The following is a 56,243-nucleotide window of genomic DNA, read 5'->3' as shown; positions in this document are numbered from 1 at the left end:
ATTATTAATATTATGTATTACATTAATGTACGGAGGAATCGGAAGTTTTATCACACTATTTGCTACAGAAGTCGGCATAGCTGATATTAGTCTCTTCTTTTTATGTAACGCACTAGCAATCGCTGTGACACGTCCATTCTCTGGAAAGCTATATGATGCGAAAGGCCATACATTCGTCATCATTCCGGGAGTTATTATAACGTTTACAGGTATTATTTTATTGTCGTATACGACGACAATTCCGAGCTTAATTATTGCTGCAGCATGTTACGGAAGTGGTTTTGGAGCGATCCAACCTGCACTACAAGCATGGATGATTGACCGCGTAGCACCGCATCGACGCGGCGTAGCAACTGCTACATTCTTCTCCGCATTTGACCTTGGAATCGGCGCTGGAGCGATTATCTTTGGATTTATTGCTCACTTTACAAACTATGCAACTGTATATCGTTACTCCTCTCTATTACTTATTGCTTTTCTCTTCATTTACATTACAAGCATAAGAAAACAAAAGCATGGCGATAAAAACACGGAAAAAGCTGCTGGATAATTCAGTGGCTTTTTTATCATGTTAAAAGAATTGTTTTCCCTCATTTTGCTGTTCTAAAACTACATGCATTTCCCTACATATTTTTTTAACGTTCATCAAAAAATATACGATGAACTTGCATACGCTTTCCTTGATATTCGACTGAACAACATTATTCTAAAAAGTGTGATTTCTTTACAAAATTAAGATTTATACAAGATAAAAACCAATGAAATGCAGTTGTTTCTTTAAGGGATTGTAAACTTTTATTCCCTTTGTAAATTTAGTGTAAATTTTACTAGCAAACCGTTTACAGTGACTCAAGGTTCAGTTAATAATTACATCGTACATGAAATTTAAGGAGTGGAATGCGTGGAATATAATGTTCAAGATATGATCTTCCAGTTCATTGGTGGATTAGGTATTTTCTTATTCGGGATTAAATACATGGGCGATGGACTGCAACAAGCAGCTGGAGATCGTCTTCGCGATATTCTAGATCGTTTTACAACAAACCCACTTATGGGTGTACTAGCAGGTATGTTAGTTACTGTATTAATCCAATCCAGTTCAGGAACAACCGCTTTAACAGTCGGACTTGTAAGTGCCGGATTTATGACATTAAGACAAGCAATCGGTGTTATTATGGGTGCAAACATCGGTACGACAGTTACTGCATTTATTATCGGAATTAAAATCGGAGAATATGCTCTCCCAGTTATGGCAGTTGGAGCAATCTTACTATTCTTCTTTAAAAATAAAAAAGTACATTCTGTAGGTCAAGTTGTATTCGGTTTTGGTATGTTATTCTTCGGTTTAGAATTAATGAGCGCAGGTATGAAACCTCTTCGTTCTTTAGAATCATTCCAAGAATTAACAGTGAGCATGAGTGATAATCCAATTTTAGGAATTGTTGTCGGTACAGTCTTTACTTTAATTGTACAAAGTTCAAGTGCAACAATCGGTATTTTACAAGAACTATTCGGTCAAGGTGCAATCGATTTACAAGCAGCTCTTCCTGTATTATTCGGTGATAACATCGGTACAACAATTACAGCTGTATTAGCAGCAATCGGTACTTCAATTGCAGCAAGACGTGCAGCATTAGTTCACGTTATCTTTAATATTATCGGTACAATTATCTTTACAATTTTATTAATACCATTTACAAGTTTAATTCAATATTTCCAAACATCATTAAACTTGAATCCAGAAATGACTATTGCATTTGCACACGGAACATTTAACGTAACAAATACAATCATTCAATTCCCGTTCATTGCAGTGTTAGCATGGATCGTAACAAAAATTATTCGTGGTGAAGATGCAGCGATTGACTTCAAACCACAACATTTAAATCCAATCTTTATTGAACAATCTCCAGCCATCGCTTTAACTGAAGCTCAAAAAGAGATTATCCGTATGGCTGAGTTCTCATTACATGGATTAAAAGAAGCAAATCAATTTTTAAATACACACGACAAAAAACACGCAAACATGGCTACTCAATTAGAAGGAGCTATTAACAATTTAGATAAAAAAATTACCGAGTATTTAGTTTTACTATCAGAAAAGCCACTTTCACCTACGGATTCTGAAAAACATTCTGTTTTAGCAGGTGTTGTTGGAGATATTGAACGTGTCGGTGATCATGTAGAAAACCTTGTAGAACTTGTAGATTTCCAAATTTCAAACCGTGTTTCACTATCAGATGAAGCATTAGCTGAATTAAACGAAATGCTTGAGTTAACAATTTCAACACTGCAAGACTCAGTTGAAGCTTTAACAAACTTCGATACTGAACTAGCTCAAACTGTTATTGCCAAAGAACGCAAAATCGACCAAATGGAACGTGTTCTTCGTAAACGTCACGTATTACGTCTAAACGAACGCAGCTGTTCAGGTGATGCAAGTATCATCTTCGTCGATATGGTAAGTAACTTAGAGCGCATTGGCGATCACGCTGTAAATATCGCTGACGGTGTTTTAGGTGAACAAGGAAAAATCAATCTAAAACAATCATTATAATAAGAAAGAGACGCTAACTTAAGCGTCTCTTTTTTCATTATATTTTAACAACTGTTCTTCCTTTTAACTTTCCTTGCAATATAAGTGCAAACTTCTTCTCTAATTCTTCTAATGTACATTCTTCTGTATAAGATAGTAACTCTTTATTTCCCCATTCTTTCGCTAAAAGCGTCCAAACATCTCTTCTCACATCTACTGGGCATTGCACGGAATCTATCCCTAAAAGGCTTATACCTCGTAAAATAAACGGATATACCGTTGTTTGTAGTTCCTGGCCTGCCACATTACCGCATGTCGTTACACAACCACCATACTTTACTGTTTTTAAAGCTGTTTCTAGCATATGTCCACCTACAGTATCGATAACTCCCGCGTATATCCCTTTTAACATCGGTCTTCCTGATTCATCATTCAATTCCGCGCGATGAATCACCTTTTTCGCTCCTAGACGTAGTAGCATATCTTCCTCTTCCATTTTTCCTGTCGCTCCTACTACGTTAAACCCTAGCTTACTTAATATACTAACAGCTACACTCCCTACGCCGCCTGTAGCACCCGTTACTAAAACATCTCCCATACTAGGCTTGACTCCTGCTCCAATAAGCTTATATACCGACAAAGCCGCAGTAAAACCTGCTGTCCCATACATCATACTTTCCTTTAATGACATTCCTTCCGGTAAAGGCACGACCCAAGATGATGGCACGCGAATATATTCTCCGAAACCACCAGAGGTATTCATACCTAAGTCATATCCCGTTACAATAACTTGATCTCCTGCTTTAATGGTAGCATCTTCACTACTCACAACCACTCCTGCAGCATCAATTCCTGGCGTATGAGGATATGTTCTCGTAACACCCTTATTACCAGTAGCTGAAAGAGCATCTTTATAATTTAATGAAGAATAATGAACCTGTATTAACACGTCTCCTTCAGGTAAACTACTTACTTCTCTCTCAACAACTTTTCTTACAAACTGATGATTTTCCTTTTCGTTCACAACGATTGCTCGGAATGATGTATGATTCATTATGCTCTCTCCTTTATCCGTCAAATTCTTCTTTATTATATAGAAGAAATAAGTAAGCTTACTCATTTCTTCTTGGCTATATTTCAACAAATCTTACTTCTCTATCACTTTCTCACAATACATATTTTCATTTCTACTAAAACAACTTATACTTATTCTACATCTAAAAAATATAATATAGAAAATCTGACTTTTTATAAATATATTGAATTTTTACGAAATGTAAATGTTTTGTAATGTTTTTTTTCGCTAAATTTCATTATAATAAGTGGATATGAGTGTCGTATTTCAATCCAAATGAAGGAGTACAGGAAATGGAGCAAAACCCATCTTTGCAAGAAAATACACGCAATAAACCGAAAAAAAATAAGAAAAAAATAAAAATTATTATAAGCGCTATACTATTCGTTTTATTAATAGGCGGCGGTTATACTTGGTTTTTAGTAAATAAAGCATCTTCTGCTGTTCGAAATGCCGCACACGATTTAGCACGCGGTGATAAATCTGATTTACGTGATAAGGCTGTAAAACCTATTACAAACAATGTCTCTGTTTTAATAATGGGTGTTGATGAAAGCGATGTCCGTGGAAAAGAATATGGTGAAGCTATAAGAACAGACGCGCTTTTACTTGCAACATTTAATAAAGATAGCAAAACTGTTAAACTATTAAGTATCCCACGTGACACATATACTTATATTCCAATAGAAAAGAAAAAAGATAAAATTACACACGCTCATGCATTCGGTTCTGCTAAAAACGGAAAAAATGGTGGACCACAAGCAAGCATTGATGCAGTTGAAAAATTAATGAATGTTCCTGTCGATTATTTTGTAAAATTCAACTTTAAATCATTTATAAAAATCGTCGATGACTTGGGCGGTGTTGAAGTTGATGTACCAGTTGAATTTACTGAGCAAGATAGCAATGATAATGCTGAGGCTATTCACCTAGAAAAAGGTGTTCAAAAGCTAAATGGCGAAGAAGCTCTTGCTCTTGCTAGAACAAGACACATCGATAGTGATGCAATGCGTGGACAACGTCAACAACTCGTTATCGAGGCTATTTTAAAGAAACTAACAAGTGTTGGTTCTGTAACAAAAGTTGGCAACATCATTGATGATATTAACGGCCAATTCGTTACAAACTTAACATTTGATGATATGCTTTCATTCTATAAATATGGATCGGATTCGGAAATTGAGAAATTACAAATCCAAGGTGATGATTGCTATATGGCAAAAGGTGACGATACTTGTAGCAAATCTGCTGGTGGTGGTCGAACTTACTACTACAATCCAGATAAAAAAGAATTAGCTAATGTTACAAATGAACTTCGTACTCATCTTGGGCTACCTGCATATACAAAGTCTGACTCAGACTCTGATTCGAAAAAGACAAAAGAATCTAAGTCTGAAAATTCAAGTGAACGCGAATCAAGTAACAATGAAGTGAAAAATAAGAACAAAAATAGCAGTGAAGATACAGAAACATCGTCTAACGACAATGAATAGTAAAGAAGCCGTACTCTATGGAGGTAGAGTACGGCTTCTTTTTATTTCTTCAGAATTAAAAATCAGAACTTTCTAACTATCTTTTTTAATATTTTTAAATTATAATAAATAGTAGCAATCTATTCCAATTATCAGGGGGCTCATACATATGAAAGCTGCAGTAAAACATAACATCTCAGATTTTAAAGACTACTTAAAATCCAACGATATATACATGGAAGAAAATATAGATGAAAATGATGGCTCTGTTCATTTTTCAGTAGGATTAGAGACTGAAGCTGGCGCAAAAATTCAACTTATCGCTGCTTTCCAAAACGAACATCCTACGGTGGATATATACTGCTTCAATGTTGCTCACGTACCTGATGCAACATCAACAAATGATATTTTACATGTCATCAATGAATTAAATACATCTTATCGCTTTGCAAAATTCACATTAAATAAGCAAAATGCAATTGATATTTCAACATCTCTTGCATTCTCAGAACCAAACTTTAATCCAGCACTTGTCTTTGAACATACGAGAATGCTATATAAATTAGCGAATGACGAATATAAAAACTTAATGAAAGTTATTTGGGCATAAATAAAAGGATGGGCTGCAAGCAGCGCCATCCTTTTATTTCAATATCATATCAATCCACATCTTAACAGCAGTGCCGACAATTAAAATCGATAACATATATTGTAGTACTTTTTGATTTATCCTCTTCCCGACTCGAGCTCCAAGTGGCGCAGCAAATATACTTGCAACCGCAATAATTAGAGCTGGAATGATAACTACTTGTCCAGTAATCACTTTTCCAGTCGTAATCCCTACTGAGGAAATAAACGTAATAGCGATAGATGTCGCTATCGTCATGCGCAATGGTAATTTTAAAATAACTAGCATAATAGGAACTAAAAGAAACGCACCGCCAGCTCCAATAATGCCCGAAACACCTCCTACAATAAACGCTAACACACTTGCTAACCATTTATTATACTTAACTGTTCCACTATTATTTTTCTTTGGTACAAACATCATCATAGCTGCAATGGTCGCCAATACTGTATAAACAACATTTACAGCGTTTTCATCTAATAGATTTGCACTAAAACTTCCTATAAAACTTCCTATTAATATACTAGCTCCCATATACACAACTAACATTTTATTCATATCAGTACTTTTCCGGTATGCCCAGGCGCCTGCAAAAGTTGCAAAGAATACTTGTACCGCTGTAATACCGCTCACTTCATGTGACGTATAGCCAGTAAATCCTAACAATACTGGAATATATAAGATCATCGGATAATTAATAATTGCACCGCCAATTCCAACCATTCCTGATATAAACGATCCTATAAACCCAATTATAAAAAGTAATAATACTCCACTCACCTTACATCCCCCTCCTTCTAAAAAGAAGGTGATTAAATGAATAAGTTTACATTCCCATCCGAAGCATCTGCTAAATATGCCCCTACACCTGCAAACTCTACGCCTTCCATAATCTCTTCCTCTTTTAACCCTAATAAATCTACTGTCATTTGACAAGCTACAAGTTTAATCCCCTGTTCTTTTGCCAAATCAATTAAATCTGGCAAAGGCATTGCATTATGTTTTTTCATAATGCCTTTAATCATCTTTGGTCCCATACCAGCAAAATTCATTTTGGATAACCCCATCTTATCAGCACCGCGTGGCATCATTTTTCCAAATACTTTTTCTATAAATGTTTTCTTTACATTCACATGTTCATCTTTCCTTAAAGCATTTAATCCCCAGAAAGTATGAAAAATAGTAACCTCTTGATCATACGCCGCTGCACCATTTGCAATAATATAAGCAGCCATTGCTTTATCATAATCTCCGCTAAATAAAACGATTGTTGTTTTCTTCTGTTGTTCCATATTGTTCTCCCTCCAATTACCTATAGGGGTATTTTTTCATGAAAATTGTTTCTCCCTATTCTACTTTTCCTTCCCAAGCTAACATACCACCTACCACATTGATTACTTGAAAACCGTAACTTTCTAAAAATTGAACAGCTCTTGCACTTCTCCCGCCAGAACGACAAACGATAATATACTCCTTCTTTTTATCCAACTCATGCATACGAAACTCTAATAGTCCTAGTGGAATATTACACGCTTCTGGAATTTTCCCTTCGGCTACTTCTTCTACTTCACGTACGTCCACGATATTTACTGCTTCTTTACGTAACAATTTTTCTTCCAATTCTTTTACTGTCATTTCTTTCATTTTAAATTCCCTCCTCACAAACCATTCATACCGCCTGAAACATTGATAACGTGCTGAAATCCTAATTTCTTTAATACCTTTGCTGCTTGCTTACTTCTCATTCCACTTTGGCAAATAACGATTACTTCCTTATTCTTATCTAATTGATTCGCCTTACTTGCTAGATCATTTAGGGGGATATTTTGAAAGCCTTTCATATGATTCCCTCTATATTCACCTACTGTACGGACATCAATAAAATACTTCCCCTTTTTCCCCACTATACTTTTCAATTCTTTGCCATTTATATTTTGAACACCTTTCACTGGTAAAAATCGTGAAATAACAAACCATGCAGCAAGTACAATGAAAAGCGTACTTAATATTGTATTCATATAACCAACCTCTCTATATTTACAAAACTATTGCTTCACTACGCCTTCCTAATCCAAAACTTCAGCACATCGCCTTCTTCTTCAAGCTTTACGATGTCATGGCCACATTTATTTGCCCACGCTGGAATATCCTTAACTGACCCTTTATCCGTTACATGTATTTCTAACACTTCTCCAGTTTGCAAAGTATCCATTGCTCTCTTTGTTCTTACAATCGGCATTGGACATGCTAAACCTTTCGCATCTAACACTTGTTTTATATTCATCATCAATTCCTCCATTTTTTATTTATTTCATTATTCGTGCACTGCACAACGATTTGGACCAATCTCCATTTCACGCTCTTTATCCACACTTGGGTGAATTTTACCCATATTGGTTTGACGAATTTCTTCATATGCATTTGGCTGAGGTGGTAAGTTTTCTGTTACAACTTTACGGAACTCTCCCTCATCCTCAATATTTAATCCTGCATTATGCTCAAATAAATCTTTTAATTTTGCGCTAACAATACTACTTTCGTTCATTTCACTTATTTTTGAATAATGAGCCGGTAACACAACTAAATTTTGAGATAGCTCTTTATATCGGCTATACAAAGTATTACGTAAATCACTCACCCAATCTTCAGCCTTACCAGCAAGATCAGGACGCCCAATTGAATCTACAAATAAAATATCGCCTGATAATAAATAAGAATCATCTACAATGAATGACGTACTTCCAATCGTATGCCCTGGTGAGTATAATGCGTCAATTACAATTTTAGTACCCCCCACCGTAATAACAGATCCTTCAACAAGCGGTTCGTATGAGAAGACAACTTCCTCTGCATCTTTTGGTGGTAACCAATACGTACCACCTACCTTTTCCGCTAACTTACGTCCTCCGGAAATATGGTCTGCATGTAAATGTGTATCCATTACATTCGTAATCGTAACGCCATGCTCTTTCGCAAATTCTTCATATGCCTCGGCTGTTCTTACTGCATCAATAACTGCTGCTTCACCGTTTGAAATAACCATATATGATAAACAACCTTTTCCAAGACGGTTAAACTGATACATACTTCCGCCATCTTTTAAATCTCCCACTTTTATAGGCTTTACATATTCACTCCAAGCCTTCATACCACCAGATAAATAATAAATATTTTCTAATCCAGCCTCTGTTAATTGCTCTGCCACAAATATAGAAGACCCTTCTTTTGCACATACTACTAAAACATCTTTATCTTTAGGTAATTCACTTACAATATGATCTACACCATCTAACAAATCAAAATAAGGTTTATTAATAGAAGAAACTTGCTTCCCTTCAATTTTCCAATCTTCATAATCCGTCTCATTACGAACATCTAAAATGAATAACTCTCCGAATAAAACTTTCTCTGCAACATCTTTTGCTTGTAACATCTTAATGTCCATTTAATTACCCCCATAGGTATATTTTTGTTTAAAAAATTTTATTTCTCCACATTTCCTTGCCACCCTAACATACCAGGAATGACATTTTTCACATTTGAAAAACCTTTCTCTTTCAACATTTGGCAAGCCACATCACTGCGGTTACCAGTTCGACAAATAACATAAATTTGCTTCGTCTCATCTAACACTGCGCTGTCTAATTCACCTAATGGTATCGAAATGGCGGATGGAATATGGCCAAAAGCAAATTCCGCTGCTTCGCGAACATCTAATACAATGCTCTCTTCTCCATGAGACAATATAGACTGTAATTCTGCATTCGTAATTGTATGTGGATATTTCACAACTTCATTCACTTCATGCTCGTTTGCTTTCCTAACATAATGCACCAATACATCACCCTCGTGTTTCGTCCCGATATATTGATGTCCTACTTTACTCGCCCAACTTTTTATATCTACCGTAGATCCTTTATCTGTTGCCTTAACTTCAATCACTTGCCCTGGTGCCAATCCTTCTATCGCCTTCTTCGTTTTCACAATAGGCATCGGACAAGCCAAACCTTTACAATCTAAACTCATATCCACTTTTATACTCATAATCGATTCCTCCACAATTCATATACATATACCTGTAGGGGTATATTAAAACGTTTTTGAAAATCTGTCAACACTTACGTTTGACAGATTATCGGCTTTTTACAAGTAATTGAACAGCTTCTTTAATTAACTCTTCATTTGAACCATTTCCACTTTCAAACTGTTCACGCAAACATTGCTCTAAATTCGTTCCAACAACGAGTCCAATTGTACGATCAAGTGCAGAACGAGATGCCGTTAACTGTGTAATAACCTCTCGGCAATCTTTTCCTTCTTCCATCATACGAAGCACACCACGAACTTGACCTTCAATACGTTTCAATCTATTTTTCATATCTTGATTATATTCCATCCTATAATCACCTCATTACCATTATGTCACTATTTATAACCTATGACAATATATTATACCCTATAGGGTATTTTGTAAACCCCTATTTTTATTTTTCGCCTTATATGTTCGCAAAACAAAAAGTAAAACCTTAATCTATAGGTTTTCACCTTCCACTAAATCTTGAAATAGAAAATGAAAAATATCAATATACAACACGTTCTGGCAATACTGTCCCATACAATTTAAAACCACCATCTACATTCTTTACCTTATATCCTTTTTCCATTAACATACGTGCTGCAACATACCCTCTCATACCAAGTTGACAAGTGATATATATTTCTTTGTCCATTGGCACTTCATCCAATCTATCACGTAATTCATCTAACGGAATATTAATAGAGCCTTTAATCATTCCTTGTTTTAGTTCATTGGGCTCCCGAACATCTATAAGATATCCACCATTGTCAACAATACGATCTATTTCATGCCATTGTACCGTTTCCACAAAACCATCTACTATATTACTTGCGGCATACCCCACCATGTTTACTGGATCTTTTGCAGAAGAATACGGCGGGGCATATGATAATTCTAAATCCGGTAAATCGATTACAGTTAAGTTTGCCTTCATTGCCGTCGCGATAACATCTATACGCTTATCTACCCCGTCACGCCCTAAAGCCTGTGCTCCGTAAATTTTTCCGCTTTCTTTATTAAAGATTAATTTTATTAGCACTGGCGTAGCATTCGGATAGTATCCCGCATGAGAATTTGCCTGTACATGTACTACCTCATAGGGTATATTTAATCGTTTTAATATTTTCTCATTTACTCCAGTCGAAGCAACTGTTAAATCAAAAACTTTAGCCACAGAAGTTCCCATCGTACCTTTATATAAAGAATCCGTATGACCATGAATAATATCTGCTAACATGCGACCTTGACGATTAGCGGGCCACGCTAAAGGAATCATCGTTTCTGTTTCTGTAACAAAATCTTTCACTTCAATCGCATCACCAATTGCATATACATATGGGTCAGACGTTTGAAATTTCTCATTTACCTTTATCGTTCCTCTAACTCCTAATGCTAATCCTGCATCTTTCGCTAAACTACTCTCTGGTTGTACACCAATTGCTAAAATAATCATATCTGTTTTTATAACTGAGCCACTTTTTAAACGTACAACAGTCCCATTCTCTTCTAACGCATCTACACTATCTTCAAAAACAAGCTCAACATTGTGCACCTTCATATGCTCATGTACATATGCCGCCATTTCGTAATCAATTGGTGGCATCACTTGATTTGCCATCTCTACAAGAGTAACCTCAATCCCGCGTTCTCTTAAATTCTCAACCATTTCCACTCCAATAAATCCTCCACCAATAACCGTCGCATGACGTGGTTTCTTCTCATCAATATACGCTTTTATACGATCTGTATCAGGTACATTTCGTAACGTAAACAACGCCTTCGCTTCTTCAATGCCCGGAATAGGTGGAACAATTGGTTTCGCCCCTGGTGAAAGAATCAAAACATCATATTCCTCGTTATATGTTTCATCTGTAGTTACATTCTTTATCGTAATTGTTTTCTCTTCTTTATTAATCTTTACAACTTCACTCAATACACGTATATCTAAATTAAAACGTTTTGACATCCTTTCAACAGTTTGTACTAATAACTTTTGTCTTTCTGTAATGACACCGCCAATATAATATGGCAATCCACAGTTTGCGAACGAAATGTATTCACCGCGTTCAAACATAATAATTTCATCTTCCTCACTTAAACGACGAAGCCTTGCAGCTACTGATGCCCCGCCAGCAACTCCGCCTACTACAACAATTTTTCTAGACATATGTCAAACCTCCATACTATTTATTATTTAATTCCCTCATATATCACACATATAAAACCTATACCTGTACGGGTATATAATAAATTATAAAAAATTTAATTTCAATCAATATGTCTTTCACAAATTTGAAACAAAAAAAGAACTTAGATATTTCCAAGTTCTTTACGAATGAATCAATCCATCGTTCTATTATCATACTTCCTATAATCTCTTTGTAAAACTATACTCCATGTTCCCGCCTAGGGCTGCCGCTGTATCACCAGTTTCTCTAAAATCATGTGTATATATTTTTTCAAATGAACCGAAATCTACTTGCTTATAAAATTCAAAACAAGGGAATCCATCATGCTCCCCTTGAATATCAATACTACCATCCTGTTTCACACATACATTTAATACATAATCCACAGGAGGTGCATATACATTTAATGGATTACTTGCACTCGCACTCATTTTGAATTGCACACCTTCAGAATTCCATGTGATATCAGTGCACACAATATTTTCTGTACTTGCTTTCCCTGTTCTTTTACTCACAGAACCATCTGGACTTGTAATCTTCTCGGTCGTAATACCCGTGTTCGCATATGAAAACACTTCTTCTTTATAGAAATCAACTACTACCTCTTGCTCAACTCTAGAGCGCATCGCATTTACCGCATACGGTGTGAATTCACGTGAATCACCTTCGAATTGAATTACTTTTTCTGTTTCCATATCCTTCTTAGCCTCAGTCCAAGACATTGGAATAAATACACTGGCTCTAATTTTCACGATATTAGTCATAAGAAACACCTCTATAATTTTATTTTAGATGCTGAATGCTTATTAAATAAAACAGACCATAATTTCAATCCTAAAACCAATAGATTTCTCTTTTACTTTTCTATTTCCTTCTAAAAAATAGCGCTATATTTATGTTTAGACTGTCGTTTTAAAGCTATATTCCATCTCTCCAGCTAGTGCTGCTGGGGTATCATCCGTTTTTCTGAAATCATGTGTGTATATCAATTCAAACGAACCAAAATCTACTTGTTTATAAAATTCATAGCAAGGGAAACCATCATGTACACCTTCAATATTCACAGTGCCACTTTCATTAGCTCGTATAGTCAAAAAATAATCAGCTGCAGGTGCTGCTGCGTTTAAAGGATTACTTGCACTTGCTCTCATTTCAAATGAAACTTCATCTTCACTCCATACAATATTTGTACATACAATGTTTTCTGTACTTGTTTCTCCCTTTTGATACTCAATTGAGCCATCTGAATTTGTAATCTTCACGGTGACGATACAAGCATCTGCATATGTGAAAATTTCTCTTTTATAAAAATCAATATTCACTTCTTGTTCTAACCTTGAACGCTTTGTGTTCACAGCTTGTGGTGTAAACTCACGTGCATCTCCAGCATATTCAAACACTCTTCCTGTTGCAGGGTCCTTAATAGGTTCCAGCGATGCATACGGTGCAAATACACTCCCTCTAATTTTCACGATATTAACCATGTGAAACCTCCATTGATTCTATATTATATAAATCATTATTTGTTCTACCAACATAATATAGTCAATTTGATTGACTATATTACGCATAGTACAATAGGTATTACATATAGTCAACTTAATTGACTACAAGTACGGAGGTTATATACATGAATCAAACATTCAACGAGTTAGATCTTACATCACTTTTATCATTATCATTTAGCACATTAATCACTGAGCTACATGACAAATTAAGTGAATTAGGATTTGAAGATATTAGGCCAGCACATGGTTTTATGTTCAAACGCATCCTTCCTAATGGGGCAACTGGTATAGAGCTAGCTGAGTATTTGGGGATTTCCAAACAAGCTGTAAGTAAAATGGTGGATTCTCTTGAGAGTAATGGCTACGTTACACGCAAAACACATCCTACTGATAAAAGAGGTAAAATCATCGTTTTAACCGCACGTGGTTTGTCAGTAATGAAAGCAAAAGAAGAAATAGTAGCTGAAATAGAACAGCGATGGATTGAAAACATAGGTACAGAACGAATGCAGATGCTAAAAGAAGATTTAACAACATTCGTTACTAAAGAAAATACAGAGAAATTATCATCAAATATACGACCTGTCTGGTAAACAAAAAACGAATCCATTTTGATTCATCTTCTTCAAAATGGATTCGTTTTCATTTCATCTTTTTCACATACAAAAACTGTCCCGTAAATACGTTCTTCAACATTATTTATGCCTGTCTCTCTATGATATCCGACAAAATCAATACCTACAGGCGGCGTAATATCAACCTTACATATCCCTACTTTGCTCATTTAAATCACTCCATTTCTCTATGTAACTCCCTTTTTTCAAGAATAGCATATTTAACTTTGTTCCAAATAAAAAGAACGGACACAGTATGCTATGTCCGTTCTTCCCCTCACACATACTTCCGATGCACCATCTTCCCATCATAAGAAAACACAACGCCCTTACTCTCCACAATCGACTCCATATGCACCGTTCTTCCCCATAGCTGATGAAGATATGGTAATACTTTTTCTAAGTATTTTAAATCGAGCTCGATTCCTTCGTAACTATGTTTAATGTATAATTCTCCGTTCTTTAAGTAGTCTCCATCTTCTACTACTAAGTACGGGAACCCACCATTTGTCCGCATATTTACGAGTTGATCACGCACATTCTCCCATTCTTTATCTATTACTTTATATTCTTTTCCTTGGCGCTGGAATAAGTACATATCTTCTCGCATAACAAGATCTTTATTTAAGTAGTTTCTTAGGAACGATACGTCCCATTCAATTTCGCGTACTTCAAACATTTTGTCACGGCCAGATCCTGGTTTTACGCCTCGTCGTTTCATTTCTTCAGTCGGATTATTGTACCGTTCTTCAATATCTTCAAAGATTTTAATACCGAGGTAGTATGGATTAATACTTGTTTTTGATGGCTGTACAACACCTGCATTTAATTTCGCAAATTCAATTGCCTCATCAGAGGTTAAGTCCATTTCACGAAGTATGCGTTGATGCCAGTAGGATGCCCAGCCTTCGTTCATGATTTTCGTTTCAAGCTGTGGCCAAAAATATAACATTTCTTCGCGCATCATCGTTAATATATCACGCTGCCAATCTTCTAACTCACGGCTATATTCTTCAATAAAGAGCAGTAAATCTTTCTCTGGTTGTGGTGGAATTTTCTTCTTTTTACGCACATTAGAACGTTCCTGCTTTTTATTGCGATTATCTAAATTCCATAAATCATCGTATTGCGACACCTTTTTCTTTTCTACTTCTTCATCTTCTAAATCATCAATACTCCATGCGAGCTTCGGACGCATAAGCGACGGATCAATATGCTCTTGAATGGCAAGTACGGCATCTAAAAATGTTTCTACCTCTGCCTTTCCGTACTTATGCTCATACGCTTTCACACGGTCCGCTGTTGCCGCCATACTCTCCACCATGTCTCGCTTCGTATTTGAAAAACGAATATTATTTTTGAAGAAATCACAGTGTGCTAAAACGTGCGCTACAATTAATTTGTTTTGAATTAAAGAGTTCGTATCTAATAAAAAGGCGTAACATGGATTAGAGTTAATAACGAGTTCGTATATTTTACTAAGTCCTAAATCGTATTGTAATTTCATTCTGAAAAATTGTTTTCCAAAACTCCAATGTGAAAACCTTGTCGGCATCCCATATGCACCAAATGTATAAATAATTTCCGCTGGACATATTTCATAACGCATCGGATAAAAATCAAGCCCAAATCCAGTCGCAATTTCCGTAATTTCCGCAATCGCATATTGCAGTGCTTTATCATCACTTGCTCTCATTATTTTCCCTCCTTACACTTTCCCTTAAGAAAGTGTATGATGAAAAACAAGCTTTCATGAGGATTGATTGCATAATAAAAAGACACCCCCGCAAAAACGAGAATGTCTCATCTATTAACCTTCGATAATCTCCATCTTCTCCGTAATCGGAGTACGAGCTTTTCCTTCTGGTGCTTTATCGAAATAGCCGATATGAAGAATTCCAACGATACGTTGGCCTCTTGTTAAACCGATTCCTTCTATAAATAATGGATTGTAGTTTAATCCGCCTGATTTCCAAACGCAACCTAATCCACGTTCCCAAGCAAGAAGTTGGAAGTTTTGCATAAATGCACATGTTGCAGCGTAATCTTCATCACGTTGAATTTGACGTGGATCTTCATTTATATATACAACGATTTGTGCAGGCGTGCTTAAGAAACGATCTGATAAAATTTTACCGCGTTTCGCTCTTTCTTCTTCCGTGAAAGAGTTTAATACCGCATCTACTAATTTCTTGCGGCCTTCTCCGATGTATAGTTTACAATTCCATGGTTCACGGTGCTTATGATTTGGTGCCCATGTTGCGTCGTTTAATAGTTCAATTAATAAATCTTTTTCTACTGCTTTGTCTGTAAATGTACGAACAGAGCGTCTTTCTTTAATCACATTAGCGATGGAAGTATATGTAGTCATATTTATCTCTCCCTTATTTTTATCTATATGTATAAGTTTATCATTAGTATTGATATTGATTTTCAATTTCGATTATACCTTAGTTTTTTACTATTAATCAATGTTTTATGTTGGAAAACTTCTAAAAACGTCATTCCATGCTGTGAATAAAAAAACTTAACTTGTTCACAAGTATTTCACATTTTATGGAAATGATATGTGTACAGTTTTCTACATTATCCATCTAGGAGGAGTTTACATGTACAAAAAAATCGCTGTTTGTATGACTATGGCAGCATTATTATGCGGGATATCCACCTTCCCTATATCCGCTGCCACGCCAAAAGAAGTAACACTGCATCACCATAACCCAATTTCAGAAGAAGAAATGCAATCGCTAGAAAAACTCGGCTATAACAAACATGAAATTTGGAAAGCTGCTCATATTGCAAGAATTAGTAATAAAGAAATAAAAGATGTTTTAGCTTACTATAAGCAAAATAAATCTTGGGAGAAAACAGCCGAGCATTTCGGTATAGATCCAAGTAAGCTGAAAAAGCATCATATGAATAAAGAAACAAAGCAAGAACTGCTACAACAGTTAGCAACTATGCAAAAATCCACACCGGATCAGCTAAAGCAAAAAATGAAAGAATATAACATCAAATTGCGTCATCTTACTGTGTTAACAATCATCTCTCAAAAAAGCAATACTCCTCTTGATGATGTATTAAAGATGAAAAAAGATGGAATGGACATTAAACAAATTGCCGAAAAATTAAATGTAAAAAGAGAAGATATACGAGCGGAAATGATGAAATTAGTGAAGTCTATTAAAGAACAAAAAACAAATTAAAATGCTAAAAAGGAAGAGGCATTCACCACTCTTCCTTTTCTTTATGAACTTTCAATTTTTAAGTATAAATTCCCGTCTTTCCCAAAAACTAACACAAGTAAATGATGTAAGTTAGGGGTGAGAAAATGTTCGGTTTATCATCTAAAAAATCAAAAAAGACTAATACAAAAACACTTTGTTCTATTCCAGAATTTATACAAACCATGAAAGAATCAAGCGACTTTGTTTCTCATAACGTACTTGAAAATGAAACATTGTGCTTGTTTTATTATAAATCTGTCGTGGAAGCACTTATTATTAAACAATTCATTTTAACTCCTCTAAAAAAGGAATCGGAACAAATCCAAAACATCTCTGATTTATGTAATATCGTCTCTATTGAAGACATTATTACCTCCCCTTCTATTGATGATATTCGTGAGAAATTATTAGGTGGATATATTTTAATACGCTTAAAAAACAATTCGAATCCTGATCAATATGCTTTAATTCGTGCCGAAAGTACTGTTTTAGGAACACGATTATATAACGATACAGAAAATGAGTATAGCGTAATCGGGCCTAAAATCGGTTTCGTTGAAAACCTTGATACAAATATCCACTTATTACGCCGAAATATCGTAACGGAGCAACTCATTTTTAAAGAAGTTACCGTCGGATCTATGTCAAAAACGAAAGTAGCAGTTGCTTATATAGAAGGAATTACAAATGAACAATTTATCAACACCGCAATACAACGGCTAGAAGACATTGACTTTGATGTCCCGTTTGATTCAACTATGATTGAGCAATTTATTAGTGATAATAGCAATTCACCTTTTCCAGTTCTATTACCTACAGAACGATTAGATCGAGCTGTATTTGCATTAATTAACGGGGAAGTTTTAATTTTAACAGATGGCTCTCCATATGCTTTATCAGGACCAACAACGTTACTGGATTTTTTCATTTCACCAGAAGATTATTATTTACCGTGGATGATTGGATCGTTCTTTCGTATTATTCGTTTTTTCGGAGCTATATTTTCTCTTTTTTCCTCCGCTATTTATACAGCGGCTTTAACATATCATTATCAAATGATTCCAGCTGATTTACTAGGTCCTATTATTTTCTCGAGAGCTAACGTACCTTTCCCTCCCATTCTAGAAGCACTCTTTTTAGAAATTACAATTGAATTGCTTCGTGAAGCTGGAGCGCGTTTACCGACAAAAGTCGGACAAACGATTGGTATTGTTGGGGGGATTGTAATTGGCCAAGCATCCGTGGAGGCAGCTTTGACTAGTACAATTTTATTAATTGCAGTTGCTTTATCCGCTCTTGCATCTTTCACAACACCGACCGTAAAGATGTCTTCTACTATCCGGTTATTACGCTTTCCACTTATTCTTTTAGCCGGTGCATTCGGAGGATTAGGTCTTATTGTCGGATTTGTATTTATTTTAGCTCATTTAATTAAATTAAAATCACTTGGATCACCTTATTTATTACCTTTATATCCATTTCGTGGTTTAGGTACAGCAGAAGGTTTTCTTCGATTACCATTTAGTCAAACAGCTCAAAGACCTTCTTTTCTTAGACCAAAATCAAAATGGCGCTATAATCCAAACAAAGCGAAGCAAAAACGTGATGGTGAGAATGAATGAAAAAATTTTTATTGCACCTTATTATCATTATCTTCTTCATTTTACAAACTGGCTGTACACAAACCTATATAGTGGATACGCAGCGTATTATTCATATCGCTGGATTTGACATCACAAAAAAGAAAAGATTCCAAGGAACTATTCTATTCCCAGAGTACACACATGGTGTAAAGTCTAAACCAGAAACGCAATCAACATCTGCCCGTTCACTTGAGACAATCGCTTCACGATTAAATGCAAAATCTCCTCACAATGTCGTTGTAGGTCAAATGCGTGTCGTCCTATTTGGAAAAGCTCTAGGAGAACGCGGAATGGGAGAGATTATTACTAACTTACAACGTGACCCAAATATCGGGCGTGATGTACAACTAGCAATTGTAGATGGATCAGCTGAAGAGCTTTTAAATTACGGAAAAAAAAATGGGTCTTTATATATTGCTGACTTACTCGAACAAAATATAAGAAATGAAAACATTCCACAAACCGAATTAAACACTTTTTTATATAATTATTACTCTTCCGTATGTGATGCCTATGTTCCTTATATTAAAATGGACGATAATCATTCTGTCGCTGTCAAAGGGCTTGCCTTTTTAAAAGGCGATAAAGTCGTCATGTATACGGATAAAAGACATTCTGTTTTAGCAAAATTACTTATTAATCCTACGAAAAATGGACGTTACGAAGCAGCGATAAAAAAGGATAAACATAAAGGTATGGTTGTTATACAAAACTTAGCTGGGGAAAATAAGTATAATATAGATCAAACTGGCGACATACCAAAAGTAAAAATCCATTTAAAATTAAATGGATTAATTAAAAACTCTCCTAATTGGATTGATTTAAGAAAAGAAACAAATATCAACTATATAAAAAAACAAATTGAACGAAATGTTGAAAAAGACTGTGAAGATCTAATAAAACAATTTCAAGAAAAGGAAATTGATCCTTTAGGAATACGAGATGAAATTAGAAGCCATACGAGAAAATGGAATATAACACAAATTCGAAATATGTATAAAAATGTAGCGGTGGATGTAAATTTAGATCTTAATATTGTACAATCTGGAATCGGAGAATAGTGAGGTGAAATAAGCAATGAATACAATGAATAAAACAAAGACAGTCTCTCCATATTTTGCATTTATTTTATTGCATTCTCTCCAGATTGGTATAGGAATTCTCGGATATCAACGTGTAATTTTAAAAAACGCTGGTTATGATGCCTGGATTTCTCTTATTATTGCGGGAATTGCAACTCATATTGTGCTGTTTTGTATGTTAAAAATGCTTGAAAAAGACGGAGATTTAATTAGCATTCATACAACAACCTTTGGAAAATGGGTTGGCTCTATATTTTCTGTAATTTTCACTCTTTATTGCTTATTATTTTGCCTTACGGTTCTTCGTACGTATATGGAAGTGATACAAGTTTGGATTTTCCCTACCATTAAGTTATGGAAACTTACGCTTATGTTTTTATTAGTCACTTACTACATTATAAAAGGTGGCTTCCGTTCTGTGACAGGGATATGTTTTTGGGGTATTGTTCTTCCTATTTTCGTTGTATTCTTTTTAATCTATCCAATGAAATATGCTCATTTTCGTAATATTTTACCTATTTTTACACATTCACCTTTTGACATGCTTATATCTGCAAAACAATCCGCATTGGAATTTCTGGGGTTTGAAACAATTCTTATCTTTTATCCCTTTATTGAAAAAGGAAAATCTTTAAAGCGATGGGCCCATGCTGGAATTGCTTTTAGCACCTTAATTTATGTAGTTTTAGCTATCGTATCTTTTATGTATTACAGCGAGGGACAATTAAACCGTACTATTTGGCCTACTTTAACGATGTTAAAAATAATTAAAGTTCCTTTTATCCAGCGCTTTGAATATATTATTATTTTCGTTTGGTTTTTAATTATTTTACCAAACCTCTGCTTAACCATTTGGTCATCATGTCAAACGATGAAGCGTTCCTTTCATATTTCATTTAAATTTACATTACCGTTTTTTATTTTCATCATATTTTCAGCTTCTCTACTTTTCACAAACCGTGAAAGTATCAACACATTAAATACCGTACTATCTCAAGCGGGTTTATATATTGTATACGCTTATATCCCAATTTTATTTTTGTTTCATTCACTAAGATGGTACTTCAAAAATCGTTCAAAAAAAACTTCTCCCTAGGTGTCCCTTAGTCTGATACAATTTGATTAATACATTTGTAAAGGGGACAAGCGAATGAAAAAGTATGTATTTTCTTTACTTGCAGTACTAAGCTTAATTCTTGCTGGATGCGGAAGTACTAGTACAAATGACCAAAAATCTTCTGAATCAAAAAAAGAAGAACATGACCACGCATCGCACACTCAGCAAGCTGACATTCAAGAGAAAACAAAAGGAGTCGACACACTTCCTACCTTCCTAGACAAGCTTGATCCACAAATGAAAGATATCTACACTGTCGCTGGACAAAATGCAGAACTATTAGATTGGATTCCATGCTATTGTGGTTGCGGTGAAAGTGTAGGACATAAAAATAATAAAAACTGCTTTATTCGTGAAATTAAAAAGAATGGTGAAGTTGTTTGGGACTCCCATGCAACGACTTGCGTCAATTGCCTAGAAATCGCAGTTGAATCTGCTTCCATGAAACAAAAAGGAAAATCAACGCTTGAAATTCGTAACTATATCGATAATAAATACAAAGAAGGCTATGGCAAACCAACACCTACGCCAATGCCAAAAGCTTAAAAAACGAGGAAACTCCTCGTTTTTTCTTTTCATTCACTTTTTTTCTTAACAAATTCTTTCAAGTGTATTTCCCCTTACTTATCACACACTATATATAACTCTCGGTAAGGAGGGTACACAGTGCAAACATATAACGACTATGATAAAGCTCTCTATTACACGTATTGCTGTAATTGGGATAAATTACTCGTTCTCATGGTTCAAACGAACGATCAATTATTTTCTAAACGTATTGAGCATTTTTTACACGCTTATCAATACAGTAAAGAACTTCCAGAAGTTGATAAACAATTGCAGCTCCTATTTCAATATATTGACCACGCATCCCAAAAGTCGCATGTAGAAGAAGTAGAACAAATTCAAATGTAAAATATAGCGCTATTCTCTTCCGGAGAATGGCGCTTTTTTAAAATGTTTATATCAATAAAAGTTTCTCCTTATAAAACTTTTATTGATAAACATATTTTTTCTTTCTTTTCCATACTACTTCATACTATAATTTAGTATGTAACTATTATAAGAGAGGTATAAAATATGGGACGAGAAAAAAAGCAAGAATATGCTTTACTTACCGCATGGGGAGCTTCTTTTATCGCTACACTAGGAAGTCTGTACTTTTCCGAAATCATGAAATTTGAGCCTTGTGTTCTTTGTTGGTATCAACGTATTTTTATGTATCCATTCGTTTTATGGCTTGGTATCGCTGTAGCAAAGAAAGATTATCGCATTGCAAGTTATTCTTTACCAATCGCAACTATTGGTGCTTGTATTTCTTTATATCACTATGCAATTCAAAAAGTCGCAGCATTTTCAGCTGCTGGGGCAGCTTGTGGACGTGTACCATGTACGGGAGAATACATAAACTGGTTCGGTTTTGTGACAATCCCGTTTTTAGCACTTATCGGCTTTATTACAATCGCTGTTTGTAGCTTTATTGTCATCAAAAACAAATAAGGAGATGAAAGAATGAAAAAAATGCTTATATTTGGTGGTATTATTATCGCCTTGTTTGCGGCAATTTTCGCTGTAACACAAATGGAAGAAAAAAACGCTTCAACTAGCCAAAAAATTGATAATGCTACTGGTAGTCAAACAGATGGTCCTGACTACTACACAAATAAAATTTCTCTTTCAGATCTTCAAAAGAACTTAAAAGAGAAAAAAGAAGAAACAGTATACTTTTATCAAACATCTTGCGTTCATTGCCAAAAATTATCTCCTGTCGTAGTGCCAATGGCTAAAGACTTGAACGTTGATATGAAAGTTATGGATATTGAAAAATTAGATGCTCCTTGGGATGAATATAAAATTCAAGGTACACCAACAATCATTCATTTTAAAGATGGCAAAGAAGTGAGCCGTATTAGCGGTGAACAGCCGAAAGACAAATTAAAAGAATGGCTTGAACAAACGAAAAAGTAATTAGAAAAGGAAACTCCTTCTACACATGAAATGGGCGTAAAATCCCACACTAATGTATAAGGAGGGGGTTTTATGCCAGAAGTAAGATGTTCTGTTTCCAACTGTTCTTTTTGGGGACAAGGTAACTTTTGTCAAGCAAGTGCGATCATCGTTCAGCCTGATGCAGATGAAACTGGTCAAACTGAAAATGATTCATATACAGCTGCTGTTTTAACAAACGAGACGCTAGAAAGTTCTGTAGCAACGAGTGTAGAGACTTGTTGTCATACATTTAAGCCTAGATATTAACAATTATTCCACCTCATATACGTGAGGTGGTTTTTTCTTTCCCTCTTCTTGTTTACGTCATCTCTAATTCTCCCTATAATAAAGTTAACATTTTTATGAATACGAAGGTGAAATACTATGGCTAAAACAATTGCAGATATCGCCAAATTGGCTGGAGTTGCAAAAAGCACAGTCTCTCGTTACTTAAACGGCGGATATGTAAGTGATAAAACAAAACTTAAAATCGAAGGTATTATTCAAGAAACAAATTTCTCTCCCAATACATTTGCTCAAAGTTTAAAAGCAAAAACAACAAATTTAATTGGTGTCATCATCCCCCGATTAGACTCCTTCGCTACAATGAAAACACTTATCGGGATCGATAAAACATTACAGGAAAATAACTATCAAATGCTTGTAGCAAATGCAAATCAAACAACCGGAACTGAAATACAAGCAATTGAAAACTTTATAAAACAAAAGGTAGCTGGCATTATTTTATTAACAAAAACATTGACGAATGAACATCAAAAAATTATGGCTAATTCAAACATCCCTATTTTATTCGTCGGGCAAGAATATAAAGATCAATATTGCCTCGTTCACGATGATTATGATGCAGCTTATGAGTTAGGGGCATACGTTTTATCGCAAGGCCATCGACATATTGCCTATTTAGGGATAGAAAAAGATGATATTTCTGTTGGAATAAATCGAAAAAATGGTTTTCAAAAAGCAATTGAAAATTTAGAACCGACTTGCAACGTTTCATATTACGAAACAACTTTCCGCATAGAAGATGCCATGAAACAAGTACAACATATTTTAGATAATAATCGCCCAACTCTTATCGTATGTGCTACAGATAACATCGCTCTTGGCGCAATGAAAGTCATTCACTCCCACTCTCTTTCTGTACCAGGTGATATTTCTGTAACAGGATTCGGTGGATATGATATTTCAGAAATGGTACACCCTAGTTTAACGACAATTGCGTTTGACTATGAGTATGCTGGAAAGCTTGCTGCCACTTCTCTTTCACAGCTTGTTGAAAACAAAACTATACCAAAAATATTACACTCCCGTTATACATTAAAAATCCAAGAAAGCGTTGACAAAATATAAAGGCACTCTATAATAAAATTAAAACCGGTTCCACATTTTAAAAACAGGATTTTCAACATCATTTCCCTGTTTTTTATTTTAACTTATTACGGAACCGGTTCCATAAAAGAGAATTTATAGTAAGGGGGAATTTTTATGGATATGAAACAAATTGCAACTCAAGTAATACAGAATATTGGTGGAAAGGAAAACATTGCTCGTGCCACACATTGCGCGACTCGCCTTCGTCTTATATTAAAGGATGATACGAAAATAAACGCTGCAGAAATCGAAAACATCGATGGAGTAAAAGGTGCTTTTGCAACGACCGAGCAATATCAAATTATTTTTGGAACTGGCATAGTAAACAAAGTATATGATGAATTCTCAAAACTAATTGGAATAGCCGAACTAGATTCTACAACATCAAACGATATACCTAAGAAAAAAATGAATCCTATCGCCCGCCTAGCAAAGACACTATCTAATATTTTTGTTCCAATTATTCCAGCTATCGTTGCAAGCGGTTTACTTATGGGTCTACTCGGAATGTTGAAAGCGTTTAAATTAGTTCCTGGAGATCACTCACTTATCCAATTACTTGATATGTTCTCAAGTGCAGCTTTCATCATTTTACCCATTTTAATTGGAGTTAGTGCCGCTAAAGAATTTGGTGGAAACATTTTCTTAGGTGCAGTTGTTGGTGGTATATTAACTCACCCAAGCTTAACAAATCCTTGGACTCTTTCAAATGCAAAACCCACAGTTTTACATTTCCTTGGTATGGATATTGATATGATTGGCTATCAAGGTACTGTTTTACCTATTTTATTATGTGTATATGTTATGAGTACAATTGAAAAAGAACTTCGAAAACGTGTTCCGAACTCTTTAGATTTATTAGTTACACCATTCTTAACAATTATTATAACTGGCTTTTTATCACTTATTATTATCGGACCAATTGGATATAAAATCGGTGACGGCATTACGTACCTTTTAAATACAATTTATCAATTTGCAGGACCAGTAGCTGGACTTATATTCGGTGGGTTGTATTCAACAATTGTTCTTACTGGCTTACATCATAGCTTCCACGCTATTGAAGCGGGCTTACTCGCAAATAAAGATATCGGTGTCAATTTCTTACTCCCTATTTGGTCAATGGCGAACGTTGCACAGGGCGGTGCTACTTTAGCTGTCTATTTCAAAACAAAAAACAAAAAAACGAAAGAAATTGCAATTCCAGCAGCAGCTTCAGCATTTTTAGGAATTACAGAACCAGCTATTTTTGGTGTCAATTTAAAACTTGGTAAACCATTTATTGCAGCAGCTATTGGCGGCGCAATTGGAGGCGCTTACGTTGTTTGGATGCAAGTAGCGGCTAATGCATACGGTTTAACAGGTATTCCGATGCTTACAATTGTTGCACCTCTTGGCATGATGAACATGATTCACTATATAATTGGTTTCGCTATTGCAGTTATCACTGCTTTTGTTGCCACATTCATTTTATATAAAGAAAGTAAATAATAACGGGGTGAAAACCTATGTCAAAATATAAAACAATACTGCAATCTAATAAAGACGAATTACATTCTTTATATGAAATTGCAAACCAAGATTCATGGAAACCAATTTATCATATCCACCCACCATTTGGATTAATGAATGATCCTAACGGTGTATCATACTACAATGATGAATATCACGTTTTTTATCAGTGGTATCCATTTGGTCCCATTCATGGAATGAAGCATTGGGGGCATGTGAGGTCAAAAGACCTTATTAACTGGGAGCGTATGCCTGTAGCCATCATCCCTACTGAAAGCTATGAATCACACGGTGCATATTCTGGTAGTGCTATCGTAAAAGATGGCCTTCTTCATCTACTTTATACAGGGAATATAAAAAAGCCTGATGATTCCCGTGATGCAAAACAATGTATGGCAACAATGGATTCACAATATACGATGACGAAATATAGTAATAATCCTGTTATTGATATAATTCCTGACGGATATACAAAACATGTACGTGATCCAAAAGTCTGGAAACATAATGATATGTACTATATGTTACTCGGTGCCCAACGTGAAAATAAAACAGGAACTCTATTACTATACAAATCACAAGACCTATACAATTGGCATTTCCAAGGCGAAATTACAACAAACTTAAAAGAATTCGGATTTATGTGGGAATGCCCCGATTACTTCCAATTATCAGGGAAAGATGTACTTCTCTTTTCACCGCAAGGAATTGAAAAAGACGGAGAAAACTTTCACAATGTATACAATGTCGTTTATGCTATAGGCCATTTCGATATTAAAAATTTATATTTCCATGTTGATTCCTATTACGAAGCTGATAAAGGGTTCGATTTTTATGCCCCTCAAACTTTAGAAGACTCTACTAGTCGTCGCCTATTGTTTGCTTGGGCAGGATCAAGTGAAATCACATATCCTTCTGATGATTATATGTGGGCTCATTGCCTAACACTTCCACGTGAATTAACATTAGAAGATAACATCTTAAAACAAAAACCAGTTTCAGAATTAACAAAACTACGAACAACAAAAAAAGACATTTCAGGAGATATAACAGCTGGATTAAATGTATTATCAACGCTTGATGATGAAGACTCCTATGAATTAATTGTTACACTTAAAACAGAAGATGCAAAACGTTTTGGTCTTTCTCTCTTCCACAATGAGGAGGAATGTTTCCCCATTACATTTAATCGGGAACAAGGTACTATTTCTATAGACAGGGGCAACTTCTACCATCAATTTGGCGGAGAATATGGATTTGAACGCTGTAAAAAAATCGATATTCAAGATACGATAGAACTACAAATATTTGTAGATAAAAGCATCGTGGAAATTTTCTTATACGATGGTTCAACAGTCTTTACGTCCCGAGTTTTTCCTCGAAAAGACATGAAACATCATATCGCAATCTTTTCAGATGCAAAACTAAACTTTACCATCACACAATATAAGCTGAAAAGAGGGATTGTATGAGAAATGTCTTTTGTATAGGTGAACTATTAATTGATTTTGTGTGCCGAAATACTAATGTTTCTTTAGTAAACGGTTCAGATTTCGAAAAAAAAGCTGGTGGAGCACCCGCTAACGTTGCTGCTGCGATTACAAAATTAGGTGGACACGCTACATTTATGGGGCAAGTAGGAAACGACCCATTTGGTGAGTTTCTTGAACAAACTTTACAGCGTGCGCAAGTCGATACATCCATGCTCATAAAAGATAAACAAACAACACTTGCATTCGTATCCATCGATCAAGATGGCGAACGTGATTTTACTTTTATGCGTGGTGCAGATGGTGAATATCAATTCAATAGCATTGATTTATCAAAAATACAAACGAATGATTTAATACATTTCGGTTCAGCGACAGCTTTACTATCAAGCCCATTAAAAGAAACGTATTTTCAGTTGTTACAATATGCGAAAGATAAAGGCCATTTCATTTCTTTTGATCCAAATTATCGAAGTGCACTCATTACAAATACAGAACAATTCTCTCAAGATTGTCTAACCTTTATAAAACATGCACACTTCGTAAAAGTAAGTCAAGAGGAAGCTACTATGCTCTCTAAAGAGAGTGATTTACAACAAGCTGCACTCAAATTATTAAATTATGGCGCAAAAGTAGTAGCTATTACACTTGGAAAAGACGGTACCCTTCTTGCGACAAATGAAGGTCAAACTATTGTCTCTTCTATTTCCATTCAACAAGTCGATACAACTGGTGCTGGTGACGCTTTCGTTGGAGCAATGTTATATCAGATTGCCCAAAGTGAACATACACTTTCGTATCATTTCAAAGACTTAACAGCATTTATCTCCTTTGCAAATAAAGTAGGCGCTATCACATGTACAAATTACGGTGCAATTGCCTCTCTTCCATCATTAACAGATATAAAAGCATACGATTAATCGTATGCTTTTTTTACATTCCTCTCCAAAAATCATGCATAATAAAAAAGTACAAAATAACGAGAACGGCCGTCCCGCATAGGGTAATGCGCCGATATATACTCTTCTCTCCTTCCCTCGCTTTCACAAACGCCCAAATAAATCCGAAGAATAATATTAAATCAACATATGGAACATAAAAAGAAAAGACGAGAAACGCATATAAATACACGATAAATAAACAGGTCGTTACTAAGAAAACTTTAAACGCAAATTCACTTTTCATAATATAACCGCCCCCTATCTGTACTGTATTATATTCAGCAAAATACAATAGTTGCAGTTAAACTCCAAGTATAAATAAGCTACCGTCTATAATACGGTAGCCATTACGGAACATTGTATTTCCGTTTATATATATTACTTAAAATCGAAGAAGGAATTTGCTCGTAACGAACTTTCTCTCCTGTTTCATCTATAATATACGAATTGTTTCCTATATAATATATTCCATCTTTTCGTTTTGAGTACACTGGATATCTTTCATTTGGCAATACCGTTTTCACTTTCGTTAACTGTCCATTTGGTTCTTGCCAATATATATCCGCACGGTCTACTAGCGTAAGTACTCCAATTTGTTCTTCTTCTATTTTTCGACCATTCCAGCTCACAACGCGATAACCAAGCTTATTCGCTTCATATTCGGGGCTCGTATGAAAACGAGAAATGATTACTTTTGTTTGTAATTGTACTCGGTCATATAACCATTGTATATCCCTGTCATGCATACGAATACAGCCATTTGATTCCCTACTTCCAATCGTCCATTCCCGGTTCGTCCCGTGAATTGCATATTCATTCTTATCTAGTCCAAGCCACCTCGTACCAAGAGGGTTATTCGGTGCACCCCCAGGTATTTTTTTTCGATGGTATTCTTTATTTTTAAATTTAGTTATAATACAAAAATTACCTTCAGGCGTAGGTGTACGATCTCTTCCAGTCGTTACTGGAAATGTTTTTGTGTAATTTCCATTTTCAAAAAAAGACAACTGGTTCGTCGTAAGATTTACTAATATTAAATGATCTGTATTAGCAAAAGCACTAACCGGTAGGATGAAAAATAATAGTATGATGAAACATAACTTTTTCAGCTATATCCCCCCTAGCGCTCCCTATAATAAGTGGAATTAACATTACTTTGCTCTTATAAATGAAAACTATCCATTTACAATAACGCCCCCATTTACATGTATCATTTGCCCAGTAACATAGGATGAATCACCAGATGCTAAATATACGTATGCCGGCGCTAACTCATATGGTTGACCAGGCCGTTGCATCGGAACATTGCTCCCAAACTGAGAGACTTTCTTCTCATCAAAGCTCGATGGAATAAGCGGTGTCCAAATCGGGCCTGGTGCAACACCATTTACCCGAATCCCTTTTTGCACTAACGATTGAGAAAGTGATCTTGTAAAAGCTACGATTGCTCCTTTCGTTGCGGAATAATCAATTAACGTTTCATTTCCTTCATATGCAACGATAGATGCCGTATTTATAATGACATCCCCTTTCTTCAAATGAGAAAGGGCTGCTTTCGTAACGTGAAAATAAGAAAAAATATTAATACGAAATGTTTTTTCTAGCTGTTCTGCTGTAATATACTCTAGCCCTTGCTGCGGATATTGCTGTGCAACGTTATTCACTAAAATATTTAAACTACCTAACTGCCGGGCGGTTTCTTCCACAATATCTTTACAATGCTGTTCATTACTCAAATCCCCCGGCAACAATACACACTTTACACCTTCTTTTTCAACACGTTGTTTCGTCTCATTTGCATCTTCTTCCTCATCTAAATAAGCAATCGCAACATTTGCTCCCTCTTTTGCAAAAGCGATGGAAACTGCTCGTCCAATTCCGCTATCTCCTCCCGTAATTAACACATTCTTCCCTTTTAACTTTTCACTTCCTTTATAGTTTGCATCTTCAAACTGCGGAAGGGGGCTCATTAATGATTCAATACCTGGCTGCTTATTTTGATGTTGCGCAGGCATTGTTATAAAGTTTTTTTGCTGTGGCATAGCTGCTTTCAACTCCTTTTCCTTAGCATGTGCACAATAAAAAGCTGAAATTCACACATCGTTTTACGATTAATATTCGAATTTAAGACACAAAATATGAATTGTTATAAACTTTTTATGCAAAACTATTGCAAAATAGATAAAAAACGAATATTATATATAACTGTTGTGAAAATTATTCGTAAACAGAAAGGATGTTTATATGTTTAACCTTTCAAAACATAAAACTTCTATTAAAACTGAAATTATGGCAGGTATTATTACCTTCTTAACAATGGCATATATCATTGTCGTAAACCCTGTTATCCTTGGAGATGCAGGTGTTCCATTTGAACAAGCATTTACAGCAACAATTATCGCTGCTGTTGTCGGAACATTATTTATGGCAATCTTTACAAACTTACCAATCGCAATCGCGCCAGGTATGGGATTAAATGCTTACTTCTCTTACTCTGTTGTAAAAGCGCATGAAGGCATGACTTTCGCAATTGCATTCTCTGCTGTATTCGTAGCAGGTATGATTTTAATTTTGCTATCATTTACATCTTTCCGTACAAAATTAATGGAAGCAATTCCTGAAAACTTAAAACATGCAATTACTGCTGGTATCGGGCTATTTATCGCCTTTATCGGTTTACGTTTAACAGGTATCGTTACAAAAAATGATGCAAACTTAGTTGGACTTGGTGATCTTCACTCTGCTCCAGTACTACTAGCATTAGCTGGACTTGGAATTACAATTGTCCTTATGTCTTTAAATGTAAATGGCGCACTATTTATCGGGATGCTATTAACTGGTATTATCGCTTTCTTCACGGGACAATTATCATTCTCAAACGGTGTTACATCAATGCCTGGTTTACCAGAAGGAATTATCGTTTCAAATCCAATTACTGCTGTATCTGACGTAATTAACTACGGATTATACGGCGTTGTATTCTCATTCTTCCTTGTTACACTATTCGATACAACAGGTACATTACTTGGCGTTGCACAACAAGGTGGATTTATGAAAGACGGAAAGCTTCCAAAAGCAGGACGAGCTCTTCTATCTGACTCATTCTCAGCAACTATTGGTTCTATGTTCGGAACGACACCATCAACAGCTTACATTGAATCATCTGCTGGTGTTGCAGCTGGTGGTCGTACTGGTTTAACAACTGTTACAGTAGCGGTTCTATTCGCACTAGCAGCATTCTTCGGCCCATTAGTAAGTGCTGTTTCTGGTGTATCAGCTATTACTGCACCATCATTAATTATCGTTGGTAGTCTTATGATGGGTTCAGTTCGCCACATCGATTGGGACGCATTTGATGAAGCATTCCCAGCATTCTTAGTAATCTTAAGCATGCCACTTACATCAAGTATCGCAACAGGTATCGCACTTGGATTTATTTCATACCCACTTATGAAAGTGGCAAAAGGTAAATTCCGTGCTGTTCACCCACTTGTGTATGTATTTGGAATTTTGTTTGCTTATCAATTGATATTCTTACCACATTAAAATCTCTCATAAAGAGGGATTTTTTTATACATAAAAAGTAGAGCATCGAAATTCGATGTTCTATTTTCCTTTTTTAAAAGCAATATAAAAAGACTGCAGAGAACTCCATCTCCACAGCCTAATTATTATTTTTGCAAGAACGCCTGCAAATCTGCAAATTGCCTCTTTGCATCTTCATAGCCTTGCTCGTATAAATTTTGTAGTTTTGCTATATCTTTTTCCATACGATCTACTTGAAGCGGCACTTCTGGGCGAATAACAAATAAATTGCCAGCTTGTTCTTCTTTTTCAATATAGTGAAGTGTTTCATTATACACTTCATAACGATTCAGCATCGTGTTAACAAGGTTCGGATATTTTTTATAAGCTTTCGCTGCAATCCATCCAAACTTTGATTTTTTCTTCGCGTAGCCATGATTTCTCGTTAAAATAACGACTGATTTTTTAAATCCATCCTCTTGCGCTTTACGAACTGGAATTGGATCAGAAATCCCGCCATCTAACAGTTGTTTACCGCGGTAATTTACTACTGGTGCAATGAAAGGCAATGAACTAGACGCTTGTAATAAATTTAGCGCATCATCATTCGTTCCTTCTTTTTCAAAATAAACAGATTGCCCTGTTTCACAATCCGTCGTTCCTACAAGGAAACGTTCCGGGCTATTAAAGTATGTTTCAAAATCAAACGGCACATGCTTTTCTGGAATTTCGTGGAAAATGAAATCCATATCAAATAGCTGACGTTTTCTCCATAAGTTTTTATACGATAAATATTTCGGATGTGATGCATAATCAATATTGACCGTTTTATTTCTATTTCTTTGTCTGGAAAGATACGACGCTGCATGACAAGCACCAGCTGATACACCGATTACATATGGAAAATATAAATCTTGTTCCATAAAGTATTCTAATATCCCGCCCGTGTATACACCACGCATACCGCCGCCTTCTAATACTAACCCCGTATTTTCAAGCATGTTACTCTCTCCTCTATATATATTGACTCTTTAATTATTCACCATGTTAAGTATCTTTTTCTATTATATATGAGTTCTTTCAGAAATTATATTTAAAAGACTTGAGAAAAAGGAGTTTTTTCTTCCAATTATATTTCCAAATGACCGGAGACATCCTTTATAAACCTTTGAATAAAGTCTTGCTCTTCTTTCGTATATCCATCTAAAAGTAACAACCACTTTTCTTCAGCTTGCTTATGCAATTTTTCATGAGCTTTATATATTTCATTCCCACTCTCCGTTAAGCTGAAGAAGATTTCTTTTTGATTATCTAACATTTGCAGCTTCTCAACGAATTGCTTTTGAAACAACTTTGTACAAATTTTAGAGATTGCTCCCTTCGTCATGCCCATTTCTGTCGTAATTGCCGTTACATTCATCAAACCATTTTTTCCGATACATTCGATTACATGTAACTCAGATAAAGACATACTACTTACACCTGTCTCACGAAGAAACTTCTCGTTTTGTCGTTTTAAATGTTCTTCTTTTTTATGCAAAAGTGTACGAATGTCCGACAGTATTTCCATTTGCTTCGTTGTATGCTTCAATCCGTTCGCCTCCTAAGTTTCCAAAGAAACAATTTAACTATATACCATTTTAAAATTATTTTTTCATCTTTACAAGTGAGAAAATCATGTTAAAATAAATTTAGTTTCCAAGGAAACTAAAATACAAGGAGGTTAACAAGATGAAAAAATCTAAACTAACTTTCATTTTATATGTTGTCTGTATTAGTGCCTTACTCGGTTCCTTCGCTCAAAATATTTACACACCTATCTTACCGATGATTCAAAATTCTTTTCACACTTCTCTTTATCTTGTAAATGTAACAGTTTCACTTTTCACATTCGTTCTTGCAATTATGCAGCTCGTATATGGACCTTTAATTGATACAAAAGGGAGAAAATCTGTCCTTATCCCTAGTTTAGTCATTAGTACAATTGGTTCAATCGGATGTGCCTTTTCGGCAAACATTTATTTATTTCTCTTTTTTAGAGCTGTTCAAGCTATAGGAATAGCGGCTATACCTGTAGTTTCAGCAACGATTATCGGCGATTTATTTGAAGGAAAAGAACGCGGAGAAGCGATGAGCCTATACCAAATGTTACTTGCCCTCGCACCTGCAATGGCTCCTCTCATAGGTGGTTATCTTGGCAGTATAAATGGTCACTTATCTGTATTTCTCTTTTTATCTACACTTGGCATTATCTTATTAATTATAAACATTTCACTACTCCCAGAAACAAAGCCAAATATAATTAAACAATCTAAAGCACAAAAGAATTACTCTCTTATCTTAAAAAATAAAACTGGATTTTCTATTACTCTTATTGGCTTCATTCAATTTTGTATTTACTTTTGCTTTCTCGTTTTTTTACCGAGTATTTTAACAAATTCATTTCATTTAACTGTAAATAAAATTGGTCTTATGTTTGTACCAATGTCTCTTTCTATCATGCTAGGAAGTTTTTGCTACAAGTTTTTGCAAAAACGACTCACAACAAAGCAAGCTTTATTTATTACGAGTTTCTTCAATATTATATGTGTCGTTTTATTCTCTTTCACATATAACATCAATATCCCATTCATCATTATCGTTACATCTTTGTACGGTTTTAGTATGGGACTTTCTATGCCAACTCACACTACTTTATTAACAGAAGAATTCGTACAAGAACGCGCAACAGCTATCGGTATGTACAACTTCATCCGCTATCTTGGTATGGGCACAGGGCCACTTATAGGTGGATTTCTTTTATTTAACCAAAATTACTTTTGGATTTTCTTCCTAGGCGCAATTATGTTTTTACTTGTAATCTTATATACAATGAAAATGCTAAGTTTTCATTCTGTACAAAAAGCAAAATAGAGCCCCCAAAAAGGTCGGCTCTATTTATCCTCTTTGATCCGCAACAATATGAATATCAATATACTTTGTTTGTCTCATAATTTCATTTACAATAGAGCCTTTTCGTATTTCTTCCCACCTTGTTCTAGCCGATTGTCCAAGTAAAATTTGCGTCACCTGTAATCTTTTTGCCACTTCAATAATAACATCTGCTGGCTTTCTTCCCTTTGCTTCTTCTAATACAAAACTTGCATCAAATTGATTCGTTAGCAACTTCCACTCTTCAATCGTCTGCTTTTTTCCAGCTGAAATAGAATCTATATTTTCCCTCTCAACGTTTAATACGTACAATTCAGCGTTTAACCGATCAGCCATGCGCCATCCCCGTCTTATTAATTTCTCCGCTGTTGAACTGTATTGTACACAAACGAGAATTTTTTCTTTCACTCCGATTGGTTCTATCACTGTTTGACTAATCTTTTCGTCCATATCGTCAGCGACTTCACGAAGCGATAATTCCCTAAGTGCTCCTAAATTATTAAGCGTAAAGAAATTTTGTAAGCTTTGCTGAATTTTTTCTTCTTTATATATCTTTCCGTCTATTAACCTCTTCCGAAGTACTTCCGGTGTTGCATCAACGAGCTGAATTTCATTTGCTTTTTGTAAAATAAAATCTGGAATTCGTTCTCTTACTTTTACATTCGTAATTTGAGCTACAATATCATGAACACTTTCTAAATGTTGAATATTAAAAGCTGATAATACCGATATACCAGCCTCTAACAATTCCTGCACATCCATATAACGTTTCTTATGTTTAGAACCAGGAACATTACTATGCGCAAGTTCATCCACTACGACTACTTGAGGCGCGCGTTTTTTTATTCCTTCCACATCAAGCTCATAAAATACCTTTCCTTTATACTGTATTTCTTTCAAAGGAACTTTTTCTAAATCAGCAATTGCTTCTTCCGTCTCTTTTCTTCCATGCGTTTCAATTAAACCAATTACAATATCAATTCCATCTTTTTTCATTTCCCTTGCATCAAAGAGCATTTTATAACTTTTTCCTACGCCTGGAGCTGCTCCTACATATAACTTTAACTTTCCGCAATTTTGCTGACGAATATATTCTAAATATTCCTCTGGCGTTCGCCTTTGAAACTTCGGTTCATAATCATCTGCATACAAAATAAACACTACCTTTCATTCGAAACAACGCTACCTCAATCCGTTAGATTGAGGTAGCACTGTTACTATTTCATTAATTCCTGTAATGCCAAATTTAGCTTTAAGACGTTTACGCGGGTCTCTCCAAATAAACCAAGCGCAGCACCTTCTGTTTGATCTTTAATCAATTGATTAAGTTTTTCTTTCGGAATATTCGTTAATTTCGATATGCGATCCACCTGCACAGAAGCTGCCTTCGGACTAATATCAGGATCAAGCCCTGAACCTGAATTTGTCACTAAATCAATCGGTACTTCTGTAACTGGAACGCTCGGATTTTGTTTCTTCCACTCTTCAATACTTTTCTCTACTCGTTTCTCTAAATCTGGATTAGATGGTGCATAGTTATTTGAACCAGATGCTTCAGCCTTATATTCAATACTAGAAACACGCCCTTGAAAATAACGTGGATCCGTGAAGTTTTGCCCGATTAATTTAGAACCAATCACTTCATTTTTATCATTATATATTAGACTTCCATCCGCATTATCCTTCATCACGGCTTGTGCAATACCAGTAACAATAAGCGGGTATACAAGTCCGCACAACACTAGAAATGTAAAAGTAATACGGATAATTGGTGATAGTATACTTTGTTTCTTCTCCATCTTTTTCCCCTCTTCCTTATATGAACAAGCCGACAATTATATCAATTACTTTAATTCCAATGAACGGAACGATAACTCCGCCAAGCCCATAAATAAGTAAGTTTCGGCTAAGCAATGCATTAGAACTCATCGGTTTATATGCAATACCTTTCATCGCTAACGGAATGAGTAATGGAATAATAACAGCGTTAAATATTAATGCTGATAAAATCGCTGACAGTGGTGATGTTAATTTCATAATGTTCAATGCCTCCATTTGCGGAATCGCAAGTGTAAACATTGCTGGAATGATTGCAAAATATTTTGCTATATCATTCGCAATACTAAACGTCGTTAAAGCACCTCGCGTCATTAACAATTGCTTACCGATTCCTACAACCTCAATAATTTTCGTTGGATTCGAGTCTAGATCAATCATGTTTGCCGCTTCTTTCGCTGCTGTCGTACCACTGTTCATCGCTAATCCAACGTCCGCCTGTGCTAATGCTGGAGCATCATTTGTACCATCACCTGTCATCGCTACAAGTTTCCCTTTATCTTGCTCTGCTTTAATGACAGCAATTTTATCTTCCGGTTTACACTCGGCAACGAATTCATCTACTCCAGCTTCTTTTGCAATGGTTGCTGCTGTTAACGGATTATCACCTGTACACATAACCGTTTTAATCCCCATTTGGCGTAACTGTTCAAAACGCTCACGCATACCCGGTTTTACTGTATCCTTTAAATAAATTAAACCGTAAATACGATTATCTACTGCAACTACAAGTGGTGTTCCGCCCTCTTTTGAAATTAAGTCTGCTTTTTGATTTACATCTTTCGGAATTGTTCCGCCTTGTGACTCAACCCATTCAATAACGGCACCTACAGCACCTTTTCTCACTTTTGTTCCGTCTTGTAAATCAACACCACTCATTCTCGTTTCTGCTTTAAACGGAACAAACTCACCTTGTTCTGCAAGTTCTCTATTATATGATATAGATTTTCCCTGCACATACTCGATAACAGATCGACCTTCTGGTGTTTCATCTAAAACAGAACTAATAGCGGCCCACTTTCCAACTTGCTCAATCGTTTCATTTCCTACAGGCAATAATGTATGAGCCATTCGGTTCCCAAAAGTAATTGTACCTGTTTTATCTAAAATAATTGTATTAATATCGCCCGCAGCTTCTACTGCTTTCCCTGACATCGCTAGCACGTTAAATTTTGTCACCCGATCCATCCCCGCAATACCAATCGCTGATAGCAAACCACCAATTGTCGTTGGAATTAAACATACTAACAACGCTACAAGTACAGCAGTATCAATTTGAAAACCTAAATAATTTGTAAAAATCGGCAACGTCACAACGACGATTAAGAAAATAAGAGTTAAGCTCGTTAATACTGTATTTAAAGCAATCTCATTCGGCGTTTTTTGACGAGCAGCTCCTTCTACTAAAGAAATCATTTTATCGATAAATGATTCACCAGGATTACTCGTAATGACAATTGTAATTTCATCACTTACGACCATCGTTCCACCTGTTACGGAACAAAAATCACCGCCTGCTTCTTTTATAACAGGAGCTGATTCACCTGTAATTGCAGATTCATCTACAGATGCTAATCCTTTGATTACTTCGCCATCACTTGGAATCATTTCTCCTTGTTTTACGATAACAACGTCACCTTTTCTAAGATCAGTTGCTGAAACTTGGACAATGTCTCCATTTTCTTTTACTACATTTGCAAACACATCTTTCTTCGACTGCTTTAAAGAATCGGCTTGCGCTTTACCACGACCTTCTGCTAATGCTTCTGCAAAATTCGCAAATAAAACTGTAAATAATAGAATGAGAGAAACTGTTATATTAAACCATCCTGGTATACTACTAGAACTACTTGGAAGAAAAGATAAAATGAACGTAATGATAAATCCAATTTCCACAACGAACATAATCGGATTCTTTATCATGACTTTCGGATTCAATTTCGCAACGGATTGCTTCATCGCATGTGTTACGATATCACGATCCATCGTTTTCGCTTGTCTAACTTCATCTTCTACAGCATGTATTTGTGACTCATTTAATTGTTTTTCTTTTACTACTACCGGTCTCATCATTTACCCTCCATTACTTCAATGTAAGAAATTCTGCAATTGGACCGAGTACTAACATCGGGAAGAATGTTAATGCACCGACAATTACAATTGTTCCGATGAAGATGCCACCAAATAAACTATTATCTGTACGGAACGTTCCGACTGTTTCTGGCACTACCGTTTTTTCTTTCAATGAAGCTGCCACAGCTAGCATCGTAATTAAACTGAAGTAACGTCCTAAAAACATAACTAAACCAGTCGTAATATTCCAAAACGGTGTATTATCTCCTAATCCTTCAAATCCAGATCCGTTATTCGCAGCTGACGATGTATATTCATATACCACTTGCGTCAAACCGTGGAAACCGGAATGAGAAATAGCATCCGTCCCTAAATTTGTTGAAAGAGCTAATGCCGAAAATCCTAAAATGAGCAATGGATGAAATAAAATCGTGACCGCGATTAATTTCATTTCCTTACCTTCAATCTTTTTACCTAAAAACTCTGGTGTCCGTCCAACCATTAACCCAGATATAAACACCGCGATAATTGCATACATAATAATGTTTACAAAACCTGCTCCAACGCCGCCATACACAGTATTTAACATCATATTTACAAGCGGAACTAAACCGCCAATTGGTGTTAACGTATCATGCATCGTATTAACAGCGCCTGTTTCAGCAGCTGTCGTTACCGTTGCGTATAGTGAAGAAAATACTGTTCCAAATCGTACTTCTTTCCCTTCTGTACTTCCTTGTACATGTTCGATACCCATTCCATTTAATGCCGGGTTCCCGTTTAGTTCAGATGTCGTAATCGTTATAAACCCTAGTAAAAATACCATAAATAGTGACACGAAAAGGATGCGGCCTTGTTTTTTATTTCCGACCATTCGTCCGTACGTAAATGGAAGTGCTGTTGGTAATAACATCATAAGCATCATTTGCAAAATATTACTCATTTGTCCTGGATTTTCAAAAGGATGCGTAGAGTTCGCTCCGAAAAATCCACCGCCGTTATTTCCAAGTTCCTTTATGGAAACGAATGATGCAACAGGTCCACGTAATATACTTTGCTTTGCCCCATCAATCGTTTGTGCTGTAACCGCCCCATCTAACGTTTGCGGTACGCCAAGTGCGACAAAAACTAGTGCCGCAATAAATGCAATAGGAAGAAACACTCTCGTTAACGCTCTCGTAAAATCAACGAAAAAGTTACCAAGTTCTTTTCCAGCAAGTCCTCTTATAAAAGCCATAACGAGCGCTAATGTCGTTGCTGGTGCCGCAAACATTAAAAATGTAATTCCGATTAATTGTGATAAATAAGATAAACCATTTTCACCGCTATAATGCTGTAAGTTTGTATCAGCCATAAAACTAATTGCTGTATTAAAAGCGAGCGTAGGCTCCATCCCTTCAATATGCGCTGGATTTAGTGGCAGCACACCTTGTAATCTGAAAATGAAGTATACGACAACGATCATAAATCCATTTAATAAAACTAATGATAATGCGTACTGTTTCCACGTTTGATTGTATGCTTTTACACCCGTAATTTTAAAAATAAGTTTTTCAAAAGGCCCGAATACTTTATCTAACGTTTTGCTACCTTGAAAAGCTTTTTCTAAATAAATCCCCGTTGGCTTTGCTACTAAAATAAACAAGAGCATTGTAATAATGACTGCAACCCAAATCATAATGAATGATTCCCCCTAATTAAAACTTCTCTGGATTTAATAATGCATACACTAAATACACTGTAATTGCTGCGACAATAACCGATAAGACAATCATCATGATTGCTTTCCTTCTTTCACAACTTTATCTGACCAACTTGCAAGACTTGCCATCGATGCAACTAATAAAATAAAAATCCCGACCATTACAACATCTAACATAACTATCCCTCTCTTTTTGTTAAAATTTACCATTTAAATATTAAAAAAGAACACTGAGCTCTACTCAGTGTTCAAAAAATGAACAACAAAAAGTAAACCTCCTCTCTAAACGCTTACGAGGTTAGCTGTCGGATTCGGGCCTAAAGAGTAGCCCTACTTTCAAAACTGAAAGATTCACCCCAAGTGACGATGCACAAAATTGGTTCCCCCGCTCCATTTCTGGAACTCAGCGATTTTAGGTTTTTTTGGAAATTTTATGAATGATTTATGAGAGTAAATATACTCCTCTATATTTCACTTGTAAAGGGGTAAATTACTGAAAATAATAATATTTACATTCATTTAAACGCTTACATTGAAGATTATTACTGTTATTTCATCTATTTTCTTTATTTCTCTTTTCTTTTCTTAAAAATGACCTTTTAAATATGAAATAAAAAGAGCGAATGACATGAAGTGCATAGCTTGTTGCACTCAGCATTCGCTCTTTTTTATTCAACCTTTATTCTCCTCGTAAAAATGCACGTAAATTTCTCCCACGAATATAAACTTGTGTCAATTCTGCATGTAGCTGCTCATACTCGGTAATATCCATCTCTAAATACAAAGCATCTTTTGATGGTAATATAATATATGGCCCTGGAAAAAGGGGATCAATCTGGACCAATTCTTGAACTCGCTCTACCGATACTGCCCAACGATTTGCTATATCTCCAAGTAATAGTACCTTCATCATTTCTTCCCCCGCCCTATTCAAAAAATAAAAAAGAAATATTATCACAATTTGTAAACACGACAAACTTAGCTCCAATGGTTTCATAGAGCCTCGCTGGATATCGTTTATTCCTTGTAACAACAGTAATAGGTGCTTGAAAAGAAAAGCGAATGTGTTCTGTGAAAAAACTAACGATTGGAAGCTCATCCCCTAGTAAAATCACCTTCTTAATACACTCACAAATACTAGTAAAGTCCTGCTCCTTACTGCAGCTATAAGTCCAATCAAACCCACAATTCCTAACTTCAGCCGCTATCTCTTCATTTGCTGTAAAAATAATTAACTCATGTTGAAATGATACTAAATCTCTTAAACTATCTACTTTACTTTCTTCTCCAACACAAATAAGTGTTAGTTCCATGTACCTCATCCTCCTTAGTATAAAAGAAATCAAACATAGATTGATATTCCCCTATACTAATCAGATCGATGAAGTGATGTATCCATCATGGCACCGTCCTCTCTCAAGACGCTTACGAAGTTAGCTGTCGGATTCGGACTTTGAGAGTAGCCCTACTTTCAAACTTGAAAGATTCACCCCTAGTGCCTACGCACAAATTGGTTCCTCCGCTCCATATAATTGGACTCAGCGTTTACAAAAAAATATATTCTGGCTGATATATTACTCCTGTATTTTGAAAAAGTAAACAGAAAAAAAGCCAGTTATAAAACTGGCTTTTCACTTACCTATGCACGCGTTCTATTCACTTTATATGCAAAATGATTCGTCGGTCCATGACCACTACCAATATTCAATGGCTCTTCAATTGCTATACTAATAAATCGTTTTGCTTCTTGAACAGCATCTTCAATTGAGTATCCTTTCGCAAGTCCTGCTGTAACCGCTGAAGCAAATGTACACCCACTTCCATGCGTTTGCTTTGAAGGAATTCGCTCGCTTCTAAACTCAATAAATTTTTCTCCATCAAAGAGGAAATCAATTACTTCATTCCCTTGATATTCTGCATGTCCGCCCTTCATAAGCACATATTTAGCACCTAATTCATGCAATACTTTTGCAGCTTCCTTACTATCTTCAACATTATGAATCTCCATCCCAGTTAACACTTCTGCTTCTGGGACATTCGGTGTTATAACAGTTGCTACTGGTAATAAATATTCTTTTAATGCTTGAACTGCTTCTTGCTGTAATAATGATGCACCGCCTTTTGCAATCATAACGGGATCTAGCACAATATTATTCCAGCCAAACTTTTTAATTTGTTCTGCAACAATTTGAATTATTTCACTACTAAATAACATTCCTAGTTTCACTGCATCTGGTGTTACATCCGTACCAATTGAATTCAGCTGTTCTGTAATACCTTCTAATGGAACAGGATATACCCCTTGAACGCCAAGCGTGTTTTGAGCAGTAATTGCCGTAATAGCCGTCATTCCGTATACACCAAGCTCTTGGAATGTTTTTAAATCTGCCTGAATTCCAGCACCGCCGCCGCTATCAGACCCTGCAATTGTTAAAGCTTTATTCACTTTCATCCCACTCATCCTTTTCTATCCAAAATAGCGATGATAAATCGTTTTTGCTTCGCTTATATCTTTCGTTCCATGTACGAGCACACGGCCATCTTTAAAGGCTACTAACCTCTTGTCTTCAACAGAAAATGATAGTAAATATGGATTTATATTTAAATCATTTACACGACCTTCCAACAACTCTTTATATTGTTCAAAATTCATTTCATCTTTATGAGGTGGTCTAATTTGAACTGTATTTCGCCCGCATAAAACTGCTGTTTTTGATGTGTTTTCTTTATTTAAATACGGATATAATGCATTCTCTCCGCATGAAGGACAATTATGCTGGCGAAGTTTTTGCACATTCATACATGAATACTCATTCTTCCACATATCAAACGATACAAGCCCATCTCGAAGTGATTCGTAATCTTCTACTAACAGTTTAAGAGCTTCTGTTACTTGATGAGAAACGACAAGAGATACAGCAGGTGATATAATACCCGCTGTATCACATGTTGCCCCGCCAAGCGGAATCGACTGTAATAAACATGATAAACATGGTGTTTTACTAGGAAGGATTGTGTAAGAAAGACCGTAACTACCTACACATGCACCGTAAATCCATGGAATAGAATATTTTTGTGATATATCATTTACAATAAAGCGCGTTTCGAAATTATCAGTCGCATCAATAATTACATCAACATTTATAACAAGTTCTTCTAGCTCTTCAGCTGTTACATCTTGAACGAGAGCTTCTATTGTTACATCACTATTAATCTCTTCTAAACGTTTTTTAGCCGCTATAGCTTTTGGAAGATTATTCTTTACGTCGCTCTCTGCATACAATTGTTGTCTTTGTAAATTACTCCAATCTACATAATCACGGTCAACAATTGTTATCTTGCCAACACCTGCTCTTACAAACATCTCTGCATTTGCACTACCTAATGCACCTGCACCGATAATAAGCACATGCTTTTCTCTTATCTTTTGCTGTCCTTCTTCTCCAATTGGAGAAAATAGTTCTTGGCGAGAATATCGATTATTCAACTACGCTCATTCCTTCTAAAGGACTACTTGCAGTTGCACAACGCTTACGTGCAATGCGACCTGCTTCAAATCCTAAACGGCCTGCTTCAATACTTAATTTCATTGCTTGTGCCATTTTAATAGGATCTTTTGCTCCTGATACAGCTGTATTTAATAACACGCCATCTGCTCCTAATTCCATTGCAAATGCCGCATCAGCTGGGCTACCAATACCGGCATCAACGATAACTGGTACTGTCGCTTGTTCAATAATGAAGCTCAAATTTAATGGATTTACAATACCAAGTCCTGATCCGATTGGAGATGCTCCTGGCATAATCGCATGCACGCCAAGCTCTTGTAATTTACGTGCTAATATAACATCATCAGATGTATACGGAAGTACGATAAATCCTTCTTCCAGTAACATTTCAGATGCCTTTAATGTTTCTACCGGATCAGGTAATAACGTTCTATCATCACCAATAACTTCTACCTTTATCATGTCACAAAGCCCAGAAGCTTTTGCTAATTTTGCAATACGAACAGCCTCTTCAGCGTTTTTTGCTCCTGCTGTATTTGGTAATAACGTATATTTTTTCACATCAAGTTTCTCTAATAAATTAGGTTGCTTTGCATCAAAGATATCCATACGACGTACTGCAAACGTTAAAATTTCAGCTTCAGAAACGTCAATTGCCTTTTGCTGTACGTCAAAATCAGGGAATTTACCTGTTCCTAATAAAAGTCTAGAATGAAATGAAAATGGTCCAATGTTTAACATAATCAACCGCCTCCTACGAAAGTTACAATCTCAATTTGGTCTCCATCAAAAACAGATGTATCTGTATGATCATCTTTTTGTAAAATATCTTTATTACGCTCTACTACAACAATTCTGTTATCTAGCTCTAAATGTGTAAGTAGCTCAGCTACTGTTTTTACACTCGCTGGCACTTCAATTTGGTTACCATTAATTTTTAAATTCAAACTTCCATCCCCTTTCTAAACTCTTCTAGAAAGCAATGAATCTAGCAAATGATTCTCTTGCTTTCCTTCTATTAAATCAGCCATATATTGGCCAGAAATAGGACTTAATAAAATACCGTTTCGATAATGGCCCGTGCAAGCATATAAACCTTTTATTTCTTCATGCTCTCCCATATAAGGAGCTTCATGATTCGATTGTGGTCTTAATCCTGCCCACGTGCTTTCCCATTCTGCTTCTTTTAAAGCTGGCAATATTGTATAAGCACGCTCTAATATAGAAGTTATACTTTCTGGCTGCACAGTTTTATTGAACGTATGTGGCTTCATTGTTGCCCCAATTACGTAACGTCCACCGCGCTTTGGAGTAATGTAAAATCTTTCTTGAAAAATAGGTGCTTTTAAAAGTTGTTTTCTACTTCTTACCGCAACCACTTCTCCTTTAACTGGATATGTACCCCAATCGCGGTGAAAATAACTGAGTAACTTCGTGCTCCATGAACCTCCTGCAATAACGACTTTCTCACATGTGAAAATACCTTCACTTGTAATAACTCCAGTCACTTTATTATTTTCAATACGGATATCAAATACTTCTGTCTGTTCATATATATCAGCACCGGAAATCGCTGCAGAATGTGCGAATGCTTTCGTAAGCTCTGGTGCAATAACATGACCGTCTTTCGGATAATATACTGCTCCTATAATAGATTCGGATAGATATGGCTCTTTTTCCCGCACATGGTCTCCCGTTAGAAAATAAGAATCTTCACCTGTTTTCTGCTGCCAATCCATAATGTGAAGAATTCTTTCCTTCTCATCTTCATTTTGAGCAATACGATAAATTCCTTTTTCTTCATATCCAATATCAACACCCGTCTTTTCACGTAAAACTGCTGCAAGTTGTGGAAATATAGCTCGGCTTTCTCTAGCAAGTTCAAATAGCGGATCATACGCATCCCATTCTGCCTGAACACCAAGTAAACCAGCAGCTGCTTTTGAAGCTTCCGATGCAATACTTTGCTTCTCCACAATCGCTACTTTATGTCCTCTTTCTGCTAGAAAATGTGCAACTGAACTACCAATTACACCACCACCAATAATCGCTACATCATACTTCTCACACATGTTTTTCCGCCCACTTTCTTATTGATTCCTTATAAGATTTCGCTTTGCTATACGGGTTACTACTACTTACAATTCCAGACATAACTGCTATACCGCTTACACCGTTAGTAAGAACATCCACTGTGTTTTCTGGGGTAATTCCTCCAATTGCTGTAATCGGTATAGATAAACACCTTGCAATGTCTGAAATTTCTTCAAGCCCTCTCGCTGGCACACCTTTTTTACAATCTGTCGGAAATACATGGCCATAAACGAGTGAATCCGCTCCATTTTTAAAAGCTACTATTGCTTCATCTAGCGAATGCACAGAATAACCGACATGCAAATACGAAAACTTTTCTTTCACTGACTTTACATCTGTACTTCGATATCCTAGTTGAACACGAGGAATATTTAATAAAATTGCAATATCAATTCGATCGTTTATGACAATTTTAGAAGCTGGAAAGCCCTCCATTAATAGACTTTCCACACCTTCATATAATTCCTTCGTACTCTTCTCACGCTCACGAATATGCAAATAATCAATCTCACTCTCAATTTGCATCGCTACATTCACTAACTCTTCGAATGGCATATGGCCATTTGAGATTACGTGGAGCTCATTTTTCATATTCATTCGCCTACTTTAAAATATTTTCGAATAATTCATCGGCTGGGACGGTTTCATTCGTCATTCCTTTGTCCTTCAGCCACTTATTTTGTTTCTCCCAAGATTCTTTTGAATCTGATAAGAATGGCTCATCTTTCGTTTCCATCTTCTCTAATAAAATTTTCATACTTTCCTTTTCAACTTCTGGCACAAGTGGGAAGTTTTCTTTTTCTTGATGATTTAATAAAATATTCAATGCTTCATCTGGGTTTTTCTTCATGAAATCATAGCCTTTTTTCGTACCACGTAAGAAAGCTTGCAACGCCTCTTTATCTTTTTTCAACGTTTTATCACCTGTTACAAACACAAGCTCATGATAGTTTGGTACTCCGTAATCAGCTGGATTAAAGTACGCTGGTTCATGGCCTTCATGACGCATAACAGGTACTTCATGGTTAATGTATGCCCCTGTTACCGCATCTACTTTCTTCGTAATTAATGCTGGTACTAAATCAAAGCCAACATCTACTACTTTCACTGTATCAGGATTACCACCAGCTTCTTTTACCATCGTTTTTAAATACATCTCACTTAATGGTGTTCCAGAGTATCCTACTGTTTTTCCTTCTAAATCTTTCGGTGATTGAATGCCCGCTGATTTCAGTGATACAACATGATTTAATGGTGAACGTACGACAGCCCCAATTGATTTCACTGGAATTTGCTCATTCGCTTTCGCCATAACAACATCTGGCTGATAATACAAGCCAACTGTCACCTTCCCTGCTGCTGCCAGCGTTAATGGATCAGTCGGATTAGAAGGGAATTTAATATTTACCTTTACACCTTCTTCTTTAAAGTATCCTTTTTCAATTGCTGCATAGATAAAGCTATGTACCGCATTTGGATACCAATCTAACATGACTGTTATTTCTTTCTCTTTTTTACTTTTGTCTGATGCTGAATTACTCGAACATCCTGCAATTATTGCAATTAATAATGTAAACACAAAGATGCGCTTTAAAAATTTCATGAATGCTTCCTCCAACTAATGAATTTCTTTTCTAATATGGAAATAATTACGACGAAGAAAATAGCTAATAATGATAACAATACAATAGGTGCAAATACGCCAGCTCCATCTAACTGCGTCATCATTCTCTTACTGAAATATCCAAGCCCAGCTTGTGCACCGAGCCATTCTCCAATTGCTGCTCCGATAACACTAAGCGGAACTGCAATTTTTAAAGCTGAGAAAAAATAAGGAAGAGCAGACGGCAACTTTAATTTAAGAAAAATATCTCTTTTTGTTGCTCCATATGTAACTAAGAGCTCCTCCCATTCTTTTTTCGTACTACGCAGTCCATCATACGTATTGACCGCAATTGGGAAAAACGTAATTAAAACTGTGACAACAACCTTACTCCAAATTGTATATCCAAACCATAAAACAAATAGCGGAGCAAGCGCAGTAATCGGAATCGTTTGTGAAGCAACTAATAATGGATAAAATGCTCTCTCCATCCATGTACTCGCATTCATTAACATCGCTAGCCCTACACCTAATACGATAGAGATAACAACACCTATTAAAACGACGTATAACGTTGCAGGTAAATGAACTGTAAATAATATGTCTTTTAGTTTCCATATCTTCATTAAAATCGCAGAAGGTGACGGTAAAATGTACATCTCATCTACAATTCTTGCTCCTATTTCCCACACAGCTAGTAAAATACTAGAAAGTGTAATAGCAGGAACTAATTCTTTCAATCGGTTCATCACACAAGTACCTGCCTTTGTAACATACTAAGAAGCTCATCTTTCAGCGCTAATACTTCCGGTTTATATAAATCTTTTCGTGTTCTGTTATGATCAAGCGGTACAGTCCGCTCAGTCAAAGTCGTTATCGGCTGCTGTTCCACTACTAAAACTCGGTTTGAAAGAAATAACGCTTCTTCAACATCATGAGTAATGAATAAAATTGTTTTTTCCCACTCTTGCCATTGTTCAAACAACCATTCTTGCAAAGAGGTCTTCGTTAAAGCATCCAACGCACTAAATGGTTCATCTAACAGCAATATCTCCCCGCCTGTTAATAAAGTTCGAATAAAAGATACACGTTGTCTCATACCACCAGATAAATCTTTCGGATATTTTTTCTCATACCCTTGCAAACCAAATTTATGTAACAGTTCCTTTGCCTTTACTTCTGCTTCTTTCTTCTGTACACCTTGGCACTCTAGCGGCAGGGCAGCATTCTCAATAATTGTTCTCCACGGCAAAAGCATATCTTTTTGCGGCATATATCCTACAGGATGGTTCTTTGTTTCTGTCAGTTCTATCTGTCCAGTACTTACCTTTTCTAGACCTGTAATAAGGCGAAATAAAGTACTTTTTCCACATCCACTCGGTCCGATAATACTGACAAACTCTTTCTCATGTATAGAAGCATTTAATTCATGGATGATTGGTTTCTCATCGTAATGAAAAGAAACATTATGAAACTGTAGTATGTTCTTGCTCCTCAAATCCCCACATCTCCTTACGATAGGACATATCCCAGAATAAATATTCAAATCGACTGGAATATAAGAAGATCTCCTCTAATCTTTCTAGTTCTTTCTCAGACTTTCCAACTGCCATTTCATTTAATAAATCTATTAACCAAATACAAAGATTACCGTATTCTTCCGAACTATATCCTTGAATCCACTCACCAAAAAACTCATGATCTCTTGCTCCAGGAATATCATTTAAACGCTTTCCAATTTCCCAATAGCTCCACATACATGGAAGAAGCGCTGCTATTAATTGCGCAAATGTGCCATTTTGAGATACAGACATCATGTAATTTGTATAAGCTAAATTTTTAGCAGATGGTTTCGCAGACTCTATCTCCTCTATAGAAATTCCAAGTCTTTTTGCATATTGTTTATGGATTGTCATTTCGCCATTTAATATTCCATCAATTTGTTCAGCGAACTTTCCCATTACTTGTGGATTCGTTGCTTTTACAACACCAATCGCATATAACTTTGCATAATCTAGCAGATATAAATAATCTTGAATAATATAATACTGGAATTTATCTTTTTCTAACGTGCCATCTCCCATACCCACTACAAACGGATGATTATGACTCATCTCCCAAACCGGTTGCACAGTTTCTAATAATCTATCGCAAAATTTCATTTCTCTATCCCCTTTCAATATATGTATCTAAATAAAAAACCACTTCTATATATAAGAAGTGGTTACAGCAAATAAAGTTATACATTTATTCGATGTTCCACTTCCCTTCGCTAGTATTACCTAGATCAGGTGTTGTAAGGGTTAAGGATTATTCCTCTCTCAGCAAGTCAAGCACCCCTAGTGGTTTCAATATGAAATTTTCAAATAAAAAAGCCCCGTTTCTATACGCAAAGAAACGGGGACTCATTGTTAGTGTCCGAATTGCTTCCCTACGCTAGCATAATCTAGATCAGGTAATAAAAAGGATCAAAGGCTTACGGCCTACTCTCAGCTGGCAACACCAGCTCTCCTAGCAAACTATAAAATTATCACTGTCAGTATAACACCCTAATAAGACATCATCAACTTTTTTAATTTTCTTAATTATCAACATAATATCAAAATTATACAATACATACATTCTATTTTAGAAAATAAAACCCCAATTAATTGTATAAAAAGGAATCATTATCCTCAAAAAATTTATTTTTATATTGATTTCATATTACATTTATGTGAATACCCCCACTATATTATATCTTTATACTATAATAAAATTACAACTATACAACTAGAGGAGGTCTCTATTCCATGAATATGAAAGCTACTGCTTTAACAGCAACTACTGTAGCGATTGCTTCTTTACTTCCTTCTATGGGTGAAACAAATGTACAAAAAGCAAACGCTGAACAATTATCTAATATTAAAACTGGGTATGTCAAAGTCGATCAAGTAGCATTACATACAGAAGATAACGTAAAAAGCACATCAATTGATACAATTCGCTTTAATACAAAAGTGAACATCCTTGAAACAACTAATGGTTGGTATAAAGTATCTGTTCATAATAAAGTAGGTTATGTACAAAAAGATGCTATTTTACTAAAAAACAAACTTCAATCTAATGATCAATACATCGTTAATGCTAATGCATTAAACGTTCGCTCTGAACCTAATTTAGAATCTTCCATTTTAGATGTATTACCAAATGGTAAGTTTATTACCGTTCAAGAAGATCAAGGCGAATGGTATAAAATATCACATAATGGCCAAACAGGTTACGTACAAAAAGCATTCATCTCTAATGGTTCACAACCCTTAGTAAAAGGAATCACCGTTCAAAATAATACAAAATATACTGTTGCAACACCTAATCTAAATGTACGTAGCACCGCTAGTACAAGTAGCGCTCTACTCGGTTCATTACAAAACGGTACACAAGTACAAGTAGTAGAAACTGTAGGTACTTGGTATAAAATTCGTTTTGGCACAGGATACGGATATGTAGCAAAACACTATGTAGTACAAAATCAACCACAAGCTAAAACAGATCAACCTTCATCAATTCCAGCTGCTTTCAAATTCCCTGCTCAAGGAAGAATTAGCTCAACCTTTGATATACGCTGGGAACAAATGCATTATGGTATAGATATTGCCGCTCCAGGAAACGTCTCTATCCAAGCTGCTGCTGCAGGTAAAGTTGTGAAATCTTATTATTCAGCTAGCTATGGCAATGTTGTTTTCATTGCACATCAAATCAATGGGAAATTATATACAACTGTTTATGCTCATATGAAGGATCGCACTGTACAAGCTGGTGATCAAGTACAAACTGGACAATTAATAGGTCATATGGGAAACACAGGTCATTCATACGGGCAGCATCTTCATTTTGAATTACATAATGGAGAATGGAATTTTGAAAAAACAAATGCAGTAAATCCACTGCCATATTTAGTTAGGTAAATTGTATGCCACGCAATATACCTCTTATAATTGAATACGTAGCCTTTTTAGGTTTAATCTGTTGTTTAATCATTTACAATACAAACATTGTATTTTTATCTATTATTATTGCTTTTGTTGCATTAGAAATTATGATGGAATCATTTCAAGTGCAACTAAAACAAAAAATTGCCCATATTTATAATGCTATTTTTCTTTTGAGTGCTCTCATAACAAATATAATTAGTAATGGCTTTTATTTATCTACTGTATTTCCAGTATTCTTTATGGCTGTTTTATTATTTGTAGCTAGATATATTAATGTCCCTTATAACCAAAAACAAAAACAAGAACAAGAAGCTTAGAAAGAGGAGACACTGTGTACCAATCTTTCAAAGATGCTCCAATAAAATACATATTGCATTTGTATAAGAAAGCCAATACTTTTTTTGGTATACAAGGAAGTTATACTGCACAACTTCTCCTATATGGAATGTTGTTTCTTGTCTTAATCACTTTCTCCTTGTTTTACTAACAAAAAAGGATCTCACATAAACTGGAGATCCTTTTTAATTTATATTAATTTTTCATATCGAAAATATTGTTTATCCACAAGCATATTTTTCATAAATAAAGCTCAGATTATATTTTTTCTCTAAGCTCATTCGTTGTTCGTCATCGCACCAATAGAAAAGAATATCATGAATCGTTGCGTAACGCTTATTTTTAAGAAATAGCCTAAAGAATGATGGTAAACAATCATGTAATTGTATAAATATATAATTGCGTAGTGTTTCTTCTTTATATTCAATGCCCTTACAAATATACAGTAATTCTTCACAATAATATGCATGCTGTGGAACTTGTATCATTTCGAAAAATGGCACATAAGATAGTAGCTTTCCAATAAAATGACCATATCGATCCATTACTCCTATCGTCATATGCTCCATCATTTCTTTCATCACATATAAATAATCATCTACATGCGTTGTCTTTAATGGGTCTAAGCGATCGGAAATTTGAGATAATACAGCTCTTTGACATGCTAAAACTGCCTGACTAGGTCCATAATATGATAGGAAATCTGTACACTTACGATATTTCCGTAATAAATCATGTGTATACAAATCATATACAAAAGTATTACAATACATTGCTAAACTCATCATATCACTATTTAATTGCTCTTTTGATAATGATTTCGCTCTCTTGCACATATAAAAGAATGTAAATTCCAATACTTCTTTATGAGATAATAAATGTTTACAATCGGTTATACACTTCTCATTAAATTTAACTCTATCCCAAATTTCAATATCCCTATCTGTCAATTCACCTATACGATATTTAATAATTAAATAATTTAAAGCAACTGATTGCGTCAAAAGATCCCATGTTTCATATTCCAATGAAGTATGAACAAACTCAGCTAATCCTTGCGCTATCATAAAATCATTTGCCTCTTCATACCAACCAATCTCTTGGCATAAGCGAAGAATACGCACTAAAGTTGGAATTTCATCTTTATGAAACTGCGGTAATTTCTTTGCTTTATTCATGCCATATACGATAAATGCCGCTAAATTTTCTTCTTTATAAAATTCTTTCTCTTTCCATACTAATATAGTTCGTTCTTTCCCCTCACCTTTTGGGTGACAAGGTACAAGCAAAGAAAATAATTCAGCGAAATTATTTGGTTCTATATATGTATCTGTAACCAAATTCCAATTTGGATCGCCCTGTACAGCCTTCATATAATTCCCCTTCCCTTTTCATCTATGTAGGAAATATTAATTTATTATCGCACCACTAAAAATTAATATTGTTATATTCAAAATCTCTCATAATACTTATATCTATCAGTATATCATCTTTTCTCTTATTAAAAATTAAGAATAACAAATTTTAAAAAAATGTCGAAATTATTAACCACATACTTATTATATAATGTCTCAGATACATCACGCTAACATATTAGTTTAATCCATATATACTAGAATAATGTATCTGAAATTTATATATAATTTAGCTCTTTATGAGTGACCATTAAACTCTCGGTTAATGAAAGTTTCAATTTACTCTGTACGCTCTGAGATTTCGCTCAAGGCAAATCCAGCTTGATCATCTGCTGATTCCCTTATAGCTAAATCTCCTAGTGCTAACATGCCAATAAGTTGACCACTATCAACTACTGGTAATCGTCTAATTTGATGCTGTGCCATTAGCTCTGTAGCTTTTTCAATAGAATCATTTGGAGAAACTGAGATAATATTTGTTGTCATTACATTTGTAATCTTATTAGATCCAGGATGTTTTTCAGCAATCCCTCGAACGACTAAATCACGATCAGTAACAAGCCCAACAACTTGCTCATTTTCAACAACAGGAATTAATCCAATCGATTCTTCCTTCATTTTTACAGCTGCCTCATATACATTGTCTAGCGGTGTACAATGTACAATATGGGTACTCATTAAGTCTCTCACTCGTGTCATTATGATTTCCTCCTTTTTATACATACCATAGCTTTTCCAAAATTCCTTTATTTATTTCTGGAAAGTAACGTAATAAAAAGGATTAACAAAATAAAAAAGAGCCAGCATAATGCTGACTCTTTTTTGTATGACCCGTACGGGATTCGAACCCGTGTTACCGCCGTGAAAGGGCGGTGTCTTAACCACTTGACCAACGGGCCATGGCTCCGCAGGTAGGACTCGAACCTACGACCGATCGGTTAACAGCCGATAGCTCTACCACTGAGCTACTGCGGAATAATATATGGTGGGCCTAAATGGACTCGAACCATCGACCTCACGCTTATCAGGCGTGCGCTCTAACCAGCTGAGCTATAGGCCCATATACTTTACAGGGGCAGTAGGAATCGAACCCACACTGGAGGTTTTGGAGACCTCAGTTCTACCTTTAAACTATGCCCCTAAATGATGCCGGCTAGAGGACTTGAACCCCCAACCTACTGATTACAAGTCAGTTGCTCTACCAATTGAGCTAAGCCGGCATAAAAAAATGGTGGCTCGGGACGGAATCGAACCGCCGACACGAGGATTTTCAGTCCTCTGCTCTACCGACTGAGCTACCGAGCCAACATAAATGGCGGTCCCGACCGGGGTCGAACCGGCGATCTCCTGCGTGACAGGCAGGCATGTTAACCACTACACCACGGGACCATTTGGTTGCGGGGACAGGATTTGAACCTGCGACCTTCGGGTTATGAGCCCGACGAGCTACCGTGCTGCTCCACCCCGCGACAATATAAAGTTTTAAAAATGGAGGAGGTAGAGGGATTCGAACCCCCGCGCGACTCTCGCCGCCTGTCGGTTTTCAAGACCGATCCCTTCAGCCGAACTTGGGTATACCTCCATGAAGGAAAAAATAAATATTTTATTATTATATGTCTAAACCATTAAAGAAAAAATGGAGGAGGTAGAGGGATTCGAACCCCCGCGCGATTCTCACCGCCTGTCGGTTTTCAAGACCGATCCCTTCAGCCGAACTTGGGTATACCTCCGAGACATATATTAAATAAAGTGGAGCCTAGCGGGATCGAACCGCTGACCTCCTGCGTGCAAGGCAGGCGCTCTCCCAGCTGAGCTAAGGCCCCATGTTTTTTGGAAATATCGGGAAGACAGGATTTGAACCTGCGACCCCCTGGTCCCAAACCAGGTGCTCTACCAAGCTGAGCCACTTCCCGTTAATAAAAGCGCGCCCGAGAGGAGTCGAACCCCTAACCTCTTGATCCGTAGTCAAACGCTCTATCCAATTGAGCTACGGGCGCATATGGTGCCGAGGGCGGGGGTCGAACCCGCACGGTGGTCACCCACCGCAGGATTTTAAGTCCTGTGCGTCTGCCTGTTCCGCCACCCCGGCATGTCATATTGAAAATTGGAGCGGAAGACGGGATTCGAACCCGCGACCCCAACCTTGGCAAGGTTGTATTCTACCACTGAACTACTTCCGCAAGACATGTATGAGTTATTTTATTAAAAGTGCGGGTGAAGGGAGTCGAACCCCCACGCCAAAGGCGCTAGATCCTAAGTCTAGTGCGTCTGCCAATTCCGCCACACCCGCATATTTCATTAAAATGGTGAGCCATGAAGGACTCGAACCTTCGACCCTCTGATTAAAAGTCAGATGCTCTACCAACTGAGCTAATGGCTCTTAATGGCTGGGCTAGCTGGATTCGAACCAGCGCATGACGGAGTCAAAGTCCGTTGCCTTACCGCTTGGCTATAGCCCATTAATTAAGAATGGTGGAGGGGGGCAGATTCGAACTGCCGAACCCGAAGGAGCGGATTTACAGTCCGCCGCGTTTAGCCACTTCGCTACCCCTCCGACATATATGGTGGAGGATGACGGGATCGAACCGCCGACCCCCTGCTTGTAAGGCAGGTGCTCTCCCAGCTGAGCTAATCCTCCATTTTGCCTGGCAACGTCCTACTCTCACAGGGACAAGGTCCCAACTACCATCGGCGCTAGAGAGCTTAACTTCCGTGTTCGGTATGGGAACGGGTGTGACCTCTCTGCCATCAT

At 36.1% G+C, this 56,243-nt stretch carries 62 protein-coding genes, 20 tRNA genes, 1 rRNA gene, 1 pseudogene and 4 riboswitches (1 of these 88 running past the window's edge); of the genes and pseudogenes, 22 read left to right on the top strand and 62 right to left on the bottom strand.

Going from position 1 to position 56,243, the window contains the following annotated elements:
* Positions 1–550, top strand: partial view of an MFS transporter gene (locus tag ACTFR3_RS26625; RefSeq protein WP_000503245.1) — the final stretch only. The gene continues 653 nt to the left of window position 1, outside the view; only the last 550 of its 1,203 coding nucleotides appear in the window; the start codon falls outside the window, past its left edge; it ends in the stop codon at positions 548–550.
* A gap of 351 nt (positions 551–901) precedes the next feature.
* Complete coding sequence (locus ACTFR3_RS26620) at positions 902–2,557, top strand: Na/Pi cotransporter family protein (protein WP_048538589.1); 1,656 nt, start codon at positions 902–904, stop codon at positions 2,555–2,557.
* 37 nt (positions 2,558–2,594) lie between these two features.
* Here the strand turns inward: ACTFR3_RS26620 and ACTFR3_RS26615 are convergent, their stop codons facing one another.
* Entirely contained in the window at positions 2,595–3,590 is a 996-nt protein-coding gene (locus ACTFR3_RS26615) for a YhdH/YhfP family quinone oxidoreductase (protein ID WP_017656918.1), read from the bottom strand.
* Between the two features lie 314 nt (positions 3,591–3,904).
* Between ACTFR3_RS26615 and ACTFR3_RS26610 the strand changes: the two genes are divergently transcribed.
* On the top strand, positions 3,905–5,104 hold the full coding sequence (locus tag ACTFR3_RS26610; protein WP_000437391.1) for an LCP family protein: 1,200 nt from the start codon (positions 3,905–3,907) through the stop codon (positions 5,102–5,104).
* Between the two features lie 148 nt (positions 5,105–5,252).
* Positions 5,253–5,693: a hypothetical protein gene (locus tag ACTFR3_RS26605; protein WP_000642362.1), complete on the top strand. Its 441-nt coding sequence runs from the start codon at positions 5,253–5,255 to the stop codon at positions 5,691–5,693.
* A 33-nt stretch (positions 5,694–5,726) separates the two neighbouring features.
* Here ACTFR3_RS26605 and ACTFR3_RS26600 read toward each other — a convergent pair whose 3' ends face one another.
* The 11 genes from ACTFR3_RS26600 to ACTFR3_RS26550 form a co-directional block, all read right to left on the bottom strand.
* Positions 5,727–6,491, bottom strand: coding sequence for a sulfite exporter TauE/SafE family protein (locus tag ACTFR3_RS26600; RefSeq protein WP_017656920.1), 765 nt, complete (start codon positions 6,489–6,491; stop codon positions 5,727–5,729).
* A 32-nt stretch (positions 6,492–6,523) separates the two neighbouring features.
* On the bottom strand, positions 6,524–7,003 hold the full coding sequence (locus tag ACTFR3_RS26595) for a DsrE/DsrF/DrsH-like family protein (protein ID WP_000437741.1): 480 nt from the start codon (positions 7,001–7,003) through the stop codon (positions 6,524–6,526).
* A 55-nt stretch (positions 7,004–7,058) separates the two neighbouring features.
* Complete coding sequence (locus tag ACTFR3_RS26590) at positions 7,059–7,355, bottom strand: rhodanese-like domain-containing protein (protein ID WP_000661817.1); 297 nt, start codon at positions 7,353–7,355, stop codon at positions 7,059–7,061.
* Between the two features lie 14 nt (positions 7,356–7,369).
* Complete coding sequence (locus tag ACTFR3_RS26585) at positions 7,370–7,729, bottom strand: rhodanese-like domain-containing protein (protein ID WP_001092317.1); 360 nt, start codon at positions 7,727–7,729, stop codon at positions 7,370–7,372.
* Positions 7,730–7,767: 38 nt separating this feature from the next.
* Positions 7,768–7,998 (bottom strand): sulfurtransferase TusA family protein, encoded by a 231-nt coding sequence (locus ACTFR3_RS26580; RefSeq protein WP_002182462.1) that lies wholly within the window; start codon positions 7,996–7,998, stop codon positions 7,768–7,770.
* A gap of 27 nt (positions 7,999–8,025) precedes the next feature.
* Positions 8,026–9,156: an MBL fold metallo-hydrolase gene (locus ACTFR3_RS26575; RefSeq protein WP_000351930.1), complete on the bottom strand. Its 1,131-nt coding sequence runs from the start codon at positions 9,154–9,156 to the stop codon at positions 8,026–8,028.
* A 38-nt stretch (positions 9,157–9,194) separates the two neighbouring features.
* Positions 9,195–9,755, bottom strand: a complete 561-nt coding sequence (locus tag ACTFR3_RS26570) for a sulfurtransferase TusA family protein (protein ID WP_000023949.1) — start codon at positions 9,753–9,755, stop codon at positions 9,195–9,197.
* An 88-nt stretch (positions 9,756–9,843) separates the two neighbouring features.
* Positions 9,844–10,107: a metal-sensitive transcriptional regulator gene (locus tag ACTFR3_RS26565; protein WP_000456206.1), complete on the bottom strand. Its 264-nt coding sequence runs from the start codon at positions 10,105–10,107 to the stop codon at positions 9,844–9,846.
* A gap of 184 nt (positions 10,108–10,291) precedes the next feature.
* Complete coding sequence (gene cdr, locus ACTFR3_RS26560; RefSeq protein WP_017673121.1) at positions 10,292–11,956, bottom strand: CoA-disulfide reductase; 1,665 nt, start codon at positions 11,954–11,956, stop codon at positions 10,292–10,294.
* Between the two features lie 201 nt (positions 11,957–12,157).
* Positions 12,158–12,742, bottom strand: coding sequence for a DUF3238 domain-containing protein (locus tag ACTFR3_RS26555; protein WP_000182101.1), 585 nt, complete (start codon positions 12,740–12,742; stop codon positions 12,158–12,160).
* Positions 12,743–12,877: 135 nt separating this feature from the next.
* The gene (locus ACTFR3_RS26550; RefSeq protein ID WP_000247265.1) at positions 12,878–13,462 is read right to left on the bottom strand and encodes a DUF3238 domain-containing protein; all 585 of its coding nucleotides are present in this window, start codon (positions 13,460–13,462) and stop codon (positions 12,878–12,880) included.
* A gap of 146 nt (positions 13,463–13,608) precedes the next feature.
* Between ACTFR3_RS26550 and ACTFR3_RS26545 the strand changes: the two genes are divergently transcribed.
* Entirely contained in the window at positions 13,609–14,079 is a 471-nt protein-coding gene (locus ACTFR3_RS26545; protein ID WP_001076792.1) for a MarR family winged helix-turn-helix transcriptional regulator, read from the top strand.
* A gap of 44 nt (positions 14,080–14,123) precedes the next feature.
* On the opposite strand, the pseudogene ACTFR3_RS26540 reads toward ACTFR3_RS26545, so the two are convergent.
* The 3 genes and pseudogenes from ACTFR3_RS26540 to ACTFR3_RS26530 form a co-directional block, all read right to left on the bottom strand.
* Positions 14,124–14,270, bottom strand: a pseudogene (locus tag ACTFR3_RS26540) (neutral/alkaline non-lysosomal ceramidase N-terminal domain-containing protein); the annotation flags it as partial.
* Positions 14,271–14,377: 107 nt separating this feature from the next.
* Positions 14,378–15,796: a stage V sporulation protein SpoVR gene (gene spoVR, locus ACTFR3_RS26535; protein WP_440044983.1), complete on the bottom strand. Its 1,419-nt coding sequence runs from the start codon at positions 15,794–15,796 to the stop codon at positions 14,378–14,380.
* A 114-nt stretch (positions 15,797–15,910) separates the two neighbouring features.
* Positions 15,911–16,471 (bottom strand): nitroreductase family protein, encoded by a 561-nt coding sequence (locus ACTFR3_RS26530; protein WP_000214819.1) that lies wholly within the window; start codon positions 16,469–16,471, stop codon positions 15,911–15,913.
* Positions 16,472–16,709: 238 nt separating this feature from the next.
* Here ACTFR3_RS26530 and ACTFR3_RS26525 point away from each other — a divergent pair, with 238 nt between their 5' ends.
* The 13 genes from ACTFR3_RS26525 (at position 16,710) to ACTFR3_RS26465 (ending at position 28,472) form a co-directional block, all read left to right on the top strand.
* Positions 16,710–17,306, top strand: a complete 597-nt coding sequence (locus ACTFR3_RS26525) for a hypothetical protein (RefSeq protein ID WP_000276966.1) — start codon at positions 16,710–16,712, stop codon at positions 17,304–17,306.
* Positions 17,307–17,431: 125 nt separating this feature from the next.
* Positions 17,432–18,949: a spore germination protein gene (locus tag ACTFR3_RS26520; protein ID WP_000467483.1), complete on the top strand. Its 1,518-nt coding sequence runs from the start codon at positions 17,432–17,434 to the stop codon at positions 18,947–18,949.
* A complete protein-coding gene (locus tag ACTFR3_RS26515; RefSeq protein ID WP_000714133.1) occupies positions 18,946–20,031 on the top strand; it encodes a Ger(x)C family spore germination protein in 1,086 nt (361 codons plus the stop codon). The genes ACTFR3_RS26520 and ACTFR3_RS26515 overlap by 4 nt, the downstream gene beginning before the upstream one ends.
* Before the next feature lie 16 nt (positions 20,032–20,047).
* Positions 20,048–21,148 carry a GerAB/ArcD/ProY family transporter gene (locus ACTFR3_RS26510; protein ID WP_001095038.1) on the top strand — a complete coding sequence of 367 codons (1,101 nt, stop codon included), beginning with the start codon at positions 20,048–20,050 and terminating at the stop codon, positions 21,146–21,148.
* 54 nt (positions 21,149–21,202) lie between these two features.
* A complete protein-coding gene (locus ACTFR3_RS26505; RefSeq protein WP_000761036.1) occupies positions 21,203–21,715 on the top strand; it encodes a PCYCGC domain-containing protein in 513 nt (170 codons plus the stop codon).
* 120 nt (positions 21,716–21,835) lie between these two features.
* Positions 21,836–22,084, top strand: a complete 249-nt coding sequence (locus tag ACTFR3_RS26500) for a YhdB family protein (protein ID WP_001195459.1) — start codon at positions 21,836–21,838, stop codon at positions 22,082–22,084.
* A 165-nt stretch (positions 22,085–22,249) separates the two neighbouring features.
* The gene (locus tag ACTFR3_RS26495) at positions 22,250–22,669 is read left to right on the top strand and encodes a disulfide formation protein C (RefSeq protein ID WP_000532265.1); all 420 of its coding nucleotides are present in this window, start codon (positions 22,250–22,252) and stop codon (positions 22,667–22,669) included.
* Positions 22,670–22,681: 12 nt separating this feature from the next.
* A complete protein-coding gene (locus tag ACTFR3_RS26490; RefSeq protein WP_000738435.1) occupies positions 22,682–23,137 on the top strand; it encodes a thioredoxin family protein in 456 nt (151 codons plus the stop codon).
* Positions 23,138–23,209: 72 nt separating this feature from the next.
* Positions 23,210–23,425, top strand: coding sequence for a DUF1540 domain-containing protein (locus tag ACTFR3_RS26485; protein WP_001115482.1), 216 nt, complete (start codon positions 23,210–23,212; stop codon positions 23,423–23,425).
* A gap of 117 nt (positions 23,426–23,542) precedes the next feature.
* Positions 23,543–24,529 (top strand): LacI family DNA-binding transcriptional regulator, encoded by a 987-nt coding sequence (locus ACTFR3_RS26480; RefSeq protein WP_001140402.1) that lies wholly within the window; start codon positions 23,543–23,545, stop codon positions 24,527–24,529.
* A 135-nt stretch (positions 24,530–24,664) separates the two neighbouring features.
* Positions 24,665–26,041 (top strand): sucrose-specific PTS transporter subunit IIBC, encoded by a 1,377-nt coding sequence (locus ACTFR3_RS26475; RefSeq protein ID WP_440044982.1) that lies wholly within the window; start codon positions 24,665–24,667, stop codon positions 26,039–26,041.
* Positions 26,042–26,058: 17 nt separating this feature from the next.
* Positions 26,059–27,534, top strand: coding sequence for a beta-fructofuranosidase (gene scrB / locus ACTFR3_RS26470; protein WP_000049750.1), 1,476 nt, complete (start codon positions 26,059–26,061; stop codon positions 27,532–27,534).
* Positions 27,531–28,472 (top strand): carbohydrate kinase family protein, encoded by a 942-nt coding sequence (locus ACTFR3_RS26465; protein WP_001246640.1) that lies wholly within the window; start codon positions 27,531–27,533, stop codon positions 28,470–28,472. The genes scrB and ACTFR3_RS26465 overlap by 4 nt, the downstream gene beginning before the upstream one ends.
* Positions 28,473–28,485: 13 nt before the next feature.
* On the opposite strand, the gene ACTFR3_RS26460 is transcribed toward ACTFR3_RS26465, so the two are convergent.
* The 3 genes from ACTFR3_RS26460 to ACTFR3_RS26450 all read right to left on the bottom strand — a co-directional run bounded on the left by ACTFR3_RS26460 (position 28,486) and on the right by ACTFR3_RS26450 (position 30,535).
* Positions 28,486–28,737: a hypothetical protein gene (locus tag ACTFR3_RS26460; protein WP_000834195.1), complete on the bottom strand. Its 252-nt coding sequence runs from the start codon at positions 28,735–28,737 to the stop codon at positions 28,486–28,488.
* A gap of 103 nt (positions 28,738–28,840) precedes the next feature.
* On the bottom strand, positions 28,841–29,602 hold the full coding sequence (locus ACTFR3_RS26455) for a L,D-transpeptidase (RefSeq protein ID WP_025709928.1): 762 nt from the start codon (positions 29,600–29,602) through the stop codon (positions 28,841–28,843).
* A gap of 66 nt (positions 29,603–29,668) precedes the next feature.
* Positions 29,669–30,535 (bottom strand): SDR family oxidoreductase, encoded by an 867-nt coding sequence (locus tag ACTFR3_RS26450; protein ID WP_001136261.1) that lies wholly within the window; start codon positions 30,533–30,535, stop codon positions 29,669–29,671.
* 202 nt (positions 30,536–30,737) lie between these two features.
* On the opposite strand from ACTFR3_RS26450, the gene ACTFR3_RS26445 reads away from it, so the two are divergent.
* The gene (locus ACTFR3_RS26445) at positions 30,738–32,039 is read left to right on the top strand and encodes an NCS2 family permease (RefSeq protein ID WP_000482713.1); all 1,302 of its coding nucleotides are present in this window, start codon (positions 30,738–30,740) and stop codon (positions 32,037–32,039) included.
* Between the two features lie 125 nt (positions 32,040–32,164).
* Here ACTFR3_RS26445 and ACTFR3_RS26440 read toward each other — a convergent pair whose 3' ends face one another.
* Positions 32,165–33,019, bottom strand: a complete 855-nt coding sequence (locus ACTFR3_RS26440) for a patatin-like phospholipase family protein (protein ID WP_322372564.1) — start codon at positions 33,017–33,019, stop codon at positions 32,165–32,167.
* Between the two features lie 128 nt (positions 33,020–33,147).
* A complete protein-coding gene (locus ACTFR3_RS26435; RefSeq protein WP_000683326.1) occupies positions 33,148–33,609 on the bottom strand; it encodes a MarR family transcriptional regulator in 462 nt (153 codons plus the stop codon).
* 140 nt (positions 33,610–33,749) lie between these two features.
* Between ACTFR3_RS26435 and ACTFR3_RS26430 the strand changes: the two genes are divergently transcribed.
* Complete coding sequence (locus ACTFR3_RS26430) at positions 33,750–34,931, top strand: MFS transporter (RefSeq protein WP_000748727.1); 1,182 nt, start codon at positions 33,750–33,752, stop codon at positions 34,929–34,931.
* Positions 34,932–34,955: 24 nt separating this feature from the next.
* Here the strand turns inward: ACTFR3_RS26430 and kdpDN are convergent, their stop codons facing one another.
* The 19 genes from kdpDN to tenA form a co-directional block, all read right to left on the bottom strand.
* The gene (gene kdpDN, locus ACTFR3_RS26425) at positions 34,956–36,110 is read right to left on the bottom strand and encodes a KdpD-like non-kinase potassium sensor (protein ID WP_440044981.1); all 1,155 of its coding nucleotides are present in this window, start codon (positions 36,108–36,110) and stop codon (positions 34,956–34,958) included.
* A gap of 56 nt (positions 36,111–36,166) precedes the next feature.
* On the bottom strand, positions 36,167–36,748 hold the full coding sequence (gene kdpC, locus ACTFR3_RS26420) for a K(+)-transporting ATPase subunit C (RefSeq protein ID WP_000412608.1): 582 nt from the start codon (positions 36,746–36,748) through the stop codon (positions 36,167–36,169).
* A 16-nt stretch (positions 36,749–36,764) separates the two neighbouring features.
* A complete protein-coding gene (kdpB, locus tag ACTFR3_RS26415; protein WP_001248003.1) occupies positions 36,765–38,855 on the bottom strand; it encodes a potassium-transporting ATPase subunit KdpB in 2,091 nt (696 codons plus the stop codon).
* Positions 38,856–38,868: 13 nt separating this feature from the next.
* A complete protein-coding gene (gene kdpA / locus ACTFR3_RS26410) occupies positions 38,869–40,536 on the bottom strand; it encodes a potassium-transporting ATPase subunit KdpA (RefSeq protein ID WP_000638328.1) in 1,668 nt (555 codons plus the stop codon).
* A 19-nt stretch (positions 40,537–40,555) separates the two neighbouring features.
* The gene (kdpF, locus tag ACTFR3_RS26405; RefSeq protein ID WP_223153441.1) at positions 40,556–40,633 is read right to left on the bottom strand and encodes a K(+)-transporting ATPase subunit F; all 78 of its coding nucleotides are present in this window, start codon (positions 40,631–40,633) and stop codon (positions 40,556–40,558) included.
* On the bottom strand, positions 40,633–40,737 hold the full coding sequence (locus ACTFR3_RS26400) for a SipW-dependent-type signal peptide-containing protein (RefSeq protein ID WP_000887894.1): 105 nt from the start codon (positions 40,735–40,737) through the stop codon (positions 40,633–40,635). The genes kdpF and ACTFR3_RS26400 overlap by 1 nt, the downstream gene beginning before the upstream one ends.
* A 96-nt stretch (positions 40,738–40,833) precedes the next feature.
* Positions 40,834–40,979, bottom strand: a riboswitch (cyclic di-AMP (ydaO/yuaA leader).
* A 134-nt stretch (positions 40,980–41,113) separates the two neighbouring features.
* Complete coding sequence (locus ACTFR3_RS26395) at positions 41,114–41,236, bottom strand: hypothetical protein (protein ID WP_001034421.1); 123 nt, start codon at positions 41,234–41,236, stop codon at positions 41,114–41,116.
* Positions 41,237–41,239: 3 nt separating this feature from the next.
* On the bottom strand, positions 41,240–41,473 hold the full coding sequence (locus ACTFR3_RS26390) for a hypothetical protein (RefSeq protein ID WP_002025339.1): 234 nt from the start codon (positions 41,471–41,473) through the stop codon (positions 41,240–41,242).
* Positions 41,474–41,486: 13 nt separating this feature from the next.
* Positions 41,487–41,873: a hypothetical protein gene (locus ACTFR3_RS26385; RefSeq protein WP_000424067.1), complete on the bottom strand. Its 387-nt coding sequence runs from the start codon at positions 41,871–41,873 to the stop codon at positions 41,487–41,489.
* 93 nt (positions 41,874–41,966) lie between these two features.
* A riboswitch (cyclic di-AMP (ydaO/yuaA leader) is annotated at positions 41,967–42,114 on the bottom strand.
* A gap of 85 nt (positions 42,115–42,199) precedes the next feature.
* On the bottom strand, positions 42,200–43,012 hold the full coding sequence (gene thiD / locus ACTFR3_RS26380) for a bifunctional hydroxymethylpyrimidine kinase/phosphomethylpyrimidine kinase (protein WP_025687120.1): 813 nt from the start codon (positions 43,010–43,012) through the stop codon (positions 42,200–42,202).
* 15 nt (positions 43,013–43,027) lie between these two features.
* Positions 43,028–44,047 carry a thiazole biosynthesis adenylyltransferase ThiF gene (gene thiF, locus ACTFR3_RS26375; RefSeq protein WP_001065417.1) on the bottom strand — a complete coding sequence of 340 codons (1,020 nt, stop codon included), beginning with the start codon at positions 44,045–44,047 and terminating at the stop codon, positions 43,028–43,030.
* Positions 44,040–44,810, bottom strand: coding sequence for a thiazole synthase (thiG, locus tag ACTFR3_RS26370; RefSeq protein WP_440044980.1), 771 nt, complete (start codon positions 44,808–44,810; stop codon positions 44,040–44,042). The genes thiF and thiG overlap by 8 nt, the downstream gene beginning before the upstream one ends.
* Positions 44,811–44,812: 2 nt before the next feature.
* On the bottom strand, positions 44,813–45,016 hold the full coding sequence (gene thiS, locus ACTFR3_RS26365; protein ID WP_001049502.1) for a sulfur carrier protein ThiS: 204 nt from the start codon (positions 45,014–45,016) through the stop codon (positions 44,813–44,815).
* A gap of 15 nt (positions 45,017–45,031) precedes the next feature.
* Entirely contained in the window at positions 45,032–46,141 is a 1,110-nt protein-coding gene (gene thiO / locus ACTFR3_RS26360; protein WP_000333312.1) for a glycine oxidase ThiO, read from the bottom strand.
* Positions 46,134–46,754: a thiazole tautomerase TenI gene (tenI, locus tag ACTFR3_RS26355; protein WP_000787170.1), complete on the bottom strand. Its 621-nt coding sequence runs from the start codon at positions 46,752–46,754 to the stop codon at positions 46,134–46,136. The genes thiO and tenI overlap by 8 nt, the downstream gene beginning before the upstream one ends.
* Before the next feature lie 10 nt (positions 46,755–46,764).
* A complete protein-coding gene (locus ACTFR3_RS26350) occupies positions 46,765–47,766 on the bottom strand; it encodes an ABC transporter substrate-binding protein (RefSeq protein ID WP_000670415.1) in 1,002 nt (333 codons plus the stop codon).
* Positions 47,763–48,515 (bottom strand): ABC transporter permease, encoded by a 753-nt coding sequence (locus ACTFR3_RS26345; RefSeq protein ID WP_001080853.1) that lies wholly within the window; start codon positions 48,513–48,515, stop codon positions 47,763–47,765. Before ACTFR3_RS26345 ends, ACTFR3_RS26350 begins: the two co-directional genes overlap by 4 nt.
* Positions 48,515–49,264, bottom strand: coding sequence for an ABC transporter ATP-binding protein (locus ACTFR3_RS26340; RefSeq protein ID WP_001256797.1), 750 nt, complete (start codon positions 49,262–49,264; stop codon positions 48,515–48,517). Before ACTFR3_RS26340 ends, ACTFR3_RS26345 begins: the two co-directional genes overlap by 1 nt.
* A complete protein-coding gene (gene tenA, locus ACTFR3_RS26335) occupies positions 49,233–49,928 on the bottom strand; it encodes a thiaminase II (RefSeq protein ID WP_440044979.1) in 696 nt (231 codons plus the stop codon). Before tenA ends, ACTFR3_RS26340 begins: the two co-directional genes overlap by 32 nt.
* An 85-nt stretch (positions 49,929–50,013) precedes the next feature.
* Positions 50,014–50,117: riboswitch (TPP riboswitch) on the bottom strand.
* A 60-nt stretch (positions 50,118–50,177) separates the two neighbouring features.
* Positions 50,178–50,289: riboswitch (TPP riboswitch) on the bottom strand.
* A gap of 269 nt (positions 50,290–50,558) precedes the next feature.
* Here tenA and ACTFR3_RS26330 point away from each other — a divergent pair.
* Together ACTFR3_RS26330 and ACTFR3_RS26325 are read left to right on the top strand one after the other, a co-directional pair.
* A complete protein-coding gene (locus ACTFR3_RS26330) occupies positions 50,559–51,713 on the top strand; it encodes an SH3 domain-containing protein (protein WP_001056037.1) in 1,155 nt (384 codons plus the stop codon).
* Between the two features lie 5 nt (positions 51,714–51,718).
* Positions 51,719–52,057: a hypothetical protein gene (locus ACTFR3_RS26325; protein WP_001137824.1), complete on the top strand. Its 339-nt coding sequence runs from the start codon at positions 51,719–51,721 to the stop codon at positions 52,055–52,057.
* Positions 52,058–52,297: 240 nt separating this feature from the next.
* Here the strand turns inward: ACTFR3_RS26325 and ACTFR3_RS26320 are convergent, their stop codons facing one another.
* The 23 genes from ACTFR3_RS26320 to rrf form a co-directional block, all read right to left on the bottom strand.
* On the bottom strand, positions 52,298–53,449 hold the full coding sequence (locus ACTFR3_RS26320; protein ID WP_000648912.1) for a DUF3965 domain-containing protein: 1,152 nt from the start codon (positions 53,447–53,449) through the stop codon (positions 52,298–52,300).
* A gap of 321 nt (positions 53,450–53,770) precedes the next feature.
* Positions 53,771–54,190, bottom strand: coding sequence for a CBS domain-containing protein (locus ACTFR3_RS26315; protein WP_000199006.1), 420 nt, complete (start codon positions 54,188–54,190; stop codon positions 53,771–53,773).
* A 128-nt stretch (positions 54,191–54,318) separates the two neighbouring features.
* Positions 54,319–54,390 (bottom strand) — tRNA-Glu (locus tag ACTFR3_RS26310).
* 1 nt (position 54,391) lies between these two features.
* Positions 54,392–54,466: transfer RNA gene (locus tag ACTFR3_RS26305), tRNA-Asn, on the bottom strand.
* An 8-nt stretch (positions 54,467–54,474) separates the two neighbouring features.
* Positions 54,475–54,551 (bottom strand) — tRNA-Ile (locus ACTFR3_RS26300).
* Positions 54,552–54,561: 10 nt separating this feature from the next.
* A tRNA-Trp gene (locus ACTFR3_RS26295) sits at positions 54,562–54,632 on the bottom strand.
* A 6-nt stretch (positions 54,633–54,638) separates the two neighbouring features.
* A tRNA-Thr gene (locus tag ACTFR3_RS26290) sits at positions 54,639–54,711 on the bottom strand.
* 9 nt (positions 54,712–54,720) lie between these two features.
* A tRNA-Phe gene (locus ACTFR3_RS26285) sits at positions 54,721–54,796 on the bottom strand.
* Positions 54,797–54,804: 8 nt separating this feature from the next.
* A tRNA-Asp gene (locus ACTFR3_RS26280) sits at positions 54,805–54,880 on the bottom strand.
* A 3-nt stretch (positions 54,881–54,883) separates the two neighbouring features.
* Positions 54,884–54,960: transfer RNA gene (locus ACTFR3_RS26275), tRNA-Met, on the bottom strand.
* A gap of 20 nt (positions 54,961–54,980) precedes the next feature.
* Positions 54,981–55,073: transfer RNA gene (locus ACTFR3_RS26270), tRNA-Ser, on the bottom strand.
* 55 nt (positions 55,074–55,128) lie between these two features.
* Positions 55,129–55,221: transfer RNA gene (locus tag ACTFR3_RS26265), tRNA-Ser, on the bottom strand.
* A gap of 20 nt (positions 55,222–55,241) precedes the next feature.
* A tRNA-Ala gene (locus tag ACTFR3_RS26260) sits at positions 55,242–55,314 on the bottom strand.
* A 16-nt stretch (positions 55,315–55,330) separates the two neighbouring features.
* Positions 55,331–55,404, bottom strand: a tRNA-Pro gene (locus ACTFR3_RS26255).
* A gap of 10 nt (positions 55,405–55,414) precedes the next feature.
* Positions 55,415–55,488, bottom strand: a tRNA-Arg gene (locus ACTFR3_RS26250).
* A gap of 3 nt (positions 55,489–55,491) precedes the next feature.
* A tRNA-Leu gene (locus ACTFR3_RS26245) sits at positions 55,492–55,580 on the bottom strand.
* Positions 55,581–55,596: 16 nt separating this feature from the next.
* Positions 55,597–55,671: transfer RNA gene (locus ACTFR3_RS26240), tRNA-Gly, on the bottom strand.
* Positions 55,672–55,700: 29 nt separating this feature from the next.
* A tRNA-Leu gene (locus ACTFR3_RS26235) sits at positions 55,701–55,781 on the bottom strand.
* Between the two features lie 14 nt (positions 55,782–55,795).
* Positions 55,796–55,871: transfer RNA gene (locus ACTFR3_RS26230), tRNA-Lys, on the bottom strand.
* A 4-nt stretch (positions 55,872–55,875) separates the two neighbouring features.
* A tRNA-Gln gene (locus ACTFR3_RS26225) sits at positions 55,876–55,950 on the bottom strand.
* An 11-nt stretch (positions 55,951–55,961) separates the two neighbouring features.
* Positions 55,962–56,045, bottom strand: a tRNA-Tyr gene (locus ACTFR3_RS26220).
* 8 nt (positions 56,046–56,053) lie between these two features.
* Positions 56,054–56,129: transfer RNA gene (locus ACTFR3_RS26215), tRNA-Val, on the bottom strand.
* Positions 56,130–56,134: 5 nt separating this feature from the next.
* A 5S ribosomal RNA gene (gene rrf / locus ACTFR3_RS26210) occupies positions 56,135–56,243 on the bottom strand; the annotation flags it as partial.

Source organism: Bacillus cereus group sp. MYBK14-1, assembly GCF_051916885.1.
GTDB classification, from domain to species: Bacteria; Bacillota; Bacilli; order Bacillales; family Bacillaceae_G; genus Bacillus_A; species Bacillus_A cereus.
Note: the sequence above shows the minus strand (reverse complement) of the source record. Positions and strands in the feature narration are given on the sequence as shown.

Coding starts and splice junctions, on each gene's coding strand:
- cdr (WP_017673121.1), bottom strand. CDS start 11,956: ATGTCTAGAAAAATTGTTGTAGTAGGCGGAGTTGCTGGCGGGGCATCA.
- ACTFR3_RS26465 (WP_001246640.1), top strand. CDS start 27,531: ATGAGAAATGTCTTTTGTATAGGTGAACTATTAATTGATTTTGTGTGC.
- ACTFR3_RS26320 (WP_000648912.1), bottom strand. CDS start 53,449: ATGAAGGCTGTACAGGGCGATCCAAATTGGAATTTGGTTACAGATACA.
- kdpF (WP_223153441.1), bottom strand. CDS start 40,633: ATGATTGTCTTATCGGTTATTGTCGCAGCAATTACAGTGTATTTAGTG.
- ACTFR3_RS26330 (WP_001056037.1), top strand. CDS start 50,559: ATGAATATGAAAGCTACTGCTTTAACAGCAACTACTGTAGCGATTGCT.
- kdpB (WP_001248003.1), bottom strand. CDS start 38,855: ATGAGACCGGTAGTAGTAAAAGAAAAACAATTAAATGAGTCACAAATA.
- ACTFR3_RS26525 (WP_000276966.1), top strand. CDS start 16,710: ATGTACAAAAAAATCGCTGTTTGTATGACTATGGCAGCATTATTATGC.
- ACTFR3_RS26315 (WP_000199006.1), bottom strand. CDS start 54,190: ATGACACGAGTGAGAGACTTAATGAGTACCCATATTGTACATTGTACA.
- ACTFR3_RS26460 (WP_000834195.1), bottom strand. CDS start 28,737: ATGAAAAGTGAATTTGCGTTTAAAGTTTTCTTAGTAACGACCTGTTTA.
- ACTFR3_RS26615 (WP_017656918.1), bottom strand. CDS start 3,590: ATGAATCATACATCATTCCGAGCAATCGTTGTGAACGAAAAGGAAAAT.
- ACTFR3_RS26530 (WP_000214819.1), bottom strand. CDS start 16,471: ATGACTACATATACTTCCATCGCTAATGTGATTAAAGAAAGACGCTCT.
- scrB (WP_000049750.1), top strand. CDS start 26,059: ATGTCAAAATATAAAACAATACTGCAATCTAATAAAGACGAATTACAT.
- ACTFR3_RS26595 (WP_000437741.1), bottom strand. CDS start 7,003: ATGGAACAACAGAAGAAAACAACAATCGTTTTATTTAGCGGAGATTAT.
- ACTFR3_RS26515 (WP_000714133.1), top strand. CDS start 18,946: ATGAAAAAATTTTTATTGCACCTTATTATCATTATCTTCTTCATTTTA.
- ACTFR3_RS26345 (WP_001080853.1), bottom strand. CDS start 48,515: ATGAACCGATTGAAAGAATTAGTTCCTGCTATTACACTTTCTAGTATT.
- spoVR (WP_440044983.1), bottom strand. CDS start 15,796: ATGAGAGCAAGTGATGATAAAGCACTGCAATATGCGATTGCGGAAATT.
- ACTFR3_RS26385 (WP_000424067.1), bottom strand. CDS start 41,873: ATGGAACTAACACTTATTTGTGTTGGAGAAGAAAGTAAAGTAGATAGT.
- ACTFR3_RS26490 (WP_000738435.1), top strand. CDS start 22,682: ATGAAAAAAATGCTTATATTTGGTGGTATTATTATCGCCTTGTTTGCG.
- ACTFR3_RS26545 (WP_001076792.1), top strand. CDS start 13,609: ATGAATCAAACATTCAACGAGTTAGATCTTACATCACTTTTATCATTA.
- ACTFR3_RS26445 (WP_000482713.1), top strand. CDS start 30,738: ATGTTTAACCTTTCAAAACATAAAACTTCTATTAAAACTGAAATTATG.
- ACTFR3_RS26575 (WP_000351930.1), bottom strand. CDS start 9,156: ATGGACATTAAGATGTTACAAGCAAAAGATGTTGCAGAGAAAGTTTTA.
- ACTFR3_RS26400 (WP_000887894.1), bottom strand. CDS start 40,737: ATGTTAGATGTTGTAATGGTCGGGATTTTTATTTTATTAGTTGCATCG.
- ACTFR3_RS26520 (WP_000467483.1), top strand. CDS start 17,432: ATGTTCGGTTTATCATCTAAAAAATCAAAAAAGACTAATACAAAAACA.
- thiO (WP_000333312.1), bottom strand. CDS start 46,141: ATGTGTGAGAAGTATGATGTAGCGATTATTGGTGGTGGTGTAATTGGT.
- ACTFR3_RS26475 (WP_440044982.1), top strand. CDS start 24,665: ATGGATATGAAACAAATTGCAACTCAAGTAATACAGAATATTGGTGGA.
- tenA (WP_440044979.1), bottom strand. CDS start 49,928: ATGAAATTTTGCGATAGATTATTAGAAACTGTGCAACCGGTTTGGGAG.
- thiD (WP_025687120.1), bottom strand. CDS start 43,012: ATGAAAGTGAATAAAGCTTTAACAATTGCAGGGTCTGATAGCGGCGGC.
- ACTFR3_RS26350 (WP_000670415.1), bottom strand. CDS start 47,766: ATGAAATTTTTAAAGCGCATCTTTGTGTTTACATTATTAATTGCAATA.
- ACTFR3_RS26505 (WP_000761036.1), top strand. CDS start 21,203: ATGAAAAAGTATGTATTTTCTTTACTTGCAGTACTAAGCTTAATTCTT.
- ACTFR3_RS26450 (WP_001136261.1), bottom strand. CDS start 30,535: ATGCCACAGCAAAAAAACTTTATAACAATGCCTGCGCAACATCAAAAT.
- kdpA (WP_000638328.1), bottom strand. CDS start 40,536: ATGATTTGGGTTGCAGTCATTATTACAATGCTCTTGTTTATTTTAGTA.
- kdpC (WP_000412608.1), bottom strand. CDS start 36,748: ATGGAGAAGAAACAAAGTATACTATCACCAATTATCCGTATTACTTTT.
- ACTFR3_RS26570 (WP_000023949.1), bottom strand. CDS start 9,755: ATGAGTATAAAAGTGGATATGAGTTTAGATTGTAAAGGTTTGGCTTGT.
- ACTFR3_RS26555 (WP_000182101.1), bottom strand. CDS start 12,742: ATGACTAATATCGTGAAAATTAGAGCCAGTGTATTTATTCCAATGTCT.
- ACTFR3_RS26585 (WP_001092317.1), bottom strand. CDS start 7,729: ATGAATACAATATTAAGTACGCTTTTCATTGTACTTGCTGCATGGTTT.
- ACTFR3_RS26610 (WP_000437391.1), top strand. CDS start 3,905: ATGGAGCAAAACCCATCTTTGCAAGAAAATACACGCAATAAACCGAAA.
- ACTFR3_RS26495 (WP_000532265.1), top strand. CDS start 22,250: ATGGGACGAGAAAAAAAGCAAGAATATGCTTTACTTACCGCATGGGGA.
- thiG (WP_440044980.1), bottom strand. CDS start 44,810: ATGTTAAACATTGGACCATTTTCATTTCATTCTAGACTTTTATTAGGA.
- ACTFR3_RS26580 (WP_002182462.1), bottom strand. CDS start 7,998: ATGATGAATATAAAACAAGTGTTAGATGCGAAAGGTTTAGCATGTCCA.
- ACTFR3_RS26390 (WP_002025339.1), bottom strand. CDS start 41,473: ATGATGAAGGTACTATTACTTGGAGATATAGCAAATCGTTGGGCAGTA.
- ACTFR3_RS26590 (WP_000661817.1), bottom strand. CDS start 7,355: ATGAAAGAAATGACAGTAAAAGAATTGGAAGAAAAATTGTTACGTAAA.
- ACTFR3_RS26550 (WP_000247265.1), bottom strand. CDS start 13,462: ATGGTTAATATCGTGAAAATTAGAGGGAGTGTATTTGCACCGTATGCA.
- ACTFR3_RS26605 (WP_000642362.1), top strand. CDS start 5,253: ATGAAAGCTGCAGTAAAACATAACATCTCAGATTTTAAAGACTACTTA.
- ACTFR3_RS26430 (WP_000748727.1), top strand. CDS start 33,750: ATGAAAAAATCTAAACTAACTTTCATTTTATATGTTGTCTGTATTAGT.
- ACTFR3_RS26565 (WP_000456206.1), bottom strand. CDS start 10,107: ATGGAATATAATCAAGATATGAAAAATAGATTGAAACGTATTGAAGGT.
- ACTFR3_RS26440 (WP_322372564.1), bottom strand. CDS start 33,019: ATGCTTGAAAATACGGGGTTAGTATTAGAAGGCGGCGGTATGCGTGGT.
- ACTFR3_RS26325 (WP_001137824.1), top strand. CDS start 51,719: ATGCCACGCAATATACCTCTTATAATTGAATACGTAGCCTTTTTAGGT.
- ACTFR3_RS26485 (WP_001115482.1), top strand. CDS start 23,210: ATGCCAGAAGTAAGATGTTCTGTTTCCAACTGTTCTTTTTGGGGACAA.
- ACTFR3_RS26480 (WP_001140402.1), top strand. CDS start 23,543: ATGGCTAAAACAATTGCAGATATCGCCAAATTGGCTGGAGTTGCAAAA.
- ACTFR3_RS26510 (WP_001095038.1), top strand. CDS start 20,048: ATGAATACAATGAATAAAACAAAGACAGTCTCTCCATATTTTGCATTT.
- tenI (WP_000787170.1), bottom strand. CDS start 46,754: ATGAAAAATGAGCTCCACGTAATCTCAAATGGCCATATGCCATTCGAA.